Source organism: Chryseobacterium sp. Leaf404 (assembly GCF_001424145.1).
GTDB lineage: Bacteria > Bacteroidota > Bacteroidia > Flavobacteriales > Weeksellaceae > Chryseobacterium.
On sequence record NZ_LMQM01000011.1, the window covers coordinates 57,672 to 113,479 of the forward strand.

Genomic DNA, 55,808 nt, shown 5'->3' on the forward strand with positions numbered 1-55,808 from the left:
GCATCAACTCCCAGTGTGAAGGCTGCAACTTCTGAAGCATCACCCACAGGAGCACCGATGTGACCACCTAATTTAAAACCTGACTGCGCGTTTGCAAAATTTCCAAACAGGGCAAAGGCACCTAATAAAATTAACTTTTTCATTTCTCTTTAGTTTAAAATTATTTTATAATGCCTACCACACTGCAAATCCGATGCCGCACAAAAAAAGCAGAACTAAAATGTTCTGCTTTACTTTTATTTAAAACCGAGGAATATATTATTTACCTCCAAACTTGAAACCAACACCAATCTGGAAGAAGCTGTTTTTCAAAGTTTCGTCTCCTTCAGGGTTTTTTATCATGTTTGAAACACCAAGGTTGTATCTTGCATCAAAGAATAATCCGTTATTCAAAGTATATTCCGCTCCGATAAATGGTGCAAGGTTAAGCGAATTTACATCGTCTTTAATGTCTTCTGTTCCGCTTTGAGAAGCAGACTGACCTCCTGCCGAACCAGTTACTGAATATTCAGTCTCTGCAGTGGTTACAATGCCTACATTTAATCCCAATCCAAAAGCCAGATTTTCTGTAGCAAAATATTTTGCACTTACAGGAATCTGCACCATACCAAATTTAAGATCAGTTTTCGCAGTACCGGTTACCGTTACTCCCATTTCTGTGATGTTGAAAGATTCTTCCTGCTTACCACCCAGTTCTGAATACAAAACTTCTCCCTGCACAGCAAACTTATCATTAAATTTATATTCAGCAAAACCTCCTGCATAGAAAGTTGATTTTGAATCAAATTTATAAGATTCTCCTGATCCTTCAGCTTTTAACATCGAAAGAGAATAACCCGCCTTCGGACCAAATCTGAATTCCTGTGCATTGGCAATTGTAGTTCCAAGAAAAGCAAATAACGCAATAGTTAATAATTTTTTCATCTGATTATTTTAAAGTTTAACATTTTATTAAGACTCCAAATATATCACATTTTACAGAACTACCAAATATTTTTTAAAATTTAGCAAAAAACTTCAATCCTGTTGCCTCTTATCATCTTCGTTATAAGCCAGAATAATCTTTTTTACCACAGGATGTCTCACTACATCTTCTTCCGTAAGATGCACAAAACCAATCTCTTTCACATCTTTCAGTATTCTCATCGCTTCACGAAGACCAGACTGCTGTTTTGGAGGTAAATCTACCTGACTGGGATCTCCCGTGATGATAAATTTGGCATTCATCCCCATTCTGGTAAGAAACATTTTCATTTGGGAGCGTGTTGTATTTTGAGCTTCATCCAGAATTACGAAGGCATCATCCAATGTACGCCCTCTCATAAAAGCCAGCGGAGCCACTTCTATAATTCTCTTTTCCATAAAACCTTCCAGCTTCTCATGCGGAATCATATCTCTTAACGCATCATAAAGGGGCTGCATATACGGATCCAGCTTTTCTTTAAGGTCACCGGGCAAAAAACCAAGGCTCTCACCGGCTTCCACTGCAGGTCTCGTAAGAATAATTCTTTTAACTTCCTTATTTCTTAAAGCTCTCGCAGCTAAGGCAACACTCGTGTAAGTTTTCCCCGTTCCGGCAGGTCCGATGGCAAAAACCATATCTTTCTTATCGGTTTCCTTTACCAGTTTTTTGAGATTGGTGGTTTTAGCTTTAATGATTTTCCCATTAACACCTTTTACAATAATATCCTGATCAAAAACCAACTGTTTTTCGCTCTCATCTTTAAGGTTAAGAATACTTTCAAGATCCTTGAGACCGATGGAATTATTGCTGGAGATAAATCTGACGATATCGTCAAGTTTAAGTTTAAATATATCTAATGCCTCCCTGTTTCCGATGGCAAAAACAGAATGGTCTCTGCCGGTAATTTTAAGTGTGGGAAAGCTTGATTTTATCAAATTGAAATATTGGTTATTCACCCCATAGAAGATTTTCACATCAACATCTTCCAGATCATAAGTCAGTTCAAACATGCAAATAGTTTATTTTATAATTTTTAAAGTTAAATTATTTTTTTCTGAAATTATCCAAATACTTTTCCACATTTTGGTCATCTTTTTTTTAATTTTTAAATATATTTGCGCTTCGCATTTCTACGCATTTTTTTCATGTCTATTATTACGCTTACATCAGATTTAGGAACTTTAGATTACAGAGTTGCAGCCATCAAAGGCAGCATTCTTACGCTGAACCGTGAGGTAATTATTACAGATATTACCCACAGCATTCAGGCATTCAATTTAATACAGACATCACAGATTGTAAGAAACGCTTATAAATTTTTCCCTAAAGGAACAGTTCATATCATCTCCACAGACAGTTTTTATCACAAATCACGCAGAAATATTTTATATAAAGCTGATGGCTCATATTTTATCGCTGCGGATAACGGTGTTCTGAGCCTGATTTTTTTTGATATCAAACCTGAAGCCATTTACGAAATCACCCTTAACAACAGATTTGATGACATTGTAAATTTTACATCCACCGATGTTTTTGTGCCTGTGGCAGTACATTTGGCAAACGGCGGCCTCCCGGAAGTTATAGGACGGAAAATAGATATAGTAAAACAGCTCTCTTTCCCAAGGCCTGTTTATAATGAATCTGAAAAAATAATGGTGGGCGAAGTAACATACATTGACAATTTCGGAAATATAATCTCAAATATCAACAAAGAATTTTTTGAAAGCATCATGCGCGGACAGGAGAATTTTACCATCAAATTCAGAAACCTGAGCCTGTCTAAAATCTTCTCAACCCATACAGAGCTAGTAAGCGACTGGGAGCGTGAAACAGAGTACCACGGGCAGTCTGCGGCGATATTCAATGACAGTGATCTGCTGGAACTTACCATTTATAAAGGCAGCAAAAAGAATGGTGCTAAAAGTCTTTTCGGCTTGAATGTGGGCGAAAAAATATTCATTCAGTTTTCATAAAATTATACATTTCGTAAAAAAACCGATTTTTTTTATATATTTGTCAAAATCTAAAATTTAAAAATGGCAGAATACAAATTATTGCTTCCGTCGATGGGTGAAGGCGTTATGGAAGCTACAGTAATCACTTGGTTGTTCAATGAAGGTGATCAGGTAAAAGAAGATGATTCGGTAGTGGAAATTGCAACAGATAAGGTTGATTCAGACGTTCCGACACCAGTTTCGGGGAAAATCGTGAAAATCCTGAAGCAGAAAGACGAGGTTGCAAAAGTAGGTGAAGCCATTGCGATTTTAGAAATTGAAGGAGAAGGCGAAAACACAGCTACAGAAGAAGTAAAAACTGAAACTTCAGCTCCGGATGCAGAAACCATCAAGGCAATTGAAGAGCCTTTAAATCCAACAGCGACTTCTCACGTAGAATTTTCGGGAGATCTTTACCTTTCTCCGCTTGTAAAATCTATTGCTCAGGAAGAAAACATTTCTGAATCTGAACTGAAAAACATCAAAGGAAGTGGTTTGGAAGGCAGAATTACCAAAGAAGACATTTTAACATTCGTTAAAAACCGCGGAAACCAGCCACAACAGGCAGTTCAGCAACAAGCTACTCCGGTTCAGGCAGTATCTACTCCACCAGCTGCTACTTCAGCTCCGGCTTCAACAATTTCTGTTGGTGCAGGTGACGAAATCATTCCTATGGACAGAATGAGAAAAATCATCGCTGAAAACATGGTGAAAGCAAAACACATTGCTCCACACGTAACCTCTTTCATCGAAACCGACGTAACCAACGTAGTAAAATGGAGAGCGAAGAACAAAGATATGTTTGAGAAACGTGAAGGTGAAAAACTGACTTTCATGCCGATTTTCGTGAAAGCGATTGTAAAAGCGATTCAGGATTTCCCAATGATCAATGTTTCCATCAATGGTGACAACATCATCAAAAAGAAAAACATCAATATCGGTATGGCAACAGCTTTACCAGACGGAAATTTAATAGTACCTGTTATCAAAAATGCAGATCAGTTATCCCTTTCAGGTTTGGCAAAAGCCATCAATGATTTGGCTTACAGAGCAAGAAACAAAAAATTAAGACCGGAAGATACTCAGGGAGCAACATACACGATTTCTAATGTAGGAAGCTTTGGAAATTTAATGGGAACTCCTATTATTCCTCAGCCTCAGGTGGCAATTATGGCTATCGGAGCGATTGTTAAAAAACCAGCAGTTCTTGAGACTAAGGATGGTGATGTAATCGCAATTCGTCAGTTGATGTTCATGTCTCACTCTTACGATCACAGAGTTGTAGACGGTTCTTTAGGTGGAATGATGTTGAAACACGTTCACGATTACCTGCAAAACTGGGATCTCAACACGGAAATATAAGTAATAAGTGATGGGTAATGAGTAATTCGCTCAGAGCCGATTTCAGATACAAAACCTTCGGAATTTTTTCGGAGGTTTTTTTATTAATCTATATACAACGTTTGTCGTTCCGCAGGAATCTATATCAGTTTTGTAAAGATGCTTACAACATGACAAACCTGAAGATAAATAATGATTATGATCAATCCTGAAATTATATACCCGATTAAAGAAATGATATTTTTTATGAATTCAAAAATTCATTAAGCTAAAATAGATTTAAAATTTCCATATTCGTAAAAATTAGCTTAAATTTGAGCTATGCGTAGAATATTGATCTACATCCGACGAGGTCTCAAAAAATCATTCGACAATATCCGAAACGAACAGCTGAAGAATAACCTTCTTCAGGCGGTTCCCTTCTGGATTGGCTCGGTGATTACAGGTTTTTTTGCCGTGATGTATGCGAAAATATTTGCGTGGGGCGAAAATCTGCTGCATTTTATTCTCAATTGGCACGACTGGATGATTTTCATCATTGCTCCAATTGCATTCGTTTTATCCTGGTGGCTGGTAAAAGAATTTGCTCCCAATGCCAAAGGCAGCGGAATTCCGCAGGTGATGGCGGCTGTAGAACTGGCCAATCCCAAAGAACATAAAAAAATACGAAGTCTTTTAAGTTTAAAAATTATTATTTTTAAAATTATCTCATCCGTTGTTCTGGTGATTGGTGGTGGGGCTGTTGGCCGTGAAGGTCCGACAATTCAGATTTCAGGATCTGTCTTCAGAAAAGTGAACGAATACCTACCAGACTGGTGGCCGAAAATCTCCAAGAAAAATATGATTATGACCGGAGCTGCAGCAGGATTGGCAGCGGCTTTCAACACTCCTCTCGGCGGAATTGTTTTTGCCGTGGAGGAACTTTCAAAAACGCATATCAATTACTTCAAAACAGCCCTTTTTACCGCTGTAATTATAGCAGGTTTAACGGCACAGACTTTAGCAGGTTCTTATTTATATTTAGGTTATCCGAAAACAAATGATGTTTCTTTAATGGTAATGTTCCCGATCATTCTGGTAGGTGGAGTTGCGGGAATGCTGGCAAGTCAGCTCGCAGTGACGATGCTTAAAATCAACAGCTGGAAAAAGAGAAAACTGAAGTCTGACCGCGCAAATGTCTTATTTTTGGTGAGTTGTGCCATGATCATTGCTTTGATATCATTTTTTATCAGCCGGGAAATTTTAGGTTCAGGAAAAGAAATTATGGAACGGGTACTTTTTACACAGGACAAACACGAATCCTGGTATGTTCCGATTCTGAGAATGCTGGGTCCTGCCTTATCCTTCACTTCTGGTGGCGCGGGAGGAATTTTTGCGCCGGCTTTAACAGCAGGAGCAAGTATTGGTTCTGTAATTTCAGGAGTTATTCATCTGACGCCGAACGAAACCAATGTGGTTATTCTTGCCGGAATGGTTGCTTTTTTGACAGGAATCACGAGAGCTCCGTTTACATCAGCAATCATTGTTCTGGAAATGACCGACAGACATTCGCTGATTTTCCATCTGATGCTCGCAGGGATGATGTCTTCTTTATTCTCTATCCTGGTAAGCAGACATTCTTTATATGATGTTTTGAAAATGAATTTCCTGCATGAAATCAGAAGTGAAGAAAATATTGAAACTGACGGAAAAAATCCAGATACTAAGCATTAAATCTTTATTTTACATTAATCTTTCATTTTCAGCAGATAAAATACAGTCTCTTTATTGTATATCCTAAATTTAATTCATACTTTTGCACCTCGAAATAATTAACAAATTCATTTAACATTATGAACAATTACGAAACTGTTTTCATTTTAACTCCCGTTCTATCTGAGTCTCAGGTGGAGGAAGCAGTGAACAAGTATGTAGATCTTTTGAAAGAAAAGAACTGTGAAATTGTCACTAGAGAAAATTGGGGATTAAAAAAACTGGCTTATCCGATTCAATTGAAAAAGAACGGATTCTACACTTTAATCGAATTTAAAGGAGAAGGTACTGTAGTTGCTGATTTAGAATTGGCATTCAAACGTGACGAGAGAGTAATCCGTTACCTTACTACAAAACTAGACAAGCATGCTATTGAGTACGCTGTAACAAGAAGAGCAAAAGTAAAAGCGGCTAGAGCTTAATCATTAACCAATTATTTAAAAGACAAAGACATGGCAATAGACGATATGGCTAAACAAGCCTCAGCTGGTGGAGAATCTGAAGTAAAATTCCTTACACCACTTGATATCAATACTAAAACTGATAAAAAGTACTGTAGATTCAAAAAATTCGGAATCAAGCACGTTGATTACAAAGATGCTGATTTCTTATTACAGTTCGTAAACGAGCAAGGTAAAATCTTACCTAGAAGATATACCGGTACTTCTTTGAAATATCAGAGAAAAGTCTCTTCTGCTATAAAAAGAGCAAGACACTTATCTTTACTACCTTACGTAGCTGATTTATTGAAATAATAAGAGCCAGGTAAAAAGACAAAATAAACAAGTACGTACTTGTTGCTGAATTAATTTTAAATTCTAACGAAGTCTAGAGAATCCCGAAACTCAAATCCGGAACTCTAAACTCCAAAAACGGACAACAACAATGGATATTATCTTAAAAAAAGACGTAGAAAATTTAGGTCTTGAATTCGACACAGTGAGCGTAAAGCCAGGATATGCAAGAAACTTCCTTTTACCTCAAGGTTTCGCTCTTTTAGCTACTCCTAAAAACAAAGCTGCTTTGGAAGCAACTTTGGAATCTAGAAAGGAAGAAGAAGCTAAATTGATCGCTACTGCAAACGGTATCGTAGATCAGTTGAAGAAAACTTCTGTTACTATTCCTGCAAAAGTAGGTACTGGTGACAAATTATTCGGATCTATCAATAATGCAGATCTTGCTGCTGCTCTTGCTAAGGCAGGTGTACAGGTAGACAAGAAATACATCAAAATTCCTGGAAATACAATCAAAAGAACTGGTAAAGTTACTGCAAACGTAAGATTACACAGAAACGTTGAGTACAACTTCGAATTTGATATCGTTTCTGATGCTCCGGTAGAAGCTCCTAAACCAGCTGCTCCTAAAGCTAAAGTTGTAGAAGAAACTCCTTCTGAAGAAGCTTAATACTTACAGAGATTTTCTCAAATAAAAAAACCACTTCGAAAGAGGTGGTTTTTTTATGGTATATTGGCATGGTTTTTCAGCAAATATCATCAATATCAAATCTTTTCCAAATGAATTATCAAAATATACTCTCCTCCCAAAGAGACTTCTTCAAAACTCAAAAAACCAAAAATTTAAAATTCAGAAAATTGAATCTGGAAAAGCTGAAAAAGCTAATTCTTGAAAATGAAGAACTTTTTTACGAAGCTATATCAAAAGATTTCGGCAAATCAAAATTTGAAACTTACGTCACCGAAATTTCATTTGTTTTGAAAGACATTGATTATTACTTAAAAAAACTGAATTCTTTATCAAAACCAAAAAAAGTACGAACCAATCTTGCCAATCAGTTTGGGACAAGTAAAATCTATTCTGATCCTCTGGGATGTGTTTTAGTTATAGGAGCCTGGAACTACCCTTATCAGCTCTCACTCTCCCCTCTTATCGCCGCTATGGCTGCAGGAAACTGTTGTATTTTAAAACCTAGTGAAGTTGCCGAAAATACAATGAAATTAATGGCTGAAATGATTAATAAAAATTTTGATTCAAACTACATACACGTATTTGAAGGCGGAATTGATGAAACCACAGAAATTTTAAAATTAAAATTCGACAAAATATTCTTTACCGGAAGCACAAAAGTGGGCAAAATAGTCTACAAAGCAGCCGCAGAAAATCTCACACCGGTCACACTGGAATTGGGCGGAAAATCGCCTGCAATCGTCACTGAAAATGCAGAAATAGATGTCGCCGCAAAAAGAATCGTCTGGGGAAAATTCATCAATGCCGGTCAAACCTGTGTGGCTCCGGATTACATTTTGGTACATGAAAAAATTCAGAGTCAATTGCTGGAAAAACTTAAATTTTATATTGAAAAATTTAGATATGAAAATAATTCAGAGCAGTACACAAGAATTATTAATCAGAAAAATTTTGAAAGATTAGTAAAAGTTATTGATAGAGATAAAATCTATTCGGGAGGGATTTTTGAGGAGGAAAACTTATTTATTGAGCCTACAGTTCTGGAAAATGTAAGCTGGAATGACGGGATAATGCAGGATGAGATTTTTGGACCAATTTTGCCGGTTCTCAGCTTCAATGATTTTAATATTACGCTCAATGAGATTTTACAGCACGAAAAACCTTTAGCCGCATATCTTTTTTCAAATAATTCAGAAGAAAAAGAGGGCTTTACAAACACACTCTCCTTTGGCGGAGGTTGTATAAACGATGTAATGATGCATCTGGGCAACGAAAATCTTCCTTTCGGAGGCGTAGGAAATTCGGGAATGGGAAGTTACCACGGTAAATTTGGTTTTGACACATTTTCGCATCAAAAAGCAGTTCTCGACAGAGCAACCTGGGGCGAGCCCAACTTTAAATACCCACCATACAGCGAATCAGCGATGAAATGGATAAAAAAACTGCTGTGAAAAAACCGGAAAATAATTCCGGTTTTAAATTTATGATTTAGGCTTCCAGCTGTTAAAAAAAGTTTTTACTTTTTCCAATCCGTAGCCTTTCCCGTCTTCCAAAACAGCACTGTCCTGCGTGTGAATCTGTTTTCCGTTTTGGTCCAAAACAATAAATACAGGATAGCCCAATTTATCTCCCGGATTGCCATATTTTGCAAAAATCTTTTCATTCTTATTATCCGGAGACCAGTTCAGATGATAGTAAAGATAATTATCATCGATTAATTTCTTGAGTTCCGGCGTGGTCTGTACATACTGATTAAATCTCAGACACCAGATGCACCAGTTTCCGCCAGCTTGTATCATAATATTTTTCTTCTCTTTTTTAGCTTTTGCAATCAGGTTTTGAATATCCTTTTCAGCATCTGCTTTCGCATCATAAGGTTTCGGAAGTTTTGCTTTTTCTTCAGCAGCAGCTTTCTTTTTAGCCTCCTGATCCAGCTCTTTATTATCCGTTTTTACGAGTAAAGATTTGTCTTTTTCAGCTTCAGCTGTCTTTATCTCTTTCTGTGCAAATAAAAGGTTTCCTGTTAAAAGAAGACCAAATGCACCCATAATTTTTACTGTTCTCTTCATTGTATACTAGATTGAAAAACCTAATCAAAGTTAAATAATTATGTTAATATTTAGACATTAAATTTTAAAAAGAGTATAAAAACAGATCAGACTGTCAATTTTTAAGCCTGCAAAATAACATATTGCTTTTATTAATTCTTACCTTTGCATACCTTATGAATTTTTTAATCAAAATACTTTATTTGATTTCCAGACTGCCGCTCAGAATTCTTTATGTTTTCTCTGATCTTATGTTTTGGCTTAATGCTTCCTTCATCGGCTACCGTAACAAAGTAATTACCGAAAATCTTGTGAAATCTTTTCCGGAGAAATCTCCTCAGGAAATTGCCGAAATAAGAACAAAATTTTACCGGAATTTTTTCGACTATCTTGCAGAAACAGTAAAATCTTTCACCATGTCCCGAACAGAAGGCAGAGTGAGAATGCAGCACATCAATCAACATCACTTTCATGATGCCAAGGCAGAAGGAAAAAATATTATTCTGATGGCAGGCCATGTTTTCAACTGGGAGTGGATGAACGCTTTGGCGAAAGTAGTTCCGCAAAAACACAGTCATCCTGTTTACCGGAAAGTGAACAGCAATTTCTGGGAAAATGAGATGAAGAAAATCAGAAACAAATTCGGCAATGAAGCGATTGAGGCTAAAGAAGTAATCATGAGGATTTTCAGAACGCCCAACGACGGTGATTCTATTTTTCTGTTTGTAGCAGACCAGACTCCGCACGTTGCCCACGTAAATTACGGGCTGGAATTTCTGAACCAGCGTACTCCCGCATTTATAGGATACGACAAACTGGCTACCAGACTTGATATGGCAGTAATTTACTGCGAAATGAAGAAGGTGAAGCGAGGATATTATCAGATTAACTATCACAGAATTTTGCCTGATGGTGAAAAGTTTGTGGAAAATGAAGTGGTAAGAAAATTTCATAAACATCTTGAAAACACCATCAAAAAACATCCAGACAATTATCTGTGGTCTCACAGAAAATGGAAATACCAGTCGGCTATTAAAAATTTTGATTCAGAGAAAGCTTATTTATGAAGTCGAAAATTGCAGTAGTTATTCTCAACTGGAACGGAAAGTCTTGGCTTGAAAAATTCCTGCCATCTGTTCTCAAATTTTCACAAACAGCAGATGTTTTTGTGATCGATAATCATTCTGATGATGATTCTGTATCTTATTTAAAAAATAATTTCCCAGCCGTACAGACTGTAATAAACAACAAAAATTATGGTTTTGCAGGCGGTTACAACGAAGGTCTGAAACATATTGATGCAGAATTTTACTGTCTGCTGAACTCAGATGTGGAAGTAACAGAAAACTGGATTGAACCGGTTTTGGAAGTCTTTGAAAAAGACGCCGGAATCGCAGCTGTGCAGCCAAAAATACTGTCTTACAATAATAGAAAATATTTTGAATTTGCAGGCGCCGGTGGCGGTTTGATAGACAATTTGGGTTATCCTTACTGCCGGGGAAGAATTTTTGATGATGTGGAAAAAGATAACGGACAGTACGATGGTGAATCAGAGATTTTCTGGGCTTCAGGCTGCTGCCTCTTTATCCGGTCTGCTGATTTTTGGGCACAGAATGGTTTTGATGAAAGATTTTTTGCCCATCAGGAAGAGATTGATCTCTGCTGGAGATTGATTAATTCAGGAAAAACCATATTTTATACCGGAAAATCTAAAGTTTATCACGTAGGAGGCGGAACGCTAAATAAGCAAAGCACAAAAAAGACGTTTCTGAATATGAGAAACAATCTTTCCATGCTCGCCAAGAATTTACCTTTTCAAAACTTATTATGGGTGATATTTCTGCGATTGTGTTTAGACGGAATTGCATCATTCTACTTCGCCTACAAAAACGGAATTTCCCATTTCGGAGCCGTACTGAAAGGACATTTTGGATTTTATGCACAGCTTCCCGAAAGCCTGAAAAGAAGACAGAACTTTCAGAAATCCGATTATTATCAGACCAAATGGTTAATTTTTAAACATTTTTTAAAATAATGAATCTCGTTTTTGATACGTATTATTTTGACGGTGATAAAGCCAATACCATTTGTTTAGCTTTTGAAAACTGGTATGCAGAAACTGCGGATTTTGAATTTTCTGAGGTTAAAAATGGAGTTTCAGAATACATACCGGGTGAATTCTATAAAAGAGAACTGCCGTGTATTCTGAGCCTTTTAGATACAGTAAAAACTCAGATTAATGATATTTCGTGTATTGTGATTGACGGTTTTGTATATCTTGATGATGAATATAAAGCGGGTTTGGGAAAGCGTTTATTTTACAGTTTAAAAGAAAAAATTCCTGTAATCGGCGTTGCTAAAACCAATTTTGCTACCGTTGAAAAGCTGAAGATGGAATTATTCCGAGGTGAAAGCAAAACTCCTCTGTACATCTCGAGTGTAGGAATTGAAATAGAAACAGCCTTCGGTTTAATCAAAAAAATGCACGGAAATTACAGAATTCCTACTCTCCTGAAAAAAGTTGACACGCTGACGAGGGAATTTTAGATTTGAGATTTGGGATTCGGATTCGTATTCGGGGTTTGACTTTCGTGGCTTGAGATTTTGGGTTAAGAAGTGTTGATGTGTGAATTTTAAACATTAAAACTTAAATCTAAACCTAAAAAACCAAAACCATAAATCACAACATAAAACTTAGATAAAAAGATGGATTTTTGCGCGATTGATTTTGAAACTGCCACATTTGAGCGTAATTCTGCCTGTGAAGTTGGTATTTGTGTGGTGCAGAACTCCGAAATAATTGAAACGAAAACCTGGCTTATCAAACCACCCAGTTTTCCTTACTTTTCGCCGCGAAATATTGATGTACACGGGATTTTACCGGATGATGTGAAAGATTCACCTACCTTCGATGAAATCTGGTATGAAATGGAAGAAATGATGTACGGAACGATGATGATTGCCCATAATGCAGCTTTCGATGCGGGAGTTTTGAGAAGTTGTCTGAACCATTACGGAATTTTTACTCCGAAAATAAATTATCTCTGCAGTATTCAGATTGCAAAAAAATCCTGGAATTATCTTCCAAAATATGGCTTAAAACATCTTGCTGAACATCACAATCTCAGTTTTAACCACCACAGAGCCGGAGATGATGCAGAAGTTTGTGCAAAAGTTTCACTTTTGGCTTTTGAAAAGTTATTTATTACAAGCAACGATGAAATGGCTGATGTAATGAAGGCTAAAATAAAAAAGCTTTAAAGTTCTTAATTGCTCAGAATTTCAGACATGAGATTAAATTTGGGAATATCAATTTCAAAATTATCCTCGTTAAACAGATTTTTTACAAGGTATTTGCCACTCATATTACCCAAGCCAGATCTCAGCATTACATTGGAAAAATAGGTGAAAGTTTCACCAGACTGCAACTCTGGGGTAAGACCGATAATCCCATCTCCCACCACTTCTGTAAAACCAAACCCAACATCGAAGATCAACCACTTTCTTTTCATAATCTTTACCGGAAAATCACTGCAGTTTTCAATAACGATATTGTATTTAAAAACGTGTCTGTTTTCTGATGGATAAGAGTTTTTACTATCGTACTCCGGGACGACAGAAACTTTTATATTGGAAGTAATTTTTGAAAACATCGCAGTAAATTTAATTTTTAAAATACAAAAACCCCGCCTTTTTTTGAGACAGGGTTTTTAAGTTTTATTTAAATTGAGATTTAGTTAAAGCCCAAGACCTTTTCTTTCGTCTCCACCCAATAGAATTTCAACCGGATTGTCTATACCTTCTTTTACCGCAACAAGGAATCCTACAGACTCTTTACCGTCGATAATTCTGTGGTCATAAGACATTGCAACGTACATCATTGGTCTGATAACCACCTGCCCGTCCACCGCAACCGGTCTCTGGATAATGTTGTGCATTCCAAGTATTGCAGATTGAGGAGGGTTGATAATAGGTGTAGATAACATTGATCCGAAAGTACCACCGTTTGTAATCGTGAAAGTACCGCCAGTCATTTCGTCAACTGTAATTTTACCGTCTCTTACTTTGATTGCCAGATCCTTAATATTTGCTTCAACACTGCTGAAAGACATATTTTCTGCATTTCTCAACACAGGAACCATCAAACCTTTCGGCCCTGAAACTGCAATTGAAATATCACAGAAATCATAGTTGATTTTATAATCTCCGTCGATAGATGCATTTACATCAGGATACATTTGTAATGCTCTTGTCACTGCTTTCGTGAAGAAAGACATGAAACCAAGTCCAACCCCGTGTTTTTGAGCAAATTCTTCTTTATATTGTTTTCTTAATCTGAAAATTTCAGACATATCCACCTCGTTAAAAGTGGTCAGCATCGCAGTTTCGTTCTTCACAGAAACCAATCTCTGAGCGATTTTTCTTCTTAAAACTGAGAGTTTGGTTGTTGTAGTAGATCTTGCACCTGTAGCAGAAAGAGAAGTTCCGCCCATTGCTGGTTTAGCAGCTAATTCAGCGTCAGTTTTAGAAATTCTTCCGTCTCTTCCAGAACCTGAAACCTGAGAAGCTTCAATTCCTTTTTCGTCAAGAATCTTCTTCGCAGCTGGAGATGGCGAACCTGTAGCATAAGATTGGGTAGCAGCCGCAGCTGGCTTGGCAGCTTCCTGCTTTGGCGCTTCTGTTTTTGCAGGCTCAGCAGCTTTAGGAGCTTCTTCCTGTTTTGGCGCTTCCGCACCTGGTGCAGCACCACCCGCAGGTTTTGCAGCGTCTCTATCAATTAAACAAACAACCTGGCCTACCTGCACTACATCACCCTCTTCTGCTTTCAAAGTGATGACACCACTTTCTTCCGCCGGTAATTCTAATGTTGCCTTGTCTGAATCTACTTCAGCGATTGGTTGATCTTTTTCTACGTAATCACCATCTTTTACAAGCCAAGTTGCAATTTCAACTTCTGTAATTGATTCTCCCGGTGAAGGAACTTTCATTTCTAAAATTGACATATCGTATTTTTTATTTTTTTAATTGATATTAAGTTTTTTTAGACTAAAAGAATAAAGACTTCAGATACGAGACTAAACTTTTCTTTTTATATCTGATTTTTATCCTTTAATCTCTTATTTCTGTTGTTAAGCTGTAACAGGTCTTTTAGCCGGAGCATCATCTCTGTCGAAAACTCTGTTGATTACAGCATTTTGGTTTTTCTCAAACATTTTATGACTTCCCGGAGCCGGCGCACCACTCTGAACCGGTGATACTACCTGAATTCCCGTATCTCTGAAGTTTCTTAAGATGTATGACCATGCACCCATATTTTCAGGTTCTTCCTGAGCCCAAACCAGAGAAGTTCTGTTTGAATATTTAGCAAATACAGCTTCGATTGCATCAGTCTGAAGCGGATACAACTGTTCGAATCTTACCAAAGCAACATTTGCACAGTTTAATTCTTCTTTTTTAGCCAATAATTCGAAGTATAATTTACCTGAACACAATACTAATTTTTCAATTTTTGCAGGGTCTGCAGTAGGATCATCTAAAATTGGCTGGAATCCTTTGTTTGAGAAATCTTCAAGCGGAGAAACCACTTTTGGATGTCTTAGCAATGATTTTGGACTCATTACAATTAACGGCTTTCTGAATGCCCACTTCAACTGTCTTCTCAACAGGTGGAAGTAGTTGGCCGGGGAAGTTATATTCGCCACAACCATATTTTCGTTTGCACAAAGTGTCAGGAATCTTTCCAGTCTTGCTGAAGAGTGCTCAGCACCCTGACCTTCTGAACCATGTGGCAACAACATTACCAAACCATCCTGAATCTTCCATTTTTCTTCTGCTGCAGCCAAATACTGGTCAACAATAATCTGAGCTCCGTTCACGAAATCTCCGAACTGCGCTTCCCAAATTGTTAAAGTATTAGGAGACGCCATCGCATAACCGTAATCAAATCCTAAAACTCCGTACTCAGAAAGATGAGAGTTAAAAACATCAAATCTGCTGTCTGAAACTTCTTTTAAAGGAACATATTCTTCTTCAGTATCTTCAGTTTTTACTACGGCGTGTCTGTGAGAGAATGTACCTCTTTCCACATCTTCACCGGAAATTCTTACGTTGTGACCTTCCACAAGAAGCGTAGCATAAGCCAGCCATTCACCTAGAGCCCAATCTAAACTGTTAGCTTCGATAGCCTTCAGTCTGTTTTCGAAAAGCCTTGTAATTTTATTTAAAAACTTCTTATCAGCCGGAAGAGTTGACATTTTTACCGCCAGTTCTTTCAGTTTTTCAAGATCGTATTTTGTATCAACAGATTCCTGAACAGCGCCTCTTTTCGCAATCGGGAAATCGGTCCAGTCGTCTGCCATGAAGATATCCATTACGTTTTTCTCGATTTCTTTGGAAGCATCAAAATCTTTATCAAGAAGAGCTTTGAATTCTGTTTCCATTTTTGCAATAAGATCGTTGGAAACTACGTTTTCTTTCAGTAAAAGATCTTTGTAAATTTCTCTTGGATTCTGATGCTTAGAAATCAATTTATACAAATTAGGCTGCGTAAATCTCGGTTCATCACCTTCATTATGCCCATATTTTCTGTAACCTAAAAGATCAATATAAACGTCTTTACCAAATTTGGCTCTGAAATCAGCTGCAAAATGAATGGCATGAACCACAGCTTCTGCATCGTCTGCATTCACGTGCATTACAGGAGATTCGGTTACTTTTGCAACATCTGTACAGTATGTAGAAGACCTTGCATCCAGATAGTTTGTGGTAAATGAAACCTGATTATTCACAACGATATGAACTGTTCCACCCGTTCTGTATCCTTCCAAAGTCATCATCTGAGCAACTTCGTAAGCGATACCCTGCCCAGCCAAAGCACCATCACCGTGAATAATGATTGGTAAAACTTTAGAATAGTCTTTGTATTTATCATCCACTTTTGCACGGCAGATACCTTCTACCAAAGCGGCAACCGTTTCAAGGTGAGACGGGTTTGGAGTTAAATTGATAGAAACTTCTTCGCCAGAAGCTGTTTTGATTTTTTTAGATGAACCTAAGTGATATTTTACGTCACCTGAAAACACATCTTCTTCAAATTCTTTCCCTTCAAATTCTGAGAAAATCTGTTTGTAAGACTTCCCGAAAATATTTGTTAAAACGTTCAGTCTTCCTCTGTGAGCCATCCCTAGAACAACCTCATCAACACCCAGCTGAGAAGATCTTGAGATCAACTGATCCAAGGCAGGAATTAAAGTTTCACCACCCTCAAGAGAGAATCTTTTCTGACCTACAAATTTCGTGTGAAGATAATTTTCAAAAGCTACAGCCTGATTTAATTTCAGTAAAATCTCAGTTTTCTCGTTGGCATTAAGAACAGGATGGTTTTCGTTTACCTGAATCCACTGCTTGATAAAATCCTTCTCTTTTACATTATTGATGTGCATATACTCTACCCCGATAGAATCACAGTATATGTTTTCAAGATGTGTAATGATTTCCTGAAGTGAAGCAGGACCTTTCATCCCTGTTTCTACTGCACAGTTGAATTTTGTATTTAAATCTGACTTTTCAAGACCGAAATTTTCGATGTCCAAAGTTGGAGAATGATGTCTTCTTTCACGTACAGGATTTGTTTTTGTGAAAAGGTGACCTCTCGTTCTGTACGCCTCAATAAGATTTACCACTTTAAATTCCTTTTTAATATGCTCCGGAACTTCTCCGTTAGAAGCGGCCTGCGAAATCTGCTGAACTGCAGGTGCAGCATTTACAACATTTTTGATTTGCTGAATATCTTCTTCGTCTGAATAATTCTCTAAAGCAAAATCAAAGCCCTGAAAAAAAGCTTTCCATGATGGTTCTAGAGAGTCCGGAAATTTAAGGTATTGTTGGTATAAATCCTCAATTAACTGAGAATGAGCTGCGTTTAGGAATGAAAATCTGTCCATTATTACAGTATATCTGTTATTAAAATTTATGTTGCTAATTAATCTTCAAATTTAACAAAAAAATGTGAGGTAAAATGTTAGAAAAACCTTAAAAAATGAAAAGAAGAATATGATTTTTGACATTTTATTTAAAAACTGACAAAGAAATCTTCACATTTACGTTCTGATTCTCAACAGGTGGTTCTATGAACATGTGAGAGACATCGCCATATCTCAATTCGTCTTTTTTGGCTTTCTGAACCAGCTGCTGAACAGCTTTCACCGAACCTTCAAAACTTCCCCTGTAGTAAATAATGTATTTCTCGGCACCGTTCAACGTTCTGAAGCTGAAATTATTATCTGTTACACCTTCTTTTTTGCTCAAAGGAATCCCCACGTAGTAAGAAATTTCTTTATCTTTGAAATTATCCGGATCTGCAATCATCATCGGAAATCCAAATTCGTCGTCTTTTTTTCCCAGATCAATCGTCACAAAATTGTAAACTTTATTATAGTTCATAGCCAGATTTCTGTACAGCGCGTTTTTTTTGTTGGAAGCACTTACATTAATTCCTAAAAGCATTTGGCTTTCGTCTTTTTCCACCATAATGCTGTCGTATTTTATTGCGGCAAGCTGATTATCTTTTTCTACTTTATTACCGAGAACATTATTAAGATTCACCATACTTTTATTGATGTTTTCGGTGAAACGGTCTTCGGTCCAGAAGTTTTTTACACGCGTCCACACGGGAAGTTTCGGAGTATGAACCATCCATTTGATGTGCGTTTGATTTTCTGAAACTTTTTTAAATTTAACTTCAATAATCGTCGGATTTTCATTGTCACCCTCAAAAAGCTGATACCTTAAACCCTTATTCTGACTGGCAAAACGAACAAACATTTCACCGTTATTTTCTGTAACGGGATCGGTGTAACTGATTGCACTTCCTTCCCCGGAGTACGGCGAATAATAATCAATTTTGATGGTTTTCGAATTTGAAAAATAGTTGTTCCATCGGGTGAAACTCTGAAGATTATCAAACTGCGAATACACCTTTTCCAAAGGATATTCAACCTTTCTTTCGATGGTAAAATCTTTGTTTTCATCTACAAAAAAGTACATAGAAGCGGCATAGGCTCCCAATAAAAGTAAAATAATAACCGCTAAAAATTTCAGTAAACGCATATCGCAAAAATAGCATAATTAAAAAGAGTGACCAATATGCTGATCACTCTGTTTTTTTTGTTGGGTGAGGAATGTTGGGTGATGGATGAAGGATGGTGGGTGATGGATTTTAAATTGCAGTTAAATCAGATTGTGAAAAATAACCATAAACTTTCTGAATCACTCATTACCAATTACTCATTACTCAATTTTTCACCACTCATTCCTACCCGATGTGCGTTCCGGAGTGAATCACAGCTCCTTTTTTCACAACTACAATACCGTCCTGAACAGCGTGTGTGCCATAATCACCGTCGGGAATGTGTTTACCTCCGATAATTCTCACGTTATCACCAATATAGCAGTTTTTATCGATAATTGTTCTTTCAATGTAACAGTATTTTCCGATTCCCATATTTGGATATCCGTTTTTATCATTTTCAACGATTTCTGCTGTATTCTGATAGAAATCTGACCCCATCACATAGGAATTTACGATGGTACTTCCTTTATCTATTCTTGTACGGTTTCCGATCAGAGAATTTTCTATTTTATCTGCCATGATGATGCATCCGTCACCAAAAACTGCTTTGCTGACGTATGAACCATTAATTTTAGATGGTGGAAGCATTCTTGCTCTTGTAAAAATAGGTGATGTAGAAAACAGATTAAATTGAGGGAAATCCTGACACAGATCTAAATTGGCCTCGTAGAAAGACTCGATAGTTCCGATGTCCGTCCAGTATCCCTCATACTGATAACTTAAAGTGGTGTATTTACCAATCGCGTTTGGAATAATATCTTTTCCGAAATCATCTCCTGCGCCGTCTTCAAACATTTTTTTTAGCATTGATTTGGTGAAAATATAAATTCCCATCGATGCTAAATATTCTTTTCCTTTCTGTTTATTTTCGTCAGAAACTTCAGACTGTAATCCGTTCAGCATATCGTAGCCTGGCTTTTCAACGAAGGAGGTAATATTTCCCTCATCATCAGAACTTAAAATTCCGAAACCTGTAGCATCTTTAGCATTCACCGGAATCGTAGCAATGGTTACATCACCACCCTTTTCGATATGAAAATCCAGCATTTCCTGAAAATCCATCTGATAAAGCTGATCTCCTGAAAGAATAAGGATATATTCGTAATCATATTTTTCAAGATGTTTCATAGACTGCCTCACCGCATCAGCAGTTCCCTGATACCAGTTTTCGTTTTCCACATTCTGTTCAGCAGCCAGAATATCCACAAAACCTTTGCTGAAAATATCAAAATGGAAAGAATTTTTAATGTGAGAGTTAAGTGATGCCGAATTAAACTGAGTAAGAACAAGAATTTTGTTCATCCCCGAGTTCAGACAGTTTGAAATAGGAATATCTACCAATCTGTACTTTCCTGCGATAGGAACTGCAGGCTTTGATCTGGTATACGTAAGCGGAAACAGTCTTGTTCCTCTGCCACCACCCAAAACAATCGAAATAACATTTTGATTCATAAATTAGTTGCGGTTTTTCACCTTTTGGTTTGTTTATATTATATTTATTTCTCTCAATAAGGATATTAAAACTTTCTGTCTTCCGTAAGAAAATCTCGAAATTAATACTGCTCTCTAAAATACTAATTTTTATACAGACTGATGTATTTTTCTGAAGATTTTTCCCAGGCAAAATCAAAACTCATATTGGCTTTTACCAGACTCTGCATCACATCTTTTTTGTAATACATACTCACCGCTCTGTTAATCGCATGAAGAATATCATCAACTCCAGGATAGGTGAAATTAATTCCTGCACCGCCCGTTGAAATATCTTTTACGGTATCCCGCAAACCACCTGTATAACTTACGACCGGTATTGTTCCGTAACGCATGGCATACATCTGATTAAGACCGCACGGCTCTACTCTGGAAGGCATCAACAAAAAATCTGCCGAAGCATAGATTTTATGCGAAAGATATTCTTTGTACCCAAGATCCAGCGCGAAATTGCTGAAAGAATAGCTAAGTTCCGAAAGTCTGTCTTCAAGATATCTGTTTCCCGAACCTAAAATGATAATGTTGAGACCACCATAGTTTTGCTGAATACTCTTCCACACCGTATCCGGTAAAAGATCTGCCCCTTTCTCTGTTGCAAATCTTCCGATAAACCCAAATAACGGTAAATCTGGATTGAGACCATATTCTTTACAGAGTTTTTCTTTGCTCAGTTTTTTCTTTTTAAACACGTCTTTTTTGGTGAAATTATAGTCAAGCATGGGGTCTGTAGCAGGATTCCACACTTCTGTATCAATTCCGTTGATGATGCCGTGGGCTTTGTAGTATTCGTCTCTAACGAGACTTTCAAGACCCTTAAAACTCTCAAAAAGCTCCTGAAGATAACCTTCTGACACTGTAGTGAAAGCGTTTGCACATTTAATCATGCAGGCTAAAGGATTGATCATGCCGTCCCAGTCTAACAGCCCCCATTTGTACTGGTCAAAAGCAGGAAAATAATTGGCCATTCCCCAGCTCATCCAGCCCTGATATTCTCCGTTGTGAATCGTGGCAATTGTTTTTACCCCTTTTAAAAACCCGAATTCCGGACAGTTTTCTATCATAAAAGGAACGAGCCCTGTGTGATAATCGTGACAGTGAAGCACATCCGGACGAATCTGCATCGCAGTTAACCAATGCAGCAAACCGTGTTGAAAAGCCAGAAACTGGAAGCTTTCATCCTGATAACCATAAGGATTATCGCGATCTAAAAGTCCGGGAATTCTTACCATAAAAAGTTCAAATTCCAAAACATTTGTTCTTTCCTTTAAAACCTGAACCTGCAGCATATTCCCACCCTGATGAATCCATCCGTCAAAAACGGTTTCAAAATCGTGATCGTAAACAAAGGGCTTGTTGTAAAAGGGCATAACCACTTTGGCACTGATGCCTTTAATTTTGTTCTGATATTTAGGCAGTGCACCAACGACATCGGCAAGACCGCCTACCTTTGCGACTGGGTAACATTCTGTACTGAGGTGATATATATTCATATTGATTCTAAGTCTGATTTAATTTTAAGATCGATTTCGTTTTATTTATTTTAACTGTTTGCCGCCCGCTTGACTTTTTCTGATTATTTTTTTTCCAGATTTTGGTTTAATCCCCTTTTTAAATCTCAAAACCACGCCGGAAAGTGCAGGAAGATTAATGCTTATTGTGTGTTTTTTGTCTTTCCACTCTTCCTCATCTTCACTGAAAATATTGGCTTTTACTCCGCTACCTCCATATTTTTCATCATCAGAATTGAAGATGACTTCCCATTTTGAATTTTCATCCACTCCAACTTTGTAATCAATCACTCTTGGGGTTAAATTCAGAATAACCATTAAAATATCGTCTTCTTTTTTTCCTTTCCGCAAATAAATATATACAGAATTTTCTATATCATCTGCTTCCACCCATTCAAAACCGTAAGAATTAAACTGGTTTTCGTAGAGGGCTGTTTCTTCTCTGTATAAATGATTCAAATCTTTCACCGCTGTCTGCAAACCTTTGTGCACATGATGTTCCAGCAGATGCCAGTCTAAACTTTGTGTAAAATTCCACTCGCTGGTCTGCCCGAATTCGTCTCCCATGAAAAGCAGTTTTGCTCCGGGATGTGTATACATATAGATAAACAATGCCCTGAGATTGGCAAATTTCTGCCATTCATCACCCACCATTTTGTAAATCAGACTTGCTTTTCCGTGTACCACTTCATCGTGAGACAGAGGCATCATGTAATTTTCATTATTCATGTATGCAGAAGCAAAGGTGAGCTTGTGGTGCTGATATTTTCTGTTGATGGGATCTTCTTTAAAATATTTAAGTGTATCGTGCATCCAGCCCATCATCCATTTCATCCCAAACCCTACCCCGCCGTCATGTACAGGCTTTGTGAGCATGGGAAAATCTGAACTTTCTTCAGCTATGGTCATAATAGACTCTCCGAACTCTCCGTACACGGCAGTATTAAATTCCTGAAGAAAAGTTTTTGCTTCAAGATTCACATTAGTTCCAAAAATATTCGGTTCCCACTCTCCTTCATTTCTAGAATAATCGAGGTGAAGCATCGATGTTACGGCATCCACGCGCAATCCGTCTGCATGATAACGGTCCAGCCAGAACATGGCGTTTGAAATCAGAAAAGATTTCACCTCATTTCTTCCATAATTAAAAATATAGGACTTCCAGTCTGGGTGAAAGCCTTTTCTGGGATCTTCGTGCTCATACAGGTAAGAGCCGTCAAAACGGTGCAGACCATTGGCATCGCCTGGAAAATGGGACGGAACCCAATCGAGAATAACTCCAATATTATTTTTATGAAGTTCATTGATCAGAAACATCAGATCCTGCGGAGATCCGAATCTTGATGTTGCGGCAAAAAATCCTGTAATCTGATAGCCCCAGCTTGGATCATAAGGATATTCCATCACAGGCATAAATTCTACATGTGTAAAACCCATTTCCAGAATGTATGGAACAAGTTTTCCGGCTACGTCGCGGTAGTTTAAAAACTGTTTTGGATTGTCTCCAAAACGCAGCCATGAGCCAATGTGCATTTCGTAAACAGAAACCGGAGCATTGAGACTGTTGTTTTTCCACCGGTTCTGCATCCATTCACTGTCATCCCAATCATAGTACGTTGTTGAAATAAGTGATGCTGCCTGACGGTTCTGTTCCCAACTGAGCGCATAAGGATCACTTTTTTCCAAAATTTCACCCTGAAGAGTTTCAATGGCATATTTATATAAAGTTCCCCAGGAAAGACCGGGAATAAAGCCTTCCCAGATTCCGGATTGATCCCAGCGCGGAAAAAGAATCATATCCTTAGAGTTCCACCTGTTAAAATTACCAATAACTGAAACTTTTTTAGCAAAAGGCGCCCATACAGAAAAGTACACCCCTTTTACCCCATCTTTCTCTACGGAATGTGAACCAAACCTCTCATAAAGTTTGTAATGCTTGCCTTCCTTGAAAAGATAGATATCTTGCTCAGTGAAAAGTGAATGATTTTGTACAGAATTCATCGATTATGTTTTTCCTCCAGACATGTAAACCGGAAATCCGGCTCTGTTGCCATTCTCCAAAATACAGAGATTGTAGTAAATATATGAAAAATATCCATTCAAAATCATCTGCTGAGAAAATTTTAATTTTAAATTTAGTTTACACGTTCGGATTTGTCTTGATGCAAATACTGTTCAATTTGTGTTAAATGTCAAGACATTTATTATTAATGTTGGAATTATCTCTTTCATTGCTTATTTTAAAAAAAGTTTTTATAAATTTAAATAACTAAATTTTTTATACTCTACATGATTTTTAATTTAAAGACACATAAAGATGATGACAGGCCCATTTACATTACAGGCAACTTCAACAGCTGGAATCCTAAAGATCCGAAATTCCGGCTTTGGAAGAAAGAACCCAGACTTTCAGTTATAGAAATCAATGACAGCCTCCTCCCAGACGTGATTGAATATAAATTTACCAAAGGAGGATGGGAAAATGTAGAACTGGACGAGTACGCAAATATTACCCTAAACCGCAGAATTGAAAAAAGTAAAATTCAGTCTGAAGACGAAGTTACGAAATGGCGTTTCAACTGGGGACCTTTTAAAAAAGAACTCTACCCCATTGCAGAAATAATCTCTGAAGAATTCTACATTCCGCAGCTTGACAGGTACCGTAAAATCTGGGCACTGCTTCCCCATGATTATTATTCCAGCAAGAAAGACTATCCTGTTTTGTACCTTCAGGATGCACAAAACCTTTTCAACGAAGGAAGCCCTTACGGAAACTGGGAAATTGATAAAAAACTGTCTGTGCTTGCTGAATACGGGCGTGGCGACGTGATTGTAGTGGCCATAGAACACGGAAGTGAAGACAGAATCCGGGAGTATATTTTTGACAATGACAGCGTGGCCAATGGCTCCGAAGGTAAAAAATACATCCGTTTTATAACAGATACTTTGAAACCTTATGTAGACGCCCATTACAGAACAAAGAAAGACCGTGACAACACGGGAATCGGTGGCAGCTCTTTAGGTGGCCTGATAAGTATTTACAGCGGTTTTCTTTATCCTGAAGTATACTCTAAACTGCTTATTTTCTCGCCAAGTCTTTGGGTAGAACCTAACAATAATTTCCCAATGATGAATTTCAGAGTTCCTTTTAAAACTAAAATTTATCTGTATGGTGGGGAAAAAGAAGGTTCCAAGATGGTCAACAGAATTAATGTTTTCGAGCAGTATCTAAGACAGTGGGAAGAAAAAAACCTTTTTGATTTTGAATTTAAAACCAATATCAATCCTGATGGAGAGCATAAAGAATTCTATTGGTCGCAGGAGTTTCCCAGAGCTATTGAATGGCTTTTTTACAATAACACAGAAAACCCTGTAGAAGTGGCGCCTCATCAGGATTAAATTAAATAAATTATGAAACTGATTAATAAAAAAAACAAAAAATATTCTCAGATTTTCCATCTTTTCACAGAAGAAAACTGGAAAGAAAGCTCAAAACACTTTAGTAAAAATATTGATCTTTTATTTTCCGGGAAGAAAAATGAAGTTCACATTCAGGCCAGCGAAGACAGTATCTTATTTCTTATAGGTCTGGGCAAATCTGGAGCAGCAGATTTTGAATTTCAACAGGTGGGACAAAAATTTTCTCAGACTCACAAAGAAAAAATCCAGGGAGCTCCTACACAAATCATTTCTGAAAACATCAGTGAAAAGCAATTTGAAGAGTTTTTTAAAGGATTATATTTGGGAACGTATTCTTATAATTCTGATCAATCACATGTCCTCTGGAGTGATAAAACAGAGATTCATTTTGAAAATTTCAGTCAGAAAAAATTAGACCACATCAGCTTAAACACAGCTGCTATCTGCGAAGGACAGTTTGCCTGCATGGAATGGCTGAATAAACCCGCCAATTACAAAAAAACCGATGTTTTAAGTTCGTTTTTAAAAGATCTTTCTAAAAAATACGATTTTAAATATACATCATTCAACAGAAAAAAATGTGAAGAACTTGGCCTAGGTGCTTATCTGGCAGTAAATCAGGGAAGCGAAAAGGATGCGGCATTCACTGTTTTGGAATATAAAACAAAATCGAAAAATGCCAAAACCGTAGGCCTTATTGGAAAATGTGTAACGTTTGACACAGGCGGAATATCCATCAAAGCATCAGACAATATGCATTATATGAAATCTGACATGGGTGGAGCAACAGCAGTGATAGGAGCCTTAATCTATGCCGCTGAAAAAGCTCTTCCAGTGAATATCGTCGCCATTTTGCCCATTACAGACAACGCTGTTTCGGAAAATGCATATCTTCCAAGTGACGTCATCAAAGCATACAACGGTAAAACTATAGAAGTTCTTAACACTGATGCAGAAGGAAGAATGACTCTGGCAGATGCACTTTCCTATATGTCTAAGAATTACAGAACTGACGTAATGATAGATCTCGCAACACTCACAGGAAGCAGCGTGAGAATGTTTGGAGATACCTGCGGAGCGATGTTTTCAAACAATGAAAATCTTAAAAATTTATTACTGAAAACAGGTGATAAAACCAATCAGAGACTTTGGAATCTGCCACTCTGGAATGTTTGGAAAGACGATTTTAAATCTGATGTTGCAGATGTGAAAAACATTTCAATGAAACCTATTGGAGACTGCATCGTAGCCGCAAAATTCCTTGAAGAATTTATTGAAGGTCATGAAAATTGGGCGCATCTTGATATCGCTGGCGTAGCATTTGGAAATACGGGATATTCAAAAGAAAAGGCAGCAACGGGGTACGGCGTACAATTATTAGCTGAAATAATTGAAAAATATCAATAAAAATTAGTTTTTTTGAAAAAATATCCTTAAACTTGATAAGTAATTTACAAAATCACACCGTATAAGTAATTTACTTAATAAATTTCAAACGATTGTTTGAATTCATTTTCGATATGTTACCAAAACCTGAAAAACACTATATGCAAGAGAAAACGATTGTTTGTATTTCCTGTTATTACAAAGGATATGATTTTATGGAGGAAATGCAGAACCTTGGAAATAAGGTCATCCTAATAACTTCTCAAAATCTCAAAGAAAAAGACTGGCCTTGGCATGCTATAAGCGAAGTTTTCTACATGCCAGAAATTAAGCCGTCGGTTTGGGATCTCGATCATTTGGTACAGGGATTTTCGCACCTGATGAAAACACGCAAAGTGGATGCCGTGATCGCATTGGACGATTATGATGTGGAGAAAGCTGCTCTTGTGAGAGAAACATTCAGAATTCCCGGGATGGGACAGACTACACACCGCTATTTTCGCGATAAACTCGCCATGAGACAAAAAGCAAAAAGTTCAGGGATTGATGTTCCGGAATTCACTGCTATTTTTAACGACGCTGAAGTGGCTGAATTCGCCAGAAAAGTTCCCGCGCCATGGGTTTTAAAACCAAGATCCGAAGCTTCTGCAAGCGGAATTAAAAAATTGAAAAGCGAAGACGAACTTTGGAACGCCCTGGAAAACCTCGGTGACGAAAGACACCTTTTTCTTCTGGAAAGCTTCAAGCCTGGTGATGTCTATCATGTAGACAGCCTTACATTCAATGCCAAAACGGTTTTCACATCTTCATCCAAATATCTGGCACCTCCAATGCAGGTTTCGCACGAGGGCGGAGTTTTCAGAACGAGAACTTTAGGAAGATATTCTGATGAATTCAAAGCTTTGGAACTTGCCAATGAAAAAGTTCTGACCAATTTTGGACTGCAGAACGGAGCAACACACACAGAATTTATCCGTGGAAAGGAAGATGGAAAATGGTATTTTCTTGAAACGTCTTCCCGTGTGGGCGGAGCTCATATTCCGGATATGGTGGAGGCTTCAAGCGGCATCAATATCTGGCACGAGTGGGCAAAAATAGAAAATGCACTTTTAAAAGGTTTAGACTATTCAATTTCAAAGCCCACGGGATATTACGCAGGTTTGATCATTGCTTTAATTAAAGAAAAACATCCAGACTATCAGTATTTCGAATCTGAAGAAACGGTGAAATTTTTACCAATTGATTACCACGTAGGAATTGTGTATAAATCCGCAGACTCTGATGTAATACAGACAAGACTAGACGAAACTGCAGACAAAATTCATGCAGAAATGCTGAGTATTATTCCGCCAAAAGACAAACCGACTTCCTAATCAAATTATAAACTTTTTTCAAATAATACAACTTATGCCGCAAATCACGCATACAGACTACTATTCTCATATCTTAGGAACAAGCCTTCAGGTGGAAGTTACCGGGCATTTTGGTTACCCAATTATCATGTTTCCAACTTCACAGGGTCAATATACACAAAACCACGACTTTCATTTAAACGGAAGCATCGACTGGTTTGTAGATAACGGAAAAGTGAAACTTTATAATATCCAGACCATCGATGGATGGAGTTTTTACGATAAAAACATTTCTCCACAGCAGAGAATAAAAAATTATGAACTGTACGTTCAGTTTCTCTTAAAAGAATTTGTACCTTACATTCAGAAAATGCATCAGACACACCGTGTTGCCGTTGCAGGAGCCAGTTTCGGAGGTTACCATGCTGCGAATTTCGCCTTCAGATTTCCTGATTTGGTTTCTCATCTATTCTGTCTTTCCGGTGCATTCAGTATAAGAAATTTTATGGACGGATATAGTGACGAACTGGTTTTCTTTAACTGCCCCAGAGAATTTGTGCGTACAGATGAAGCCTGGAAGTACAAACACATGCACATCGTTCTGAGTACATCAGACGAAGATATCTGCAAAGACAAAAATATTGAAATGGCAGAAATATTAAGTTCGAAAGGAATTAACTTCTGGTATGATGAGCAGAAATGGATCAACCACGACTGGCCACTCTGGAGAATGGTATTCCCCACATTTATCGGGCGCTTCTTTTCTTAAAGCAATTAAAATCTAAACAAAAAATAAACACATTAACAATTTTATTATGGCAAAAAAAGTAGGAATTCTATTTGGTATGGAAGACACATTTCCGTGGGCATTCATCGATAAGGTAAACGAATTGGGTAAAGGAGAAATCGTTGCAGAACCCGTAATGATAGACAAACTTGAGCAGGGCGTTGATTACGGATATGCGGTTATCATAGACAGAATTTCTCAGGATGTCCCTTTCTACAGAGCATATCTTAAAAATGCAGCTTTAAACGGAACGTATGTAATGAATAACCCTTTCTGGTGGAGCGCAGACGAAAAGTTCTTCAATAATGCACTGATGTCGAAGCTGGGTATCCCGTTACCGAAAACAGTTTTGCTTCCATCACACGAAAGACCGAGCAACACCTCTGAAACTTCATTCAGAAACCTGAAATTCCCTCATGACTGGGATTATATTTTCGATTACGTAGGATTTCCTGCATACATGAAGCCTCACGACGGCGGAGGCTGGAAAAGCGTTTACAGAGTGGAAAGCCCAGAGGATATGTGGGATAAACTGTCTGAAACTGAACAACTGGTAATGATGGTTCAAGAAGAAATTGTTTTCGATGATTATTACCGAGTGTATTGTCTTGGTAAAAAACATGTTCACATCATGCCTTATGAGCCCAGAAATGAGCACCATTTAAGATACGCAACAACTCATCAGACTTCTGGTGCCAAACTTAAAAAGCTATTGAAAACCATCCACGATTATACTATAAAAATGAATGAAGCTTTAGGCTACGATTTCAACACTGTAGAATTTGCGGTAAGAGACGGAATCCCTTATGCTATCGACTTCTGCAACCCTGCGCCGGATGCAGATAAAAATTCTGTAGGTGAAGAAAACTTTAAATGGATTGTGGAAAACGCAGCAAAATTTGCCATCGAAAAAGCAAAAGAATATGTTCCTGGAAAACCTAATATCTCCTGGGGAACTTTTGTGAAGGATTCTGCGAAATAATTTAACCTCAAAAACACAAAAGTATGCACACATTCACCATAGGAATTGAAGAGGAATATCAAATCATAGATGTGGAAAGCAGAGATCTGATCTCTCACGTTTCCAAGATTATTGAGGGTGGCAAAGCAGTTTTAAGTGAAAATTTAAAACACGAAATGCACGAATCTATGATTGAAATGGAAACCGGAATCTGCCAGAATATTCAGCAGGCAAGAGAAGAATTAACAACACTCCGCAAACACCTCATTGCAACAGCGCATGAGCAGGGACTCCGTGTTTCAGGGGGAGGTACGCATCCCTTTTCAAACTGGGAGCACAATACCATCACAAACGGCGAACGGTACAACAAAATTGTGGACGACATGGGAGATGTAGCGCGCGGAAACCTGATTTTTGGTCTTCACGTTCACATCGGAATTCCCAACCGTGAGGAAGGTGTGAGAATTCAGAATGTAATGCGGTATTTTCTGCCTCACGTTTATGCATTATCCACCAACTCACCGTTTTGGATTGGAAGAAATACAGGATTCAAATCTTACAGACAGGAAATTTTTGTAAAGTTCCCAAGAACGGGAATTCCGAGTTATTTTAATTCTCTTTCGGAGTTTGACAGCTATGTAGATCTTCTGGTGAAAACCGGAACAATAGACAATGCTAAAAAAATATGGTGGGACTTACGTGTGCATCCTTTTTACCCTACAATAGAATTCAGAATCTGCGATATGCCGATGAGGATAGACGAAACCGTTTGTCTTGCCGCTATCATGCAGAGCCTGGTGGCGAAAATTTACAAACTGCATCAGCAGAATTTAAGTTTCAGAAGCTACAGAAGATTGCTATTGAATGAAAATAAATGGCGTGCTTCCAAAGACGGAATTGATGCTCATTTAATTGATTTTGGTAAAGAAGAATCCGTTCCTTACCGTGACCTTCTGAAAGAACTTCTTGAATTTATCGACGATGTAGTGGATGAACTGGGATGCCGAAAAGAAGTGGAATACGCATGGAAAATTATAGAGCACGGAACCGGCGCAGACCGCCAGCTGAAAGTACTTGAAGAGACAGGTGACCTGAAAAAAGTAGTGGATTACATGATTTCTGAAACAGAATTTGGTATCACGCACAGCGAAGCTGCTTTATAATAATTTTATAACTTTGTGCAAATTATGAAGTTATGAGAGAGCTAAGAATTGCATTGCTGGATATGAATAACAATAAGAAAAATCAGGGTTTTAAAAACATCCGTGAGATTTCTGAAAGTTTTAAAGCAAATTCTGAAGAAGAAATAAGCATCACCACTTTTGATATAAGACATCTGAATGAGATGCCAGCACTGGAAGATTTTGATATTTTCATTTCATCAGGCGGGCCTGGAAATCCGCACAGAGAAGGACATGAATGGGAAGAAAAATTTGCCGGTCTGCTGGATGGAGTTTTCAGTCATAACAAAGTTTCTGAAAACAAAAAGTATATGTTTCTGATCTGTCACTCATTTCAGATTGCGAGCATTCACTGGAAACTAGGGAATATTTGTGAAAGAAAATCCTATTCATTCGGTGTGATGCCGGTACACAAATCTGAGGAAGGTGAAACAGATTATCTACTTAAAAATCTCCCCGATCCTTTCTATGCTGTGGACTCAAGAGCTTATCAGTTTATTGAACCAGATCAGGAGAGGTTTGATAATTTGGGAATGAAAATTATGGCACTGGAAAAGTTCCGTCCGCACATTAACCTTGAAAGAGCAGTGATGGCGATTCGTTTTTCTGACGAGATTTTCGGAACTCAGTTTCATCCTGAAGCCAATCCTGAAGGAATGCTGGAAAACCTGAAAGATGAAGAAAACAAAATCGCAATGATTGAGAACTACGGCATTGAAAAATATCTGGAAACCTTAGACAGAATGGATGATGATGACAAGATAAAACTCACCCAGGCTCAAATTCTCCCAAGATTTCTGGAAGATTCAAAACAAAAAATTCTACAGCCGGAAACTGTTTAGAAATACAGCAAAATCGGGCAAAACGCCCGATTTTTTAATTTAAAGAAAAACATCACGGATGATTCCAAAGTACAGACAAAAATTTAACTCAGAATTTTCTGAAGAAAAGTATCAGAAAATAAACTCAATCTTAAAAGAAAAAAGTGGGATACAGACAGGATTTAAACTTTCTGAAAGTCCGGTTTTTTTAACTCTTGATTTTAAAAACAAACTCACAGACGCCAGCGAAAGCATTTTAGACCAGATCATCGCGATGTCTCCTGAGGCTTTACAGAAAGCAATTCCCGCAAACTGTAATGTTCCGAATGATACTTTAAAGCCTCATTTCTTCACAATAGACTTTGGAATCTGCAAAAACTCTGCTGGCGAAGTTGAACCTCAGCTTATAGAATTGCAGGCATTTCCTTCGCTTTACGCTTTCCAGAAAATGTATGAGGATGCATTTTGTGAAGTTTACCCGTTTCTCAATGAGTTAAAAAGCAAAATGAGCGATGAAGAATTTTTGTCACAGATGAAAAATCTGATCTTGGGAGACGAAAAACCTGAGAATGTAATTTTACTTGAAATTTATCCTGAGAAACAGAAAACAGCGATTGATTTTCTACTTACAGAAAACTATCTGGGCATAAAAACCGTCTGTCTGACCAAAGTTAAAAAGGACGGTAAAAAACTTTTTTACGATAACGATGGTAAGCTCACAGAAATCAAAAGAATATATAACCGTGTAATTTTTGACGAACTCGACAGAATTCCGGATCTGAAAACTGAATTTGATTTCAGAGAAGAAGTTGATGTTACCTGGGTAACACACCCGAACTGGTTTTTTAAAATTTCCAAATATCTTTTACCTCTTTTAAAGCATGAATATGTGCCCAAAAGCTATTTTCTGAATGAATTTCCGGAAGATGAAAATCTGGAAAATTTTGTTTTCAAACCTTTGTTTTCTTTTGCCGGGAGCGGTGTAAATCTTTATCCAACTCAAGAAATGACAGATCAAATCGCAGACAAAGAAAATTATATATTACAGAGAAAAGTAGAATACGCGCCGGTTTTTGAAGACATCAACGGGGAATTTTCACGTGCTGAAATCCGGCTGTTATACGTTTGGCAGGAAGATGAGGAGCGACCGGTTTTGGTTCAGTACCTTGTAAGAATGACCAAAGCAGAAATGGTGAATGTAGATTTCAATAAAAAAGATGCCATCTGGATTGGCAGTTCTCACGCTTTTTTTGGTGAGGCATAAAAAAAACGGGCGTTCCATTTGGTGCGCCCGACTTTTTATAAACCAATTGAATTGTTTTCCTAAGGTCTGTCTTCCTCCATCAGTTCCCTTGTCTGGTATTCCTGCACAAGGTCGATTGCATTGGAAATTACATCGCTTAAAGCGGTGATAAAAGTTCCGTCTTCTGCCATTCCCATCGCATGTTTTAATGCGTCGATTTCTTTAGGAATTGCCTCGTAACTCACATCTTTTCCTGAAGACTGCATTCCTTCGATAATCAGACCGTTGATTTCCTCCTCAGTTCTTCCCCGAAGGTGTTTTTCGTTTCGGATGATGATGTGGTCAAACATTCTGCCTGCAATCTGTCCGCATAATTTGATATCTTCATCGCGGCGGTCTCCTACTCCACTAATGATGCCGATCTTTTTGGTTGCTTCCACATTTTTCAGATAATCTTCGATAGCCTCATATCCTGAAGGGTTGTGGGCAAAATCAATAAGAACCTTAAATTTCTTGAAATTAAAGACATTCAAACGTCCGGGTGTAAGCTGTGCACTCGGAATGAAAGTTCTGAGAGAATTGGAAATATCTTCGATTGCAAAACCGTATAGATAGCACGCTAAACTCGCTGCCAGAACGTTTTCGATCATAAATTTGGCCTTGCCTTCCATCGTAATCGGGAAATCTTTGGCTTTACCTATTCTTATTTTCCAGTCACCTTTTTTGATGGTCACAAAGCCTTCTTCGTAAACGCAGGTTGTTTTTCCTTCCTTCGCATATTTCCTGATGTGAGGATTGTTTTCATCCATACTGAAAATCGCAACATTGCTGTCCAAATCATTCATTATCCTCATCGAATACTCGTCGTCTGCATTCATAACGCTCCAGCCGTTTTTCTTCACGCTGTCCAGAATTACACGCTTCACTTTCGTTAAATCTTTCAGATTATGAATATCGTTAATTCCTAAATGATCTTCTTTAATATTGGTTAAAACCCCGATATCACAGTTAGAAAAACCAAGTCCTGATCTTAGAATTCCACCTCTTGCGGTTTCCAGAACGGCAAATTCTACAGTTGGATCTTTTAAAATAAATTCCGCAGAAATCGGACCTGTTGTATCGCCTTTCGTCAACATTGTATTCTGAATGTAGATTCCATCAGAAGTGGTAAATCCTACTCTGTAACCATTGTTTTTTACGATGTGTGAAATCAGTCTCGTAGTGGTGGTTTTTCCATTGGTTCCTGTGACGGCAATAATTGGAATGGTGAATGGTTTTCCTGGCGGATAAAGCATATCAACTACAGGAGCTGCAACGTTTCTGGGCAAACCTTCACTTGGAGCCAAATGCATTCTGAAACCAGGTGCTGCATTCACTTCAATGATTGCTGCACCACTTTCTTTTAATGGCTGGGTGAGATTTTCTGCCATGATATCAATACCGCAGACATCCAAACCGATAATTTTTGAAATTCTTTCGGCCATCGTGATATTTTCGGGATGAACCATGTCTGTGACATCAATCGAAGTTCCACCCGTTGAAAGATTTGCCGTAGATTTTAAATAAACGACTTCACCCTTTTGGGGAACAGTTTCTAACGTATACTGAAGTTTCTCAAGAAGTTCGGTAGTATCTTTATCAATAGTAATTTCCGTTAAGACATTTTCGTGACCGTAGCCTCTTCTCGGATCCTGATTTTCTTTATCAATGAGTTCCTGCAGGCTCAATTCACCGTCACCCACAACATGAGCAGGAACTCTTCTTGCAGCGGCAACCATTTTATTATTGATTACCAGGACTCTAAAGTCATATCCGGTAATATATTTTTCAACAATCACTTTTCTTGAATAAGTTTGGGCATGCTCAAGTCCGGTTTTTGCTGATTCCCAATCTGTAACGTTGATAGAAGATCCTTTTCCGTGATTTCCGTCCAAAGGTTTAATTACGATGGGATAACCAATTTTTCTTACCACTTCATCCAAACCTTCTTCATCTACAATCAACTCACCAACAGGAACGGGGATTGCAGCTTCATGAAGCATTCTTTTGGTTAAGTCTTTATTGCAGGCAATATCTACCCCGATGCAGCTTGTATTTCCTGTAATTGTTGCCTGAAATCTCTGCTGATTAACCCCGTAACCCAGCTGAACCAGAGAGTTGGTTCCCAATCTTATCCATGGGATTTTTCGGGATACAGCCTCTTCCACAATACTTCCTGTAGAAGGTCCCAGCCTCACCCTTTCACGAATTTCTTTCAGCTTCTGAATGCAGCCCGCGATATCATATTCCTTGTTTTCAATTAAGGCTTCAGCTATTTTCACAGACTCTTCAGCTGCAAAAATACCTGCTGTTTCTTCGATGTAAGTAAATACTACGTTATAAACACCCGGAGTTTTAGTTTCTCTGGTTCTTCCAAAACCCACTTCCATCCCGGCAAGCGTCTGAATTTCCAATGCAATGTGCTCTATGACGTGACCCATCCAGGTTCCTTCTGAAATTCTGTGAAAAAATCCGCCTTCCACACCTTCAGAACATCTGTGTGTAATAAGGGATGGAAGCAGTTTTTCTATCCTCTCCCGGAAGCCATCAATTTTGTTGGTAGGGAAATTCTCCATCTCCTGAAGATCCAGTCTCATCTGGATTAATTTTTTTCTTCTGATGCTCCAAATGTTTGGCCCTCTCAGTGCCTGTATCTTCTCAATGTTCATATAAAAAATGTAGCGTTAATTATCAATTTTTCGTTTTATACTCAAAGATAATGCAAAACATTAAATGATTGCAATTTCAGTTTAAATATTTCTTAAAACATTAAATATTATTATAAGCAATCTATAATGAAAATCAATTCGTTAAATATAGATTAACATTTTATTAACCCGTAAATATTTTTTAATTTTGCAGGCTATGAAACCAGTGGGAAAACTAATTATTATCGGAGGAGCTGTAAATAAAGGCAGTTTCGCAGAAACCGAGTACGATCAGAATGTAGAAAAAAACCTCAATTTTTTTGAGAGAGGAATTTTGCGTAAAATCATTACAGAATCTAAAAATAAAGAAGAATCTGTGATTGAGGTAATCACTACAGCATCACAAATTCCTCAGATTGTAGGAGCAGAATATAAGAAAGCATTTGAATATCTGGGTGCTAAAAACGTCAATATTTTAGACATTCACAACCGTGAAGAAGCCAATTCTGATGCACTTGTTGCCAGAGCCAACGCTGCGGATGTAGTGATGTTTACCGGCGGAGATCAGTTGAGGCTGACTTCCATTCTGGGCGGAACAAGATTTCACGATACTATTTTACTGAAATATCAGGAGCAGGATTTTATCTATTCCGGAACTTCTGCTGGTGCGGCGGCTGCTTCTGAAAATATGATTTATCAGGGAAGCAGTTCTGAAGCTTTGCTGAAAGGTGAAATCAAAACAACACAGGGTTTAGGTTTAATTGATAATGTAGTGGTAGATACCCATTTTGTTCAGAGAGGAAGAATAGGAAGACTTTTTCAGGCGGTTGTGAGCAATCCCAGAACTCTGGGAATCGGTTTGGGAGAAGATACCGGCCTGTTTATTCACAACGATGTGATGACAGCCGTAGGATCCGGACTTGTAATTTTGGTGGACGGTAGATTTATTAAAGACACCAATTTAACCAATATCAATCTGGGTGAACCCATTTCAATTGAAAATCTGACGGTTCACGTGATGTCTATGAACGATCATTACAACCTTACGACAAAGGAAATGACGATTGAGAATTCTCAGTTTAATCCCATTCCGCAAACGTAGAAACAAAAGATTATTGATTAAATGAAAAATTCTTTAAAGTTAAAAGCCTTAGCTTCATTTACATTTTTAATCTTTTTCCTTCCATTTTTGCGGACTTGTTCTGATCAATCAATCAAATCATTCCCCAGATTAGAAGCAACTGAGTTGGTAGATAAAAGTATTGATGTTGATTACGAAGAGCAGAAATTAAATCAAAAAAAAGAGGAAATATTAGAAGAAAGCAAAAAGGATTTCACTTTCAATTTTTATGAGTTATTATTTACGACTCTAGAAGAAAAAAAATTACAGGAATACGATTCTTCAACTTTTAAAGACATTTCATTTTATCCTCTTTTCTGTTATTTGCTAATTTTTGTTAATTCTATAATTATCCTAATCATCACGTTTATTGAAAAGTATAGATTGACATATAAGCTTGGAATTTTTAATTTAGTATTGTTAATTTGTTCTGTAGTTGCATTAATTTTATCTGAAGTTGTTGAAGACATCAATCAATTTAAAATAGGATATTACTTATTAATTTTAAATTCTATAATTCTAATTCTTACTGCAAGGAAAGCATTTCATGCAGAATATTCAACACAAAAAAATATCTTATGAAAATCATCATTCACGGAGGTTTTTTCTCTGAAAGCGACCAAAGCAACGACGTAAAAGTTGCCAAGCAAAATTCGCTAAAAAGCATTGCTGAAAGGGCTTATCAATATTTACTTACAAATTCGGCGGTGGATACTGTTGCTTACGCAGTTTCGCTGCTCGAAGATGATGAGCTGTACAATGCCGGAATGGGATCTCAAATTCAAAGTGACGGAATCATCAGAATGAGTGCTGCTTTGATGGATGGTGAAACTCAGAAAATGAGCGGTGTAATCAATATCCAGGATGTGAAAAACCCCATTTTTGTAGCGAAGGAGCTGATGAAAGAAGATGACAGGGTTTTGGGTGGAAGTGGTGCAAAAAATTATGCAACTGAACATGGTTTTGAAAATTTCTCAACCGAAATTCCACAAAGAAGAAATGAGTATGAAGCCAAACTGAGCAACGGCGGAAAGGGAACCGTAGGCTGCGTCGCTATTGATAAAGAGGGCAAACTGGCTGTTGCCACCTCAACCGGAGGAAAAGGTTTTGAAATCCCGGGAAGAATATCAGATTCTGCGACGGTTGCAGGAAATTATGCCAACGAATTCTGTGCTGTAAGCTGCACCGGAGTGGGCGAAGACATCGTAAGCAACGCCACTTCCGCAAAAATTGTGACGAGAGTGACTGACGGAATGAGTCTGGAGGAAGCTTTTAATAAAACTTTCATCGAATTAAAAGCAATTGACGGTTTTGCAGGTGCGATTGCAATTGATAAAGACGGGAATATTTTTCATCAGGATTCTTATCCAAAAATGGTCTTTGCGAGCTATGACGGAGATAGTTTTGAGGTTTTCGAGTAATCTGTTAAACACATAAGCAACATTATTTTTTAGTTAAAGTGATTGCGGATATTTCAGAACATACAGGATGAAAATCAGGATTTTCTGTTCACCCTAATCTTTAAAAATTTAACAAAAAATTAAATGTCTGAAAAAAATCTTTGGCACAGATTTTACATATCACTTGATATCAATTAATTAAATTAAAAAATAGAAATCATGGGAAATAAGACAAAAGGCTTATTGGCATTAGTAGGATTGGGAGCTTTAGCATACTGGAGATACAATAAAGCTACTCCGGAAGAAAAACAGGCTGTAAAAGATAAGATCAACAACGCCAAAGATAATATCAACAAATGGGGAAATGACCTGAAAGATAAAGCAAACGATGTTGCTTCACAGGCTCAGAGCAAATTTGACGAAGCGAAGTCAACTGTTGAGCAGAAGGTTAATCAAAACTAATCATTAGTTAACATTCATATATACGGGAGAAAAGGTAAGTTTTTAAAGCTTACCTTTTCTTTGCTTTTATGGCATAGACCATCGGAATTTTATTACCGAATTTCGTAATCCGCCACTTCCCTTTTTCAAATTCTTCCACTAGTCTGAAGCAGGAATATGGCGACCAGTCGAATTCTCTGAAATTTTCTACAATTAAATTTTTATCAATCAGACTCTGCAACACATCAGACAAAGGATGATTCCACGAGACATAATCCTGAACGATTTCAGCTGATTTGTCTGCGTAAGTGCCTTCGGTGGTTTCAATAATAGGTTTTTCATTAAAATAATTGTAGGCAACTCTTTCAAAATCATCGTCATACATCCAGACCACGGGATGAAATTCAGCCATTACAAATTCTCCTTCAGGTTTTAAAAAATGACTTATTACTTCTGCCCATTTCTTTAAATCGGGCAACCAGCCAATTGTTCCGTAGCTTGTAAAAACGATGTCGAATTTTTCATTTAAAACATTGGGTAAATTATAAACGTCGGTACAGATAAATTTGGTCTCAGTTCCGCATTGTTTTGCTAAATCTTTCGCTGCGTAAATTGCTTTATCTGATAAATCAACTCCGGTAACTTTTGCACCCATCCGCGAAAGTGAGATTGAATCCTGCCCAAAATGACACTGCAAATGGAGAATGCTTTTTCTTTTTATATCTCCCAACAAATCCAGTTCGATTGAATTGAGCGAGTTTCTGCCTTTTAAAAATTCATCTACAAAGTAAAAATCTGATTTCAGGTGTGGTTCTACCATGGCGTTCCAGGAATTTTTGTTGATGTCTAAATAATTTTCCATGATTTATATTTTCTGTAAATGTAGTTTTTTTGAAATTCAGACAAAATGAGGAATTTTTTCGTCCACATTAATGCGAGTTATTCATCGTGACAATATTGTCAAAACCCTTATATCTACTATAAAATAAGACGGTCAACACAATACATATGTTTATTTTATTTCAGAAAATTTAAAAAAATCACCCATTCTACGTCATCACGTAAAAATCATCCAAAAAGCATTTATATCTTTGCATCTAAGGTTACCAAGGTATCTGCAAACACAACAGTATATATCTTTAAAAGGTAGCACAAATGATGAAAAAATTCCGGCTCACATTTTTTGAGCCGGAATTCTTTCTTTGTTTTTTTTATGAAAAATATACTCCTTATTACGTTTTTATTTCACTGAATTTAAACCATAAAGCAGCAGAATCTGATGTTTACCTTTGTGAAAGTGTGGGTGGAAAAAAATACCATTACACCAAAAACTGCCGTGGTTTATCCAATTGCAAACATGAGATCATAAAAGTGAGCCTAAAAAAGCTCAGACTTCGGGTAAGACGCTTTGTGGCTGGGAGTAATTACTTTGCCCGGGCATACTTAGAATAAAAAACACTCCAGAAATATGTCCACGGTAGAATTGTGATCAGCAGGATGGTCAACAGAAAATTCATCCTGCTTTTGTAATTATCTACTCTGTATATATATTCGTCATATCTTTTCAGATAATATACAGGAATGGCGGAATTCACAGGATACTGCTCACAGATTTCCGAACTTAAAGCAATCCCATATTCTGTATTTCCCACACGTATCAAAACACTGGATCTTGATTTGCGAGAGTATCTGCAGTATTGTTTCTCTACCCGACGCAAGCTTCTTACACCAGTCTGCACCGTTTCCAGATATTTTTTGTCTAAATAATTACCGTAAAAAAAAGCAGCAATCACCATTCCTATGAAAAAAAGGTGATTGTTGCTGTAATATTTCTTTCTGCTGATTTTCAATTTTTATGCTAAAAAATCCTGCAATGAAAGAGTCTTTTGCTCACCTGCTTCCAGATTCTTAACGGTTACTGTACCGTTTTTTAATTCTTCTTCGCCTAAGAAAACAAGATTTTTAATTCCTTTTTTCTCGGCATAAGTGAACTGTTTGTTGATTTTTGCATTTTCAGGATAAAGCTCTGCAGAAACGCCTTTCTCTCTTAACCTGATGATTAATTTTAAAGCTTCAATGGTTTCATTACCACCAAAATTGGCAAACAGATACTCTACGTTTGAAGTTGCGTCTTCAGGAAAAAGGTTCAGCTCTTCCATCACAAGATAAATTCTGTCAAGCCCAAAAGAAATCCCTATTCCCGGCACATTTTTTACGCCAAAAACTTCGGTAAGATTATCGTATCTGCCGCCGCCGCCGATAGAACCCATTTGAGCTTCGTCGGCTTTCACTTCAAAAATTGCTCCGGTATAGTAATCTAAACCACGTGCTAAAGTAATGTCGAATACTAATTTTTTAATATCAACTCCTAAATTTAAAGATTGAGTGATGACAAATTCCATTTCCTCAACACCTTTCAATCCGATTTCGTTCCCGGTAAATTTTTCTTTTAACTGAAGAAGATTTTCCAAAGGGTCATTCGATTGTGTGAAAAGGAAATCAAGTTTATTAATCGATTCCTGCGAGATATTTCTTTCTAAAAGTTCCTTCACTACTCCATCTTTCCCTATTTTATCCAGTTTATCCAAAGCGACGGTAAAGTCAATCAGTTTGTCTGTAATTCCGGCATATTCTGCCAGACCTGAAAGAATTTTTCTGTTGTTGATATGAATGGTTACCGAAACTTTTAATTCAGCAAAAGATTTTAAATACAATTGTACCAGTTCAACTTCCTGCCAAAGACTTTCACTTCCTACCACATCGGCATCACACTGATAAAACTCTCTGAATCTTCCTTTCTGTGGACGGTCTGCTCTCCAAACAGGCTGAATTTGGTAGCGTTTGTATGGGAAAGTCAGTTTCCCGTGATTCATGGCCACAAATCTTGCAAAAGGAACTGTGAGGTCGTAGCGGAGAGCTTTGTCTGTAATACTTTCTGTACTGAAAGGCTGATCCAAAGCTTTTTGAAAATCATTCATCATCTGAGTTTTTTTCTCTTCTTTAGCTTCGTTGATGCTTGAGTTTAAAATCTTGAAAATCAAACGGTCACCTTCTTCCCCATATTTCCCTGTCAAGGTAGAAAGATTCTCAAAACTTGGCGTTTCCAAAGGCTGAAAACCAAACAGTTCAAAATTTTTCTGTAGTATATTGATGATGTATTTTCTTCTTGAGACCTCTAGTGAGGTAAAATCTCTCGTTCCTTTTGCTAAGCTTGGCTTCATATTTTATAAGTAATGTGTAATGAGTAATTGCGTGCAAAAATAAGGAATTGAAAGGACTTTTAAAGGAACAAAAAGCCACAGAACATTTCCGTGACTTTCTGCACATTTATTTTCATCATTTAATTTTCAGAATCATACGCTTTCCAGAATTTCTATAATTTCTTCGCCATAATTTTCTATTTTATGTTTTCCGAAACCTTTGATATCAAGAAGTTCCTGTTTCTTGGAAGGTTTGTATTTGGCAACAGAAGTAAGTTCTTTATTGGTTGCGATAAAGTAGGTTGGTAAGTTTTGATCCCGTGCTTTTTCTGATCTCCACATTTTAAGGGCTTCAAAAATTTTAATCTCGCTGTCTGTAAGAATGTCATCATCCGCAGAATACTTCTCTGCTTTTGATTCTCTCACAGAATTTGTTTCCGTTTGATATTTCCTGTAATACAAGATCACAGACCAGGACTGATCATCCTGCACAAAAGCAGTTTCAAATTTCACCACATCGTTTTCTACCAGAAAATGATCTACTTTCTGCTGATCTCCAATCAGAAATTCATCAGCAATTCTAACTTTAAATACTTTGATATGCATGGCTTCATCATTTTAAGTTTATGCGTGTTTTCCTCCCAAAAGTAAAAGTTCTTCTACCCTGATTTCTGTAATAAATCTCTTGTTTCCATCCTTATCATCGTACGATTTATAGACAATTTTTCCTTCTACAGAAATTTCTTTTCCTTTTTGGACATATTTTTCCATAATGTCTGCCAGTTTTCCGTTGGCCACAAGATTGTGCCATTGCGTTTCTTCCACTTTTTCGCCTTTTGCATTGGTGTAGTAATCGTTTGTTGCCAAAGATACTTTTGCAATTTTACCTTTTTCGAAGTTTACGATTTCAACTTCTTTTCCTGTGTAACCGATTAATGTTACTCGATTTCTTAGTGACATAATTTTCTGTTTTTTTTAATTAGTAATTAAGATAAGAGACGTTCACTTTGTTTTCTCAAATCTCTGTTGCAAAGATTCATCGGAATTGGAAATTTATTCGGTTGTAAATTATTTGAATTCGTTTGTAGTCGTTTGTAAACGGGTATGCGGTTACTTATTAAACTCATTTTTAGACCTATTTTTTTTAGAATGAAATAGATAATTTTGTATATTTAAGAATTAAGTAACATTACATCAAAATCACTGTGAAATTCAAAATTTTTGTATTGTTTCAAATAATCACACTAAATCTTTATGGTCAATTCAATAACTCTTACTACTTAACAAAGGATAGTGATACTTTACATTATTTCAAATACGAGAAACCAATAAGTGAAAAATTAAATCTTATTAAACCAGAAGAAAGCAAAAATTTCTTCCGATTTAGTTCTAGCAAATATTATTTAGAATTATCCGAAGATTCAAATAGATATATTTTTTATGCTGATGAAATTTGGGAAGGAAAAAAAACCGGAGAAGTTTTTATCAAGGAAATAATTTTAGTTGAGAGTTATAGGGCATAAAACAAAAGGTCAAAAAACAAAAAGCTGAAAAAAATGGCTGAAAAGCCGATGAATAAACAAAAAAAGGCAAATATTTTCCTTTAAACAATACGCAAACAGGCCGTCAAAAATCTACGTTTTACTACCATTTAATTACCGTTTAAACATTCTTTAAATACAGATTAAACACTCTTAACGGAGTGTTTTGTCATTTTATGGCTAAATATGGCTTTAAATATCCTGTAGATACGATTTTCATATACAAACCACGCTAAGAATCCCAGTAAAATTAGCATTTTAACGTGGTCTGTTTTGTCATCCGGGTTGATCGTTTAAAATTGGTAGCGGTTAGGTTTGGGGTTAGGTTTGGGGTTAGTCTAAATATGTTTAAAAAAAGCAAGTCAATATACTGTAATTGTGTAAAAACGTGTGAAATTGCATAAAATTTACAAGCTCAATACCCTATTTTTTATCTTAAAAATATTTTAAATAGTTGATTTACAGTATATTAATAAATAAACTATCTAAAACATGGTGTTAAATCGCACACTTGCCTTCACCATTGCGATGGCCTGTATATTTTTAATGTCAATATCTTTTGGCTGATGATGCTGGTTTTGGCTTACGAGTTTCACAAAACCATCTCCCTTATCAGATTTCTGTACATATTTTACCGTCACGTACTCCTCCCATTCATCAATTTTAACACTGATTAGGTACATTTCACCATAGAAAATACTTTCTACCGATGTCTGTTTGTATAAAACGATGTCACCTGATTTTAGCAGTGGATACATACTGTCACCAGTAACCGTGAGAGCGCCGTCACATTTTGGAAGGTTGGGAATTTTAATTGTGTCTAAAACTTTCTGTGGGTTACCGCTGTTAAAGAGAGCTTGTAAACCCGCTGTTGCCTCTAAATTATAGAAAGGAACCTCCTGCATATCTATAATGGCATCCTTTGTTCGTCTTTTTTTTGTGTTGTAGACCTGAACATTTTCTTTTATCGACTCAACGTCTGATTTGATCATTGCTTTTGAACCGTCCAAAACCCAAAACGGATTTATATCCGTGTAAACATTTAGAAACTTTTCTAAAGTGTCGGTTTTGATTGTTGTATTTGCCTTAAAAGGTTTGCTCAATGTACCGTTCGCTACACCTATCTCTTTTTCGGCCACACTCACGGAAACGCCCTTAAAGTCAAGATATTCTTTCAGTTTTTCAACAATGTTCTTCATCCAAATAAATATTTTAGAAAGTTTTCTATTTTTTTTCTTGCTTTTTAGAAAGTTTTCTAATTATATTTGTCCTGTACAAAAGACAATTAAAGCAATGGACAAAAGTATAACAAAAAAAATCTATTACAATACGGGAATCCTTAATGTATTACAAAAAAAGTACGGGTACTCGATAGACTACATCAGAAAGTCTCTTAGAGGCGATCGTGTAGGTGTAATGCCAGATGAAATAAAAAAGGAATACAAAGCCTTAGAAGCCGCTGCCCAAAAAGCTATTGAAGATAAAGCAAATAATTAAAAATCGCTGTTATGAAAAAATTACTATTAAAATTCTTGAAATATCGCAAAACTGCGGTAACAACAATTTTCACAAATCCAGTGGTAACTGAAGAATGGGTTCTTTTCGGAAGATTCACCATCTACAAAAATTTTAAATCATACTAAATCCCAAATGGTTTTCCGGAGGTTCGATTCCTCCGATGGGAACAATTTAAATTCTATTTAAACACAGTTTAAAAATGTATCAATTCTACAATAATACTTTAACAATACCAGCGAAAGCCTTGTATGATGATTTGGGAGTTATTTCCGAGTCTAATTACAAGTACTTGTGCAGTAATGGCAAATTAAATAAAGTCGTTACCGCTCGTGGTCTTGGAAACAGGGCTCTTGTAGAATTTGATAGCATCCCGGAACGTTTCAGAGTTCAGATTGTGAAGATTCTTGGATATCCACCAAAGAAAAACACGCAGAATTTAATTCTAAATTTCTACAAAGACGATTACGAGGCAGTTGATTTCTTCGCTTATTATCTACTTGATGATTACAGAACGCTTTCTACCGAAAAGCAGGAGGAATACGTAAAAAACGCACAGATGCTTCAAGCAGTTGAGCAGTACGTAAAAGAAACAGTTTCATTTGTTCGCTCCCGTAATGGCAAAAGAGGTCTCACTGAAATTTGGAAAGATGCTGCAACAGCAGTTACGGATGTGAAAGATCAGATCGGTCACAGTCTGCCAAAATCTTCAAGACGTCTGAAGGAAAAACTGGAGGAATTTAAAAAAGATGGTTATTCATCTTTAGTATCTGAAAATTTCGGAAACAAAAAAGCGGTGAAGGTAAAAGATGAAAATCAGGAGGCTTTATTGAGAACTCTTCTCAGAGATCACAGAACTTTCGATAATGAGCAGATCGCAGTTGTTTACAATGCAGTTGCAAAAATTCAGCAATTTCCGGAACTGAGCGCAAACACGATTGGAAACTATCGTAAAAAATGGAACCTGCTTGTAATGGCCGGAACCAAAGGCGAAAAAGGTTTTGATAACAAAATTGCGATGCACGTTAAAAGATCGGCTCCAACTTCGCCGATGCTTTACTGGACAGTCGACGGTTGGGATGCAGAATTACTGTATCAGAAATCCGCTACAACTTTAAAAGGAAAAAATACTACAACTTATCACAACCGCCTTACAATGGTGGTGGTTCTTGATCCATCGGTTAAATATCCGGTAGGTTATGCAATCGGAACTCACGAAAATGCAGATTTAATTAAGGCAGCTTTACGAAACGCAGTTCAGCACACAGAAGAATTATTCGGGGCAAAACACAAAGTGCTACAGATTCAGGCCGACAACTATGCGAAAAAGGAAATGACCTCATTCTACGAGATTGTTTCAGATAAATTCACACCTGCTAAAGTTGGAAACGCAAAATCTAAAGTGATTGAGCCGTGGTTTAAGCATTTCAATAAAACGTATTGCCAGCTTGCACCAAACTGGAGCGGTCAGGGCGTAAAATCTAAAGCACAGCCAAATGATGAGTATCTGAATAAAATCCGCCACTCATTTCCGGACCAGGAAGGATGTATGATGCAGTTGGTAAGAATGATTGAACTGGAGCGGGAAAAATTGGTTGATCAGTATCTACAGGCTTACAACGAAATGCCTTCTGATGCTAAAAAACAGATTTCACAACAGGAGTTTCTTTTACATTTTGGAGAAACCACAGGATTCACCAATAAACTTTCTCACAACGGTCTTCACGTTGCCATCAACGGAAAAAAAATGGAGTACGACAGTTTTGATATCAATTTCAGAATGAATGCACACCTGAACTGGACTATAAAATTTGACAGTAACGATTTAACACAAGTTTTAGCACACAATGAAGAGCAAAACATAAGTTTCTTACTTGATCAGAAATACGTACAGCCGATGGCACTCTATGACAGACAGGAAGGCGACGGAGAGGAACTTCAGAGAGTGAGAAACTTCAACAAAAAAGCAAAAGAGATTGTTCTTGAAACGCAGGCTGAGGACAGCAAGATTGTAAATCAGCTTTTCATTCAGAATCCGGAGCTTGACAATACCCTTGCAAAAATGGTGATCGTCGACAGCCGTGGACAGCACAAAGATCAGAGAAATTCCAAACGACTTGCACCGGCTAAAAAGCTTTTGGAAAAACAGGAACAAAAAGCCGAAAAAGTACATCAGCAAAGCTGGGAAAAAGAACAGGACGATTATTACGCAAACAAAATTAACCTTGATAAATATTTAACCGATGACGAATAATATAAAAGAGAAAATCTTACTGGAGCTTGAAACATGGATGGATGAACACGATTATTCTGCCAATGAATTTTGTGAAAAATCGGGCGTTCCTTCAAACTATCTTTCTTACATGAGACGTGGACAGTATTTTATCCTTGTCGATAAAAATGAGGTCGTAATCGACGATAAGTATTTCAGAATGATTGCCGAAACTATTGAATACAACTACAGCAACGAACTAAAATGGTCAATCCGTCAAACTCCACAGCTTATGCAAATGCTTTCAGTTTTGGAAGATGCGAAAAGATTTGGCTACACCAATATTATCATCGGTGGTACAGGAGCAGGTAAAACATTTTGTGCAGACATTTTCGTGAAGCAGTCACCGAAAGATGTTTTTAAAATTACAGTTGGCTCAATGGACACCATTGGCGATCTGATTGATAAATTATGCGACCAGATGAGACTTAATGTTTCCGGTTCTAAAACAAAAAAAATCAATGCCGTCATCAAAGAACTTCAGAGAATGAAAATGAACGGCCGTCAGCCGGCTGTAATTTGGGATGAGGCAGAATACATGAAACAGGCAACCCTTTGCAACGTAAAAGAGATGCACGACCACCTTCACGGTAAATGCGCCTTGATTCTTATTGGTACTGATCAGCTGAAAACAAAAATAGAAAGGCTGAAAAGCAAAAATTCACCGGGAATGCCTCAGTTCTATAGAAGAGTTAAGTACGGTATTCGAGAACTAAAACCGATTGATACCCGATACAAAGAGTTTTTAACCGGTATCGAAGATAAGAAGCTGATCCAGTTCATTCAGAGAGAATGCGAGAATTACGGAGAGCTTAGAGATGCCTTACTACCTGCAATGCGTGAAGCTGACAGATTGGGTGAACCATTAACCGAAAATTTAGTAAGAAAAGTGTTGAACCTTCCAAAAATGACAGTGTGAGTAAAGCCATATCATCTACCGACCTGCTTGCAAAAAAATATGATCTGATAAAATGGGAAGGCGAATGGTACGACAATTTTGAAGAGCCGGAAGCATCGGGAACGTGGTTTATCAGCGGTCAGTCCGGAATGGGAAAAACTTCTTTTATGCTTGAGCTTGCAAAACAGCTCGCAAAGTTTGATCGGGTTTTATTCAACTCATTAGAAGAAGGTACTTCACTGACAATGCAAAAAGCTTGGAAACGCCACCAAGTCGCCGAAAGTGGTCGAAGAATTCAACTTATCCAGGAAAGATATAACGAATTATTAGTCCGATTAAGAAAACGCCAAAGCCCAAGATATATAATAAGTGACAGTTGGCAATATGCAGGGATGACATTTGAGCAATATTTGAAGCTAAAAGAAGAATTTCCAAACAAGCTTTTTATATGGAATAGCCAAATGGATGGCAGTAAACCAATGGGTAAAACAGCTATTAGATTACTGTATGATGCTGACTTAAAAATATGGGTGGAAGGTTTTAAGGCATTTTCAAAAGGCCGTTATCTCGGAGAATACGCAGCTGAAGGTTTAACAATCTGGGACGAAGGTGCCCAAAGGTACTGGACAAAATAACAAAGTGTATATGAATAAAGAAATACTGAAAAACATCTTAATCCTTGACAGCATCTGGAGGGTTTTAGATTGGAAAGACCGGGTGAGAATTCACTTACTGATGCAGGACAAAATATCAGAGCCAACGGAAAACATTAAAATCCTTCACGACTGGTGCATAAAATGGAAATGGCTTCCACCAAAATTAAAATACGGACAGGATCGCCTCCAGTATTTTGAGAACAGTCCGGATGAGTGGGTTTTGACTGAAGAACTAAAATATATAAAAATTGATTTACCAAAATTAAAATAATGGAAAAACCAGCACAATTAACGGACGAAATATTTGCAATAATAGGAACTGCTTCCGGGAAAGTTTCTGACTCTATAAGAGTTTTTCAAGAAGTTGAAAGTCTTTTGAAAAAAGAACTATCACGGGAATACATCAGAGGTTATCATGCCGCTTCACAAGAGTTGGAAGAAAAGAATAAGTTAAAACAACAAAGAGAAAATTAAAATGCAAAACGAAATGTTTCCACCAAATGCCGAGGAACTTGAAGAAATCATCAAAGGTTTAAAGGCAAGATTAGAAGACGACAGCTATCAGGAAGAATGGGTAAAAATCCACGATGAGCTGATGATTAGAGAAAAACAATTACAACATTTAATTATTCAAGATAACACATTATGACAACAATTGACATCGCACAACTTACACCGGAGCAAATGAAAGCTATTGCTGATCAGGTGGCACAGCAGGAAAAAGAGAGAAAAAACAAAAAAGCTGAGGACAAAAAGCTCATGAAAAATATGGAGAATGACGTGGTTCTCGGTCAGATAGATTTTTTCATTGATAAGCGTCAGGATCTTGAGGCACGAATTGAAAATCTTTTCAAAAACATTGAGCCGGTGATCGAACTGCGAGCTGAAGTTTTCGGAAACGACAAAAGAGCACAGGATAGTCACACGTTCACGCTTGATGATGGTTCTGCCTCTGTGAAAGTTGGATGGAATGTTCGTCCATCTTTCAATGGAACCGAAGCTGAAGGCATTGTAAAAATCAAAAGTTACATGGCTTCATTGGCCGGTGAAAGTGATAATGAAAAAATACTGATGGATTTTCTAAATATCGCTTTGAAAACGGATTCTCAAGGCAATTATGATCCTAAAAAAGTTCGTGAGCTTAATCAAATGAGAGATCGTGCCGACAGCGAGCTTTTTAATGAAGGTATGGATATCATCATGGAAGCAATGATTGATATCAGAACTTCACGGTACGCACGAGGCTACAAGATGGTAGATCACGGCGACGGAATTATCAAAAGAGTAAACTTTAATTTTTCAATAGACTAAAATGGAAATAGTTCTCATCATCGCCACAGCTGGATTTGTTGCGGGAGTTTTAGTTGGAGTATTAATTTCCGCAGCAGTTGAAAGTCTTACGGATGTCTCCGACATCAATGTCGGAGACATCGAGAAAAATAAGCAAAAAAGCTTATAAAGTATGATTATAATCATAAAAGCTTATAAAATTTCCTAAATGGTTTCTCGGTGGTTCGATTCCACCGATAGGAGCAAAAAAAATAGAATTATGTATTTAACGGATTTTCAACACGGGACACAGGCTAAAAATAACCTGGAAAAAGAAATCAAAACTTACCTCGAAACTTTAGACAGAATACTTATTGATGATGTTGATTTTACAAAGTTTCAACAGCTTATTTTGGAGAAAGTAAGGGAATTCAACAAAAAACACCCGAAGGCAAAACCAAAATCTCCGAACTACTGGAGTGGCACAGGTGAGGATGTTTTCCTAAGCGGAATTGAGTGTGTCGTGTTTAAATTTTTAAAAGTAAAAATAACATCACTGCACTTAAAAAAATAAGAAATTTCTAAAACAAACAACAAAGATATGAACCCAAAAGAAGAATTAAAACAGCTATTTGCCGACCGACCTCCCATGTCGGTGGCAATTGAGATCAATGGTTTTACTGGTTTTAGAACCACATTGATAGATGACCTTACACTGGATGAAGCCATGAAGCTTTTAAGTATTCATGTTCCAAAACAGAAGTCTGTAGAACAGGAAAACGATGAGCTTAAAAATGAGCTCCTGAGAAACGGCTGGATTTCAAAGATTTTAAAACTTGCTGAGGAAACCGGCATTAAAGAAAAAGGAGGCTTCCACAAATTCAATAACTGGATGTTTGCTTCATCAGTATTTAAAAAGCATTTAAATGCTCATTCAATTCTGGAACTTCAGAGAGTTCACCAACAGCTCCAAGCTGTGAAAACCAACAATGCCCGCAGCGCAACTAAAGTAATGACAAAAGCGTGGTGGGATAAAGCAGAAAAAAACGTAAAACTTAATTAATATGAAGATTATTGCCCACAAAGTAGGAAACAAGATTAACGGAGAATCCTTAATCACCTACGAAGACGAATTACAACTCGACGAATCAACTTTTGAATTACTGGAGAATTATTTTTTAGGTGCTTTTAAAACTGAAGAAACCTATCAATTTTACAGTGATACTTATTTGGTCAATAATCCTGTTTTTTCTGCCAGTAGAGAAATTTTTTCACGCCCCGACTCCATAAGACTTGAATCTCAAAAAATAGCAAAACATCTTTTTGAATCTGCTGAAAATCCGAGAGTGCAAGGTGGTGAACTGTTCATTGTTTACTTTGATGATGAAACCGTAGGAAATGAGAAAATAGGGATTTTTAAAACTGAGAAAAGAGAAAACTTCTTAAAAATGTTTCCCGGTAACGAAAATCTTGATATTGAGAAAGACCAAGGTGTAAGTTTAACTAAAATCGACAAAGCTGCTTTAATTTATAATTCATCTGAAGATGATGGTTACATTCTTTCAGTTGTAGACAACAATAAAAACGGCGACATGTATTACTGGTTTGAAGATTTTTTAAAAGTAAAACAGCGTGAAGATGATTATTACCATACGCAGGAATCAATGGCTGTCATCAAAGATTATTTTAAAAAACAGCTTCCGGTGGAATTTGAAGTTTCCAAAGCTGATCAGGCAGACCTCCTAAATAAAGCTGCAAGATACTTCCAAGAAAAAGAACAGTTCAACTTAGAAGATTTTGGAACTGAAGTTTTAGAACAGCCCGAAATCATCGAAAGTTTCACAGATTTTAAAACTGATTACGAACAGGAGATGCAAATCAATATTGCTGAAGAATTTCCAATCAGTCATTCAGCTGTAAAGAAGTCTCAAAAGCATTTTAAAAGCATTATTAAACTTGACAAAAATTTTCACATCTACATCCACGGTGATAGAAAACTTCTTGAGAGTGGAACTGATGAAAAGGGAAATTTCTACAAAATGTATTTTGAAAAGGAAGTTTAATGGCACTCAAAAAAAGAAAAACCCCGCTTCACGTTCTATTTGGTGAGCGTGAAGCATTAAAGAATCATTCTATTGTAAAACCTAAAGAAAAACAGAAAAATGATACTATCATTCAAAACAAAAATCAACGATAAAAAGACTCACTTTCCTGAAAAGATTCTCCTTTCTATAGAACAGAATAAACTTTCGGATGAGCCTTTAAATTTTGGAATAGCGTCAAAAGATTACAGCCCAAAAATCCACACCATCAGAAAAGACGATAAAAACAGATGGAAGGTAGGTGTAATGATTGATTTTTTTATCAATGCGAGAACGAAAGATATGTTTCGCTTTGCTCCGAAAATACAGGTTGTTTCTATTCAGGAATTTGAAATTAAATATTTTGGGTTGACCGTTCAGATATTAATTGATGAAGAGTGGTTTGGAGACGCTTTTTTTGACCAATTCAAAAATATAGAATGTCACAATTTGGACTTAGAAACTTTAGCTCAAAATGATGGCTTTGCATCGCTTGATGAGTTTTTTGAATATTTCAACGAAGATTTCAAAGGCAAAATTATTCACTGGACAAATTTTAAATACACATAATGGAAGAAACAGAAATACTAAACTTCCTCAACGAAGTTACCGGCTCGAAGTTCAGAGAAATTAAAAGTAATATTTCCAAAATATCAGCACTTTTAAAACAGAACTTCACCAAAGAGCAGATTATAGAAGTGATCCAACTGAAAGTTATTCAGTGGAAAAATAACCCGAAAATGGCGATGTATTTGAGACCATCAACACTTTTTTTAGAAAGGAATTTTGAAAATTACATCAACGAGATCGAAAGAATAAAGCAAAATCCTCAATTGTATGCAAAATACTTCGCAGAAATCAATAACGTTAAAACAGAGCAAAGTACTTCCGGAGCGTTCGATAAAATTGATGCAATGTTTGGTAAGCGAGGATAAATTTAAAATTATTCAAATGGAAAGGAGTCTGACAATTGCAAAATGCGTTTCGGCTCCTTTGCTTATCAATCAGAAAGCTGGAGAAAATGAGCTGATTAAATCAATTTTTTTAATTATCCGGAGATTTAATGATTTGGTGAATGTCAGCCGAAAACTAAATGAAGACCAGATGATTGCTTTGGCAGCAGACTTTTACGAACGGTTTTCAGGGGAAAGTCTTGAAGATGTAATGTTATTTTTTAAGATGGCAAGAAACGGCGATTTTGGCGACATCTACCGCCTTGATTCAATCGTCATTCTCGCATGGGTTCCTCAATATCTTGAAAAGAAAATTGAAGCTTTTCACGACAGCCGGATCAGCGAGGAAAATGCGAGAATAAGAGCGGAAAATGATGCAGTACAAAATCACGAGTATTCCGAGAAATCGGTTGAAATGCTGGAGGAACTTTCCCGAAGGTTGAAAACAGCAACCGTCAGCCGAAATACAGGCGTTTTGAGAAAAGATAATCCTTTATTTGATTACAGTGAATATCTGAAAACACTTCCGGAAACGATCCAAAAGAAAGACGATGAGTTTTTGGAAACGATGATTGGCAATACTTCAAAATATTCTCATCCGGAAGTCTACAAAATTTTGATGACCGAAAAAGAAATAAGGGATAAAAGTAAACCAATAAAAAAAACAAAAAAATGATAAAGATAAACGGTTATTGGTACAATGATACAGAGATAAAGGAAGCATTAGAGAAAAAAGGCTACACCATTGTAACTTTAGAAATAAGTTCTGAAGCCCGTGATTTTCCTCTTTACGAAACCTACGCCTTACAAAACGGCGAATCGCCAACGGTTCTCAACCGAATGAAAAGCGTTGCTTTGAAAGAATTTGAGAAAAAACCTGAATTAATTTAGCTAACTACGGATTTCCGTAGTTTTTTTTGAAACAAACATTTTAAATTTACAACAATGAAAGAATGCAGAATCAATTTTCAAAACGATATCATTGAAAATATATTGGATGCTTTAAAAACATGTGGTGCCGGTATCGGTATCGCCGAAAAATACAACTACGAAGTTGAGAGTGGCACTTATTCTTCTACTCTCGTTTTTACACCGAAGGAAGGCCAAAAATTGAACGCAATAGATTTTTTTATGTTTGGCTATTTTATTGGTAGAGATTATTAATTAAATTTGATAAAAATAAATTAATGTCGATACAGGATTTTTATTGGGAAGATGTGAAGCTTTTAGTTTCCGGAGAATCGGTGCCATTTGTGCCTGTCGAATATAATAGTAGCAAAAACGCATTCGAAATACTTATTGAGATTAAAATAGATGATTTGTTAAAGAATAGGAAGGAAAAAGGTTATTGTATAAATTTAGATAATGAAACGGGTAAATCAATTATAATTGATGGAATCGAATTTAAAATAGGTAATCGTATATTTTTTGATAAAAATGAGTACTTGGTCTACGCTGTTTTAGATAACACTATAATTTTAGAATTAATTGCAATAACAAAATGAAACCACTTTTATTTTTACTTTTTTCTGTTTTCGCATTTGGGCAGAATGTTGAGCTATTGAAAAAGGTCAATGGCATTAGTGAAACTGAAGCCGAAAAACTGAATGCAGTAATGCTGCCTGATTTTAAATTGATAGATTCATATCGTCAAGGTTTAACAACTCATTATACTTACTTGCCAAAAAATGCTGAAGATAATGAAGTCAAAAATTGTAAACTTGGAAATCCTTGTGACAGAAAAATAATGATCAATTATAATAATAAAAATTCTGTCTTTAATTTTGAAAGTGCAACTGGTGAAGCTGAACCATTGAAACAATTTTGGGTAACTTATGTACAAGCGGAAGGGGGTGAAAAAAAAGTCTACACTTACAAAAATAGGGAAGATAAAATTTGGTTAAACTTCTTTAATGTTGGCAGGCGCTGGATGATCAAAAACATGTCTCAAAACCCGCAACCTTGGTAATATAATAAAACCCGCAATTAAGCGGGTTTTTTAATACCATATAACGCCGGCTTGACTTGTATGATACTGTGATGTATTTTTGTTCTCAGATGGCGTACAATCGACGAAATTATGTTAAACGGGCAAAATATATTATATCGGTGTACAACCAATATAAGCACGTCGATGTTCCTGATACCCGAATCCTCTCAAACTACTTTCCTCAACACAATATTTTTATTTCTTACCGCCAGTGGATGAACATTAAAGGAATGGTGATTCCGAAGGTTGAGAATGAAGAGCAGTTAACGCTTTTTAATTAGTGTTTAAATTCCCTTTAAAGGTAAATTCAATTTCTTTAAATTCTTCGTCAATCGGGCTGTAATCTTCATACTGAGTGGTATAGTTCAGATTTCTCACACGCAGACCGATATCGTTATTATTCTGACTTCTGATATTGGTTCGCACCAACGCCTGAAAATAATCAGCTTCCCAATTTTGTAAGGCCTTATGCACTTTTTGCTCAATTGCCAAATACTCCAGTGCCTTTTCTTTTACAGGCTGTGGTGCTTTCTGCCATGACTGACTGAAAGGTGCAAAAATTAACTGTATCGAAATCTGCACAGCACCCACCTGAGCACCGCCCGAAATATTGGTGTAATCTGTACTTGGAAAATCAATTAAAATAGCAGGGTAAACCAGTGGCGGTCTTTCATCTTCACTATCCTGACCTAACTGACCTAAATCCTGATCAATGTATTTTATTTCCGGGACTTTCTCGGTGATGCGATTCTGAAAGTCCAATAAAAAGTTTGCAAAAAAATTATCCATTATTTTATGATTTCCTGAATGTCCTTATTAATCATTTTTAAAAGTGAGTTCTCCAAAGTTTTAGAAGGTCTTTTCGCCGTTGGAATAAATTGCCTTCTTGGAATATTCACTTTTCTTGTGTGAGCTCGTACGCTTCCTTCACCGCTTTTGAATTTCACGGTTTTTTGCCGTTCCTTTCCTGTTTTGGTAAAT

At 37.0% G+C, this 55,808-nt stretch carries 66 protein-coding genes (2 of these 66 cut by a window edge); 46 read left to right on the top strand and 20 right to left on the bottom strand.

Translation table 11 applies throughout. The features are described 5' to 3' along the window. The 3 genes from ASG31_RS09980 to ASG31_RS09990 all read right to left on the bottom strand — a co-directional run. On the bottom strand, positions 1-143 hold the start of the coding sequence (locus ASG31_RS09980) for a hypothetical protein (protein ID WP_056031583.1). The gene continues 364 nt to the left of window position 1, outside the view; only the first 143 of its 507 coding nucleotides appear in the window; its start codon is at positions 141-143; its stop codon lies off the left edge, out of view. A gap of 115 nt (positions 144-258) precedes the next feature. Next, positions 259-924 (bottom strand): porin family protein, encoded by a 666-nt coding sequence (locus ASG31_RS09985; RefSeq protein ID WP_056031586.1) that lies wholly within the window; start codon positions 922-924, stop codon positions 259-261. A 93-nt stretch (positions 925-1,017) separates the two neighbouring features. Next, entirely contained in the window at positions 1,018-1,974 is a 957-nt protein-coding gene (locus tag ASG31_RS09990; protein WP_056031588.1) for a PhoH family protein, read from the bottom strand. 135 nt (positions 1,975-2,109) lie between these two features. Here ASG31_RS09990 and ASG31_RS09995 point away from each other — a divergent pair, with 135 nt between their 5' ends. From ASG31_RS09995 to ASG31_RS10025, 7 genes are all read left to right on the top strand, one after another. Continuing rightward, complete coding sequence (locus ASG31_RS09995; RefSeq protein WP_056031590.1) at positions 2,110-2,937, top strand: S-adenosyl-l-methionine hydroxide adenosyltransferase family protein; 828 nt, start codon at positions 2,110-2,112, stop codon at positions 2,935-2,937. Positions 2,938-3,000: 63 nt separating this feature from the next. Further along, positions 3,001-4,320, top strand: coding sequence for a dihydrolipoamide acetyltransferase family protein (locus ASG31_RS10000; RefSeq protein ID WP_056031592.1), 1,320 nt, complete (start codon positions 3,001-3,003; stop codon positions 4,318-4,320). A 300-nt stretch (positions 4,321-4,620) separates the two neighbouring features. Then, the gene (locus ASG31_RS10005) at positions 4,621-6,012 is read left to right on the top strand and encodes a chloride channel protein (RefSeq protein WP_056031595.1); all 1,392 of its coding nucleotides are present in this window, start codon (positions 4,621-4,623) and stop codon (positions 6,010-6,012) included. Between the two features lie 119 nt (positions 6,013-6,131). Beyond that, on the top strand, positions 6,132-6,473 hold the full coding sequence (gene rpsF / locus ASG31_RS10010; protein ID WP_056031598.1) for a 30S ribosomal protein S6: 342 nt from the start codon (positions 6,132-6,134) through the stop codon (positions 6,471-6,473). Between the two features lie 30 nt (positions 6,474-6,503). Further along, positions 6,504-6,806 (top strand): 30S ribosomal protein S18, encoded by a 303-nt coding sequence (rpsR, locus tag ASG31_RS10015; protein WP_056031600.1) that lies wholly within the window; start codon positions 6,504-6,506, stop codon positions 6,804-6,806. A gap of 130 nt (positions 6,807-6,936) precedes the next feature. After that, complete coding sequence (gene rplI / locus ASG31_RS10020; protein WP_056031602.1) at positions 6,937-7,455, top strand: 50S ribosomal protein L9; 519 nt, start codon at positions 6,937-6,939, stop codon at positions 7,453-7,455. A gap of 68 nt (positions 7,456-7,523) precedes the next feature. Continuing rightward, entirely contained in the window at positions 7,524-8,927 is a 1,404-nt protein-coding gene (locus ASG31_RS10025) for an aldehyde dehydrogenase (RefSeq protein ID WP_082504534.1), read from the top strand. Between the two features lie 30 nt (positions 8,928-8,957). On the opposite strand, the gene ASG31_RS10030 is transcribed toward ASG31_RS10025, so the two are convergent. Continuing rightward, positions 8,958-9,545 (bottom strand): thioredoxin family protein, encoded by a 588-nt coding sequence (locus ASG31_RS10030; protein WP_082504535.1) that lies wholly within the window; start codon positions 9,543-9,545, stop codon positions 8,958-8,960. 155 nt (positions 9,546-9,700) lie between these two features. Here ASG31_RS10030 and ASG31_RS10035 point away from each other — a divergent pair, with 155 nt between their 5' ends. From ASG31_RS10035 to ASG31_RS10050, 4 genes are all read left to right on the top strand, one after another. Beyond that, positions 9,701-10,591 carry a lysophospholipid acyltransferase family protein gene (locus ASG31_RS10035; protein WP_056031608.1) on the top strand — a complete coding sequence of 297 codons (891 nt, stop codon included), beginning with the start codon at positions 9,701-9,703 and terminating at the stop codon, positions 10,589-10,591. Continuing rightward, a complete protein-coding gene (locus ASG31_RS10040; RefSeq protein ID WP_056031611.1) occupies positions 10,588-11,559 on the top strand; it encodes a glycosyltransferase family 2 protein in 972 nt (323 codons plus the stop codon). The genes ASG31_RS10035 and ASG31_RS10040 overlap by 4 nt, the downstream gene beginning before the upstream one ends. Then, the gene (locus ASG31_RS10045) at positions 11,559-12,071 is read left to right on the top strand and encodes an endonuclease V (RefSeq protein ID WP_056031615.1); all 513 of its coding nucleotides are present in this window, start codon (positions 11,559-11,561) and stop codon (positions 12,069-12,071) included. The genes ASG31_RS10040 and ASG31_RS10045 overlap by 1 nt, the downstream gene beginning before the upstream one ends. 159 nt (positions 12,072-12,230) lie before the next feature. After that, positions 12,231-12,785: a 3'-5' exonuclease gene (locus tag ASG31_RS10050; RefSeq protein ID WP_056031617.1), complete on the top strand. Its 555-nt coding sequence runs from the start codon at positions 12,231-12,233 to the stop codon at positions 12,783-12,785. Positions 12,786-12,790: 5 nt separating this feature from the next. On the opposite strand, the gene apaG is transcribed toward ASG31_RS10050, so the two are convergent. From apaG to glgB, 7 genes are all read right to left on the bottom strand, one after another. Further along, positions 12,791-13,177, bottom strand: coding sequence for a Co2+/Mg2+ efflux protein ApaG (apaG, locus tag ASG31_RS10055; protein ID WP_056031620.1), 387 nt, complete (start codon positions 13,175-13,177; stop codon positions 12,791-12,793). Between the two features lie 84 nt (positions 13,178-13,261). Then, complete coding sequence (gene odhB / locus ASG31_RS10060; RefSeq protein ID WP_056031623.1) at positions 13,262-14,527, bottom strand: 2-oxoglutarate dehydrogenase complex dihydrolipoyllysine-residue succinyltransferase; 1,266 nt, start codon at positions 14,525-14,527, stop codon at positions 13,262-13,264. A 126-nt stretch (positions 14,528-14,653) separates the two neighbouring features. Beyond that, entirely contained in the window at positions 14,654-17,467 is a 2,814-nt protein-coding gene (locus ASG31_RS10065) for a 2-oxoglutarate dehydrogenase E1 component (protein WP_056031626.1), read from the bottom strand. A 124-nt stretch (positions 17,468-17,591) separates the two neighbouring features. Beyond that, complete coding sequence (locus ASG31_RS10070; protein WP_056031628.1) at positions 17,592-18,632, bottom strand: hypothetical protein; 1,041 nt, start codon at positions 18,630-18,632, stop codon at positions 17,592-17,594. 205 nt (positions 18,633-18,837) lie between these two features. After that, entirely contained in the window at positions 18,838-20,106 is a 1,269-nt protein-coding gene (locus tag ASG31_RS10075) for a glucose-1-phosphate adenylyltransferase (RefSeq protein WP_056031631.1), read from the bottom strand. 122 nt (positions 20,107-20,228) lie between these two features. Beyond that, positions 20,229-21,635 carry a glycogen synthase gene (locus ASG31_RS10080; RefSeq protein WP_056031634.1) on the bottom strand — a complete coding sequence of 469 codons (1,407 nt, stop codon included), beginning with the start codon at positions 21,633-21,635 and terminating at the stop codon, positions 20,229-20,231. 45 nt (positions 21,636-21,680) lie between these two features. Beyond that, entirely contained in the window at positions 21,681-23,654 is a 1,974-nt protein-coding gene (gene glgB / locus ASG31_RS10085; protein ID WP_056031638.1) for a 1,4-alpha-glucan branching protein GlgB, read from the bottom strand. 288 nt (positions 23,655-23,942) lie between these two features. Between glgB and ASG31_RS10090 the strand changes: the two genes are divergently transcribed. The 8 genes from ASG31_RS10090 (at position 23,943) to ASG31_RS10125 (ending at position 32,825) form a co-directional block, all read left to right on the top strand. Further along, positions 23,943-25,052, top strand: coding sequence for an alpha/beta hydrolase (locus ASG31_RS10090; protein ID WP_056031641.1), 1,110 nt, complete (start codon positions 23,943-23,945; stop codon positions 25,050-25,052). A gap of 12 nt (positions 25,053-25,064) precedes the next feature. Beyond that, positions 25,065-26,480 (top strand): M17 family metallopeptidase, encoded by a 1,416-nt coding sequence (locus ASG31_RS10095; protein WP_056031644.1) that lies wholly within the window; start codon positions 25,065-25,067, stop codon positions 26,478-26,480. A 140-nt stretch (positions 26,481-26,620) separates the two neighbouring features. Continuing rightward, positions 26,621-27,832: an acetyl-CoA carboxylase biotin carboxylase subunit family protein gene (locus tag ASG31_RS10100; RefSeq protein WP_056032564.1), complete on the top strand. Its 1,212-nt coding sequence runs from the start codon at positions 26,621-26,623 to the stop codon at positions 27,830-27,832. Between the two features lie 34 nt (positions 27,833-27,866). Beyond that, a complete protein-coding gene (locus ASG31_RS10105; RefSeq protein WP_056031647.1) occupies positions 27,867-28,580 on the top strand; it encodes an alpha/beta hydrolase in 714 nt (237 codons plus the stop codon). A gap of 46 nt (positions 28,581-28,626) precedes the next feature. Next, positions 28,627-29,580, top strand: a complete 954-nt coding sequence (locus ASG31_RS10110; protein WP_056031650.1) for a RimK family alpha-L-glutamate ligase — start codon at positions 28,627-28,629, stop codon at positions 29,578-29,580. Positions 29,581-29,603: 23 nt separating this feature from the next. Beyond that, positions 29,604-30,722: a carboxylate-amine ligase gene (locus tag ASG31_RS10115; protein WP_056031652.1), complete on the top strand. Its 1,119-nt coding sequence runs from the start codon at positions 29,604-29,606 to the stop codon at positions 30,720-30,722. A gap of 32 nt (positions 30,723-30,754) precedes the next feature. Beyond that, entirely contained in the window at positions 30,755-31,582 is an 828-nt protein-coding gene (locus ASG31_RS10120; protein ID WP_056031656.1) for a type 1 glutamine amidotransferase, read from the top strand. A gap of 58 nt (positions 31,583-31,640) precedes the next feature. Next, complete coding sequence (locus tag ASG31_RS10125; RefSeq protein ID WP_056031659.1) at positions 31,641-32,825, top strand: hypothetical protein; 1,185 nt, start codon at positions 31,641-31,643, stop codon at positions 32,823-32,825. Positions 32,826-32,884: 59 nt separating this feature from the next. Here the strand turns inward: ASG31_RS10125 and cphA are convergent, their stop codons facing one another. Next, complete coding sequence (gene cphA, locus ASG31_RS10130) at positions 32,885-35,512, bottom strand: cyanophycin synthetase (protein ID WP_056031662.1); 2,628 nt, start codon at positions 35,510-35,512, stop codon at positions 32,885-32,887. 196 nt (positions 35,513-35,708) lie between these two features. Between cphA and ASG31_RS10135 the strand changes: the two genes are divergently transcribed. The 4 genes from ASG31_RS10135 (at position 35,709) to ASG31_RS10150 (ending at position 38,473) form a co-directional block, all read left to right on the top strand. Beyond that, positions 35,709-36,593 carry a cyanophycinase gene (locus ASG31_RS10135; RefSeq protein ID WP_056031664.1) on the top strand — a complete coding sequence of 295 codons (885 nt, stop codon included), beginning with the start codon at positions 35,709-35,711 and terminating at the stop codon, positions 36,591-36,593. Positions 36,594-36,614: 21 nt separating this feature from the next. Then, positions 36,615-37,193: a hypothetical protein gene (locus ASG31_RS10140; protein WP_056031668.1), complete on the top strand. Its 579-nt coding sequence runs from the start codon at positions 36,615-36,617 to the stop codon at positions 37,191-37,193. Next, positions 37,190-38,032: an isoaspartyl peptidase/L-asparaginase gene (locus ASG31_RS10145; protein ID WP_056031670.1), complete on the top strand. Its 843-nt coding sequence runs from the start codon at positions 37,190-37,192 to the stop codon at positions 38,030-38,032. The genes ASG31_RS10140 and ASG31_RS10145 overlap by 4 nt, the downstream gene beginning before the upstream one ends. A 198-nt stretch (positions 38,033-38,230) precedes the next feature. After that, on the top strand, positions 38,231-38,473 hold the full coding sequence (locus ASG31_RS10150; protein ID WP_056031673.1) for a YtxH domain-containing protein: 243 nt from the start codon (positions 38,231-38,233) through the stop codon (positions 38,471-38,473). A 49-nt stretch (positions 38,474-38,522) separates the two neighbouring features. Here the strand turns inward: ASG31_RS10150 and ASG31_RS10155 are convergent, their stop codons facing one another. From ASG31_RS10155 to ASG31_RS10175, 5 genes are all read right to left on the bottom strand, one after another. After that, positions 38,523-39,314, bottom strand: coding sequence for a class I SAM-dependent methyltransferase (locus ASG31_RS10155; protein WP_056031676.1), 792 nt, complete (start codon positions 39,312-39,314; stop codon positions 38,523-38,525). 562 nt (positions 39,315-39,876) lie between these two features. Beyond that, positions 39,877-40,302, bottom strand: coding sequence for a hypothetical protein (locus ASG31_RS10160; protein WP_056031679.1), 426 nt, complete (start codon positions 40,300-40,302; stop codon positions 39,877-39,879). 3 nt (positions 40,303-40,305) lie between these two features. Next, positions 40,306-41,673: a histidine--tRNA ligase gene (gene hisS, locus ASG31_RS10165; protein WP_056031681.1), complete on the bottom strand. Its 1,368-nt coding sequence runs from the start codon at positions 41,671-41,673 to the stop codon at positions 40,306-40,308. Positions 41,674-41,805: 132 nt separating this feature from the next. Next, the gene (locus ASG31_RS10170; RefSeq protein WP_056031684.1) at positions 41,806-42,258 is read right to left on the bottom strand and encodes an HRDC domain-containing protein; all 453 of its coding nucleotides are present in this window, start codon (positions 42,256-42,258) and stop codon (positions 41,806-41,808) included. 18 nt (positions 42,259-42,276) lie between these two features. Next, the gene (locus ASG31_RS10175) at positions 42,277-42,612 is read right to left on the bottom strand and encodes a single-stranded DNA-binding protein (RefSeq protein ID WP_056031687.1); all 336 of its coding nucleotides are present in this window, start codon (positions 42,610-42,612) and stop codon (positions 42,277-42,279) included. 266 nt (positions 42,613-42,878) lie between these two features. Between ASG31_RS10175 and ASG31_RS10180 the strand changes: the two genes are divergently transcribed. Beyond that, positions 42,879-43,175, top strand: a complete 297-nt coding sequence (locus ASG31_RS10180) for a hypothetical protein (RefSeq protein ID WP_056031690.1) — start codon at positions 42,879-42,881, stop codon at positions 43,173-43,175. Positions 43,176-43,678: 503 nt separating this feature from the next. Here ASG31_RS10180 and ASG31_RS10185 read toward each other — a convergent pair. After that, a complete protein-coding gene (locus tag ASG31_RS10185; protein WP_185113207.1) occupies positions 43,679-44,392 on the bottom strand; it encodes a helix-turn-helix transcriptional regulator in 714 nt (237 codons plus the stop codon). Positions 44,393-44,486: 94 nt separating this feature from the next. On the opposite strand from ASG31_RS10185, the gene ASG31_RS10190 reads away from it, so the two are divergent. From ASG31_RS10190 to ASG31_RS10275, 22 genes are all read left to right on the top strand, one after another. Then, a complete protein-coding gene (locus tag ASG31_RS10190) occupies positions 44,487-44,690 on the top strand; it encodes a hypothetical protein (RefSeq protein WP_131725535.1) in 204 nt (67 codons plus the stop codon). Positions 44,691-44,701: 11 nt separating this feature from the next. Next, positions 44,702-44,836 (top strand): hypothetical protein, encoded by a 135-nt coding sequence (locus ASG31_RS19070; protein WP_262483844.1) that lies wholly within the window; start codon positions 44,702-44,704, stop codon positions 44,834-44,836. Positions 44,837-44,910: 74 nt separating this feature from the next. Further along, positions 44,911-46,962: a hypothetical protein gene (locus ASG31_RS10195; protein ID WP_056031695.1), complete on the top strand. Its 2,052-nt coding sequence runs from the start codon at positions 44,911-44,913 to the stop codon at positions 46,960-46,962. Continuing rightward, a complete protein-coding gene (locus ASG31_RS10200) occupies positions 46,952-47,899 on the top strand; it encodes an AAA family ATPase (RefSeq protein WP_056031698.1) in 948 nt (315 codons plus the stop codon). Before ASG31_RS10195 ends, ASG31_RS10200 begins: the two co-directional genes overlap by 11 nt. Beyond that, on the top strand, positions 47,896-48,513 hold the full coding sequence (locus ASG31_RS10205) for an ATP-binding protein (RefSeq protein ID WP_056031701.1): 618 nt from the start codon (positions 47,896-47,898) through the stop codon (positions 48,511-48,513). Before ASG31_RS10200 ends, ASG31_RS10205 begins: the two co-directional genes overlap by 4 nt. A 10-nt stretch (positions 48,514-48,523) precedes the next feature. Then, on the top strand, positions 48,524-48,805 hold the full coding sequence (locus ASG31_RS10210) for a hypothetical protein (protein WP_056031704.1): 282 nt from the start codon (positions 48,524-48,526) through the stop codon (positions 48,803-48,805). After that, positions 48,805-49,008: a hypothetical protein gene (locus ASG31_RS10215; RefSeq protein ID WP_056031707.1), complete on the top strand. Its 204-nt coding sequence runs from the start codon at positions 48,805-48,807 to the stop codon at positions 49,006-49,008. The genes ASG31_RS10210 and ASG31_RS10215 overlap by 1 nt, the downstream gene beginning before the upstream one ends. A gap of 1 nt (position 49,009) precedes the next feature. Continuing rightward, positions 49,010-49,183: a hypothetical protein gene (locus tag ASG31_RS18640; RefSeq protein ID WP_185113208.1), complete on the top strand. Its 174-nt coding sequence runs from the start codon at positions 49,010-49,012 to the stop codon at positions 49,181-49,183. Next, on the top strand, positions 49,180-49,845 hold the full coding sequence (locus ASG31_RS10220; protein WP_056031710.1) for a DUF3164 family protein: 666 nt from the start codon (positions 49,180-49,182) through the stop codon (positions 49,843-49,845). The genes ASG31_RS18640 and ASG31_RS10220 overlap by 4 nt, the downstream gene beginning before the upstream one ends. 1 nt (position 49,846) lies before the next feature. After that, positions 49,847-49,993, top strand: a complete 147-nt coding sequence (locus tag ASG31_RS18565; RefSeq protein WP_157844460.1) for a hypothetical protein — start codon at positions 49,847-49,849, stop codon at positions 49,991-49,993. Positions 49,994-50,083: 90 nt separating this feature from the next. Beyond that, positions 50,084-50,377: a hypothetical protein gene (locus ASG31_RS10225; protein ID WP_056031713.1), complete on the top strand. Its 294-nt coding sequence runs from the start codon at positions 50,084-50,086 to the stop codon at positions 50,375-50,377. A gap of 27 nt (positions 50,378-50,404) precedes the next feature. After that, positions 50,405-50,866 carry a hypothetical protein gene (locus tag ASG31_RS10230; protein ID WP_131725536.1) on the top strand — a complete coding sequence of 154 codons (462 nt, stop codon included), beginning with the start codon at positions 50,405-50,407 and terminating at the stop codon, positions 50,864-50,866. After that, positions 50,862-51,866 (top strand): nucleoid-associated protein, encoded by a 1,005-nt coding sequence (locus ASG31_RS10235; protein ID WP_117585842.1) that lies wholly within the window; start codon positions 50,862-50,864, stop codon positions 51,864-51,866. The genes ASG31_RS10230 and ASG31_RS10235 overlap by 5 nt, the downstream gene beginning before the upstream one ends. After that, positions 51,866-52,000, top strand: a complete 135-nt coding sequence (locus ASG31_RS19075) for a hypothetical protein (RefSeq protein WP_262483845.1) — start codon at positions 51,866-51,868, stop codon at positions 51,998-52,000. Before ASG31_RS10235 ends, ASG31_RS19075 begins: the two co-directional genes overlap by 1 nt. Further along, complete coding sequence (locus tag ASG31_RS10240; protein ID WP_056031720.1) at positions 51,966-52,454, top strand: hypothetical protein; 489 nt, start codon at positions 51,966-51,968, stop codon at positions 52,452-52,454. The genes ASG31_RS19075 and ASG31_RS10240 overlap by 35 nt, the downstream gene beginning before the upstream one ends. Continuing rightward, positions 52,454-52,819, top strand: a complete 366-nt coding sequence (locus tag ASG31_RS10245; protein WP_056031722.1) for a conserved phage C-terminal domain-containing protein — start codon at positions 52,454-52,456, stop codon at positions 52,817-52,819. Before ASG31_RS10240 ends, ASG31_RS10245 begins: the two co-directional genes overlap by 1 nt. 16 nt (positions 52,820-52,835) lie before the next feature. Then, entirely contained in the window at positions 52,836-53,513 is a 678-nt protein-coding gene (locus ASG31_RS10250; protein ID WP_056031724.1) for a hypothetical protein, read from the top strand. Next, the gene (locus ASG31_RS10255; RefSeq protein WP_056031726.1) at positions 53,510-53,728 is read left to right on the top strand and encodes a hypothetical protein; all 219 of its coding nucleotides are present in this window, start codon (positions 53,510-53,512) and stop codon (positions 53,726-53,728) included. The genes ASG31_RS10250 and ASG31_RS10255 overlap by 4 nt, the downstream gene beginning before the upstream one ends. Positions 53,729-53,782: 54 nt before the next feature. Further along, a complete protein-coding gene (locus ASG31_RS10260; protein WP_056031729.1) occupies positions 53,783-54,001 on the top strand; it encodes a hypothetical protein in 219 nt (72 codons plus the stop codon). A 23-nt stretch (positions 54,002-54,024) separates the two neighbouring features. Then, positions 54,025-54,342: a hypothetical protein gene (locus ASG31_RS10265; protein WP_056031732.1), complete on the top strand. Its 318-nt coding sequence runs from the start codon at positions 54,025-54,027 to the stop codon at positions 54,340-54,342. Then, on the top strand, positions 54,339-54,806 hold the full coding sequence (locus tag ASG31_RS10270) for a hypothetical protein (protein WP_056031735.1): 468 nt from the start codon (positions 54,339-54,341) through the stop codon (positions 54,804-54,806). Before ASG31_RS10265 ends, ASG31_RS10270 begins: the two co-directional genes overlap by 4 nt. A 140-nt stretch (positions 54,807-54,946) precedes the next feature. After that, the gene (locus ASG31_RS10275) at positions 54,947-55,108 is read left to right on the top strand and encodes a hypothetical protein (protein WP_206549389.1); all 162 of its coding nucleotides are present in this window, start codon (positions 54,947-54,949) and stop codon (positions 55,106-55,108) included. On the opposite strand, the gene ASG31_RS10280 is transcribed toward ASG31_RS10275, so the two are convergent. Continuing rightward, positions 55,101-55,616: a hypothetical protein gene (locus ASG31_RS10280; protein WP_056031740.1), complete on the bottom strand. Its 516-nt coding sequence runs from the start codon at positions 55,614-55,616 to the stop codon at positions 55,101-55,103. The two genes, ASG31_RS10275 and ASG31_RS10280, sit on opposite strands and share 8 nt — an antisense overlap. Beyond that, positions 55,616-55,808 carry the 3' end of a hypothetical protein gene (locus tag ASG31_RS10285; protein WP_056031743.1) on the bottom strand. Its footprint extends 368 nt past the window's final position, so the window shows 193 of its 561 coding nt (coding positions 369-561); its start codon lies off the right edge, out of view; its stop codon occupies positions 55,616-55,618. The genes ASG31_RS10280 and ASG31_RS10285 overlap by 1 nt, the downstream gene beginning before the upstream one ends.

What these genes read in the sequence shown, in the direction of transcription:
- ASG31_RS10155 (WP_056031676.1), bottom strand. Translation starts at nt 39,314, where the DNA reads ATGGAAAATTATTTAGACATCAACAAAAATTCCTGGAACGCCATGGTA.
- ASG31_RS10135 (WP_056031664.1), top strand. Translation starts at nt 35,709, where the DNA reads ATGAAACCAGTGGGAAAACTAATTATTATCGGAGGAGCTGTAAATAAA.
- ASG31_RS10000 (WP_056031592.1), top strand. Translation starts at nt 3,001, where the DNA reads ATGGCAGAATACAAATTATTGCTTCCGTCGATGGGTGAAGGCGTTATG.
- ASG31_RS10210 (WP_056031704.1), top strand. Translation starts at nt 48,524, where the DNA reads ATGAATAAAGAAATACTGAAAAACATCTTAATCCTTGACAGCATCTGG.
- rpsF (WP_056031598.1), top strand. Translation starts at nt 6,132, where the DNA reads ATGAACAATTACGAAACTGTTTTCATTTTAACTCCCGTTCTATCTGAG.
- cphA (WP_056031662.1), bottom strand. Translation starts at nt 35,512, where the DNA reads ATGAACATTGAGAAGATACAGGCACTGAGAGGGCCAAACATTTGGAGC.
- ASG31_RS10215 (WP_056031707.1), top strand. Translation starts at nt 48,805, where the DNA reads ATGGAAAAACCAGCACAATTAACGGACGAAATATTTGCAATAATAGGA.
- glgB (WP_056031638.1), bottom strand. Translation starts at nt 23,654, where the DNA reads ATGAATTCTGTACAAAATCATTCACTTTTCACTGAGCAAGATATCTAT.
- hisS (WP_056031681.1), bottom strand. Translation starts at nt 41,673, where the DNA reads ATGAAGCCAAGCTTAGCAAAAGGAACGAGAGATTTTACCTCACTAGAG.
- ASG31_RS18640 (WP_185113208.1), top strand. Translation starts at nt 49,010, where the DNA reads ATGCAAAACGAAATGTTTCCACCAAATGCCGAGGAACTTGAAGAAATC.
- ASG31_RS10040 (WP_056031611.1), top strand. Translation starts at nt 10,588, where the DNA reads ATGAAGTCGAAAATTGCAGTAGTTATTCTCAACTGGAACGGAAAGTCT.
- rplI (WP_056031602.1), top strand. Translation starts at nt 6,937, where the DNA reads ATGGATATTATCTTAAAAAAAGACGTAGAAAATTTAGGTCTTGAATTC.
- ASG31_RS10280 (WP_056031740.1), bottom strand. Translation starts at nt 55,616, where the DNA reads ATGGATAATTTTTTTGCAAACTTTTTATTGGACTTTCAGAATCGCATC.
- ASG31_RS10170 (WP_056031684.1), bottom strand. Translation starts at nt 42,258, where the DNA reads ATGCATATCAAAGTATTTAAAGTTAGAATTGCTGATGAATTTCTGATT.
- ASG31_RS10025 (WP_082504534.1), top strand. Translation starts at nt 7,524, where the DNA reads ATGGTTTTTCAGCAAATATCATCAATATCAAATCTTTTCCAAATGAAT.
- ASG31_RS10260 (WP_056031729.1), top strand. Translation starts at nt 53,783, where the DNA reads ATGAAAGAATGCAGAATCAATTTTCAAAACGATATCATTGAAAATATA.
- ASG31_RS10050 (WP_056031617.1), top strand. Translation starts at nt 12,231, where the DNA reads ATGGATTTTTGCGCGATTGATTTTGAAACTGCCACATTTGAGCGTAAT.
- ASG31_RS10110 (WP_056031650.1), top strand. Translation starts at nt 28,627, where the DNA reads ATGGCAAAAAAAGTAGGAATTCTATTTGGTATGGAAGACACATTTCCG.
- ASG31_RS10090 (WP_056031641.1), top strand. Translation starts at nt 23,943, where the DNA reads ATGATTTTTAATTTAAAGACACATAAAGATGATGACAGGCCCATTTAC.
- ASG31_RS10185 (WP_185113207.1), bottom strand. Translation starts at nt 44,392, where the DNA reads ATGAAGAACATTGTTGAAAAACTGAAAGAATATCTTGACTTTAAGGGC.
- ASG31_RS10105 (WP_056031647.1), top strand. Translation starts at nt 27,867, where the DNA reads ATGCCGCAAATCACGCATACAGACTACTATTCTCATATCTTAGGAACA.
- ASG31_RS10220 (WP_056031710.1), top strand. Translation starts at nt 49,180, where the DNA reads ATGACAACAATTGACATCGCACAACTTACACCGGAGCAAATGAAAGCT.
- odhB (WP_056031623.1), bottom strand. Translation starts at nt 14,527, where the DNA reads ATGTCAATTTTAGAAATGAAAGTTCCTTCACCGGGAGAATCAATTACA.
- ASG31_RS10200 (WP_056031698.1), top strand. Translation starts at nt 46,952, where the DNA reads ATGACGAATAATATAAAAGAGAAAATCTTACTGGAGCTTGAAACATGG.
- ASG31_RS10065 (WP_056031626.1), bottom strand. Translation starts at nt 17,467, where the DNA reads ATGGACAGATTTTCATTCCTAAACGCAGCTCATTCTCAGTTAATTGAG.
- ASG31_RS09990 (WP_056031588.1), bottom strand. Translation starts at nt 1,974, where the DNA reads ATGTTTGAACTGACTTATGATCTGGAAGATGTTGATGTGAAAATCTTC.
- ASG31_RS10195 (WP_056031695.1), top strand. Translation starts at nt 44,911, where the DNA reads ATGTATCAATTCTACAATAATACTTTAACAATACCAGCGAAAGCCTTG.
- ASG31_RS19070 (WP_262483844.1), top strand. Translation starts at nt 44,702, where the DNA reads ATGAAAAAATTACTATTAAAATTCTTGAAATATCGCAAAACTGCGGTA.
- ASG31_RS10245 (WP_056031722.1), top strand. Translation starts at nt 52,454, where the DNA reads ATGGAAGAAACAGAAATACTAAACTTCCTCAACGAAGTTACCGGCTCG.
- ASG31_RS10225 (WP_056031713.1), top strand. Translation starts at nt 50,084, where the DNA reads ATGTATTTAACGGATTTTCAACACGGGACACAGGCTAAAAATAACCTG.
- ASG31_RS10250 (WP_056031724.1), top strand. Translation starts at nt 52,836, where the DNA reads ATGGAAAGGAGTCTGACAATTGCAAAATGCGTTTCGGCTCCTTTGCTT.
- rpsR (WP_056031600.1), top strand. Translation starts at nt 6,504, where the DNA reads ATGGCAATAGACGATATGGCTAAACAAGCCTCAGCTGGTGGAGAATCT.
- ASG31_RS10100 (WP_056032564.1), top strand. Translation starts at nt 26,621, where the DNA reads ATGCAAGAGAAAACGATTGTTTGTATTTCCTGTTATTACAAAGGATAT.
- ASG31_RS10140 (WP_056031668.1), top strand. Translation starts at nt 36,615, where the DNA reads ATGAAAAATTCTTTAAAGTTAAAAGCCTTAGCTTCATTTACATTTTTA.
- ASG31_RS10030 (WP_082504535.1), bottom strand. Translation starts at nt 9,545, where the DNA reads ATGAAGAGAACAGTAAAAATTATGGGTGCATTTGGTCTTCTTTTAACA.
- ASG31_RS10045 (WP_056031615.1), top strand. Translation starts at nt 11,559, where the DNA reads ATGAATCTCGTTTTTGATACGTATTATTTTGACGGTGATAAAGCCAAT.
- ASG31_RS10115 (WP_056031652.1), top strand. Translation starts at nt 29,604, where the DNA reads ATGCACACATTCACCATAGGAATTGAAGAGGAATATCAAATCATAGAT.
- ASG31_RS10095 (WP_056031644.1), top strand. Translation starts at nt 25,065, where the DNA reads ATGAAACTGATTAATAAAAAAAACAAAAAATATTCTCAGATTTTCCAT.
- ASG31_RS10125 (WP_056031659.1), top strand. Translation starts at nt 31,641, where the DNA reads ATGATTCCAAAGTACAGACAAAAATTTAACTCAGAATTTTCTGAAGAA.
- ASG31_RS10120 (WP_056031656.1), top strand. Translation starts at nt 30,755, where the DNA reads ATGAGAGAGCTAAGAATTGCATTGCTGGATATGAATAACAATAAGAAA.
- ASG31_RS10080 (WP_056031634.1), bottom strand. Translation starts at nt 21,635, where the DNA reads ATGAATATATATCACCTCAGTACAGAATGTTACCCAGTCGCAAAGGTA.
- ASG31_RS10150 (WP_056031673.1), top strand. Translation starts at nt 38,231, where the DNA reads ATGGGAAATAAGACAAAAGGCTTATTGGCATTAGTAGGATTGGGAGCT.
- ASG31_RS10240 (WP_056031720.1), top strand. Translation starts at nt 51,966, where the DNA reads ATGATACTATCATTCAAAACAAAAATCAACGATAAAAAGACTCACTTT.
- ASG31_RS09995 (WP_056031590.1), top strand. Translation starts at nt 2,110, where the DNA reads ATGTCTATTATTACGCTTACATCAGATTTAGGAACTTTAGATTACAGA.
- ASG31_RS10070 (WP_056031628.1), bottom strand. Translation starts at nt 18,632, where the DNA reads ATGCGTTTACTGAAATTTTTAGCGGTTATTATTTTACTTTTATTGGGA.
- ASG31_RS10075 (WP_056031631.1), bottom strand. Translation starts at nt 20,106, where the DNA reads ATGAATCAAAATGTTATTTCGATTGTTTTGGGTGGTGGCAGAGGAACA.
- ASG31_RS10255 (WP_056031726.1), top strand. Translation starts at nt 53,510, where the DNA reads ATGATAAAGATAAACGGTTATTGGTACAATGATACAGAGATAAAGGAA.
- ASG31_RS10270 (WP_056031735.1), top strand. Translation starts at nt 54,339, where the DNA reads ATGAAACCACTTTTATTTTTACTTTTTTCTGTTTTCGCATTTGGGCAG.
- ASG31_RS18565 (WP_157844460.1), top strand. Translation starts at nt 49,847, where the DNA reads ATGGAAATAGTTCTCATCATCGCCACAGCTGGATTTGTTGCGGGAGTT.
- ASG31_RS10035 (WP_056031608.1), top strand. Translation starts at nt 9,701, where the DNA reads ATGAATTTTTTAATCAAAATACTTTATTTGATTTCCAGACTGCCGCTC.
- ASG31_RS10265 (WP_056031732.1), top strand. Translation starts at nt 54,025, where the DNA reads ATGTCGATACAGGATTTTTATTGGGAAGATGTGAAGCTTTTAGTTTCC.
- ASG31_RS19075 (WP_262483845.1), top strand. Translation starts at nt 51,866, where the DNA reads ATGGCACTCAAAAAAAGAAAAACCCCGCTTCACGTTCTATTTGGTGAG.
- apaG (WP_056031620.1), bottom strand. Translation starts at nt 13,177, where the DNA reads ATGTTTTCAAAAATTACTTCCAATATAAAAGTTTCTGTCGTCCCGGAG.
- ASG31_RS10005 (WP_056031595.1), top strand. Translation starts at nt 4,621, where the DNA reads ATGCGTAGAATATTGATCTACATCCGACGAGGTCTCAAAAAATCATTC.
- ASG31_RS10145 (WP_056031670.1), top strand. Translation starts at nt 37,190, where the DNA reads ATGAAAATCATCATTCACGGAGGTTTTTTCTCTGAAAGCGACCAAAGC.
- ASG31_RS09985 (WP_056031586.1), bottom strand. Translation starts at nt 924, where the DNA reads ATGAAAAAATTATTAACTATTGCGTTATTTGCTTTTCTTGGAACTACA.
- ASG31_RS10190 (WP_131725535.1), top strand. Translation starts at nt 44,487, where the DNA reads ATGGACAAAAGTATAACAAAAAAAATCTATTACAATACGGGAATCCTT.
- ASG31_RS10175 (WP_056031687.1), bottom strand. Translation starts at nt 42,612, where the DNA reads ATGTCACTAAGAAATCGAGTAACATTAATCGGTTACACAGGAAAAGAA.
- ASG31_RS10230 (WP_131725536.1), top strand. Translation starts at nt 50,405, where the DNA reads ATGAACCCAAAAGAAGAATTAAAACAGCTATTTGCCGACCGACCTCCC.